We start from the raw sequence: 54,623 nt of genomic DNA, 5'->3' as shown, positions 1-54,623 counted from the left end.
GATCGCCCCGATCGGCATGGGCCAGCGCGCGCTGATCGTCGCCCCGCCGCGCACCGGCAAGACGGTGATGCTGCAGAACATCGCCAAGTCGATCACGGCGAACAATCCGGAAGTCTTCCTGATGGTGCTGCTCATCGACGAGCGACCCGAGGAAGTGACCGACATGGCCCGCACCGTCCGCGGCGAGGTCGTGGCCTCCACTTTCGACGAACCGGCCACCCGCCACGTGCAGGTGACCGAGATGGTGCTCGAGAAGGCCAAGCGCCTGGTCGAGCACAAGCGCGACGTGGTGATCCTGCTCGACTCCATCACCCGCCTCGGCCGCGCCTACAACTCGGTCGTGCCGTCCTCCGGCAAGGTGCTGACCGGCGGTGTCGACGCCAACGCCCTGCAGCGCCCCAAGCGCTTCTTCGGCGCCGCGCGCAACATCGAGGAAGGCGGGTCGCTGACCATCATCGCCACGGCGCTGATCGACACCGGCAGCCGCATGGACGAAGTCATCTTCGAGGAGTTCAAGGGCACCGGTAACAGCGAAATCGTGCTGGACCGCAAGCTCTCGGACAAGCGCACCTTCCCCGCGATCGACATCACCAAGTCCGGCACCCGCAAGGAGGAGCTGCTGGTGGATCGCGGCACGCTGTCGAAGATGTGGGTGCTACGCCGCATCCTGAACCCGATGGGCACACAGGACGCGATGGAATTCCTGATCGACAAGCTGAAGTACAGCAAGACGAACCAGGACTTCTTCGATGCGATGAACACCTGATCGGTGTTCACCGCATCGTCCTCGCCTTCCGCGCGCCTATGGCGCGACGCCATGAACACCTTATCGGTGTTCCAGGCATCCGCTTAGCCATCTGCGCGCCTGCGGCGCGACGCGATGAACACCTGATCGGTGTTCACCGCATCGTCCTCGCCGTCCGCGCGCCTGCGGCGCGACGCGATGAACACCTGATCGGTGTTCGCCCCCGGCCCGCATCACGCATGCGGGCCGGGCCAGCCGCCGTCAGGCGGTGCAGCGGCCGGCGATGAAGCCGCCGAACCAGCGGTGCGCCGCGGGGATCACGCCCCAGATCATGGCACCGACCATCTGCGGCACGATCAGCGCCGCGGTCTGCCAGGGCGCCAGCCGGGCCAGCACCGGCGACCACACGTACAGCAGCGCCGTCACTACGGCGTAGGCACCAGGGATCAGCACGAGCGCCAGCCGCGCCCTCTGGGCATTCGACATCGGGAGCCTCATCTAAACGGAACGGATCGTTTCGATTATCTATACGGCCAGTTCCGTTTCGTCAACTTGAATGCTAGACCGTATCCATGGCCAAGCCCCGCGCCTCCATCGGCAGCCACCGCAATCCGGAAAGCCACGCGGCCATCCTCGATGCCGCCGCCGCCCTGCTCGCCGAGCACGGATATGCCGGCGTGACCTTCGAGGCCGTCGCCCGTCGCGCCGGTGCCGGCAAGCCCACGCTCTACCGCTGGTGGCCGAACAAGGCCGCCCTTCTGATCGAGGTCTACGAGCGCGAGAAGGTGGCGATGGAAGCCGCGCGCCCCACCCTGCCCGACCCGCAGGAGGACTTCGCCGACCTGGTCCGCGCGGTGATGGATTTCTGGCGCGACTCCCCCGCCGGCCAAGCCTTCCGCAGCATCATCGCCGAGGCCCAGGCCGACCCTGCCGCCCTCGCCGCGCTGCGCGACGACTTCCTGCCCCGGACGCGGGAGGTCCCGCGCGCCATCCTCGCGCGCGCGGTGGCGGCGGGCCGCATCGCTCCGACGACCGACCTCGGCCTCATCATCGACCTGGTCTTCGGCTTCGCCTGGTACCGGCTGCTGACCCACCGGCTGACGCCGACGCAGGCCGAGATCCTCGGCGTGGTCGGCGCGGCCTTCGCCGCGGCGGCGCCCGGTGGCCCGCTCGCCTCCACCACCGCTCCGGTCAGCGCAGCGCCGCCGACGCCTCCTCCAGGGCGCTGATCGCCGCCGCCTCGTCGAGGCCCTCCAGCGCCTCGCGCGCCCGGGCCATCGCCGCCCGGGCCGCCGATGCGGGGGCGGACGACGCGAGCGGCTCGAGGGCCTCCTCGGCCCGCGCCATCCAGTTCTCCGCGGCCACCGCGCGCCGCATCGGCCGGTTCACCCCCTCGGCCTCGATGTCGTTGTCGCAATCGCCGCAGAGCATCGCGCGCGCCGACTCCAGCGCCTCCCGCGCCGCAGCGAGCCCCGGCGCCGGCGCCTGCGCGCCGAGCAGACCGCCCGCCCCCAGCGCCAGCAGCGCCCGCCGCGTGCGCGAGGCCGCTTGCCTCCCCGCCCCATTCCGTCGAAAGGACGATCCCATGCCGCCCGCCGAGACCTCCGCCGCCCGCATCCTCCAGGCCACGCTCTTCGCCGCCCGCGCCCATGCCGGCCAGGCGCGCAAGGGTGCCGCCGCCGAACCCTACGTGAACCACGTGATCGAGGTCGCCGCCATCCTCGCCGAGGCCGGCGCGCCCGAGGACGCCATCCTCGCCGGCCTGCTGCACGACACGGTCGAGGACACCGACGCGACCCACGCCGACCTCGTCGCCGCCTTCGGCGAGACGGTCGCGAACCTCGTCGCCGAGGCGACCGACGACAAGACCCTGCCCAAGGAGACGCGCAAGGCGCTGCAGGTCTCCCTCGCGCCCAAGAAGTCGGATGCGGCGAAGCAACTGAAGCTCGCCGACAAGATCTCGAACCTCCGGGCGATCGCCGACAGCCCGCCGGCCAATTGGAACCACGCGCGGCGCACGGAGTACGTTGGCTGGGCGGGCCGGGTCGCGGCGGGCTGCAAGGGCGTGAACCCCGCCCTCGACGCGCTGTTCGACGAAACCTACCGCGCCGCGCTCGCGCGCCTCGCGGACGACGTCTGACCGGTCGACGCGGCGCCGGCGCGCCACCGGCCACGCGCGTCCCGGGCCGCGCGTGGCTGCCGGCCGGCGCCAGATCCGCCGAACGGTCCCGGGCCTCCGTCACCGTCCGTCACGCGCCGCCGCCATCCCGCCATGCGCGCGCCGCCGCGCCGCCTTGCGCCGGGCGTCTCCTGTCCTCGCTGGAAGGAGATACCGCCATGCGCCGTTCGCTTCCCATCCTCGCCCTGGTCCTCGGCACCCTCGCCGCCACCCCGGCTCTCGCCTGGGACTATCACCGCCCGCCGCCCGTGCAGGGCTGGCGCCCCGCGCCCGCCTGGCAGCACGGCCACCACTACGGCTATGGCCGCGGCTACGCCTATGGCTACCGCCCCTACCGCCCGGCCCCCGCCTGGCGCGAGAGCTGGCACCGCCCGGCCCCGCCAGCGTGGCACCGCGGCGACCAGGCCTGGGGCTATGGCCGCCGCTGGTAGCCGGTCAGGCCTTGCGGGAGGCCGGCGCCTGGCGCGCCAGCAGCGGCTGGAGCGCGGCGCGGGCCTCCTCGTAGGACCCGCGGTCCAGGGCGACGCGCGCCGTCTCGAGCGCCTGCGTCGCCCGGCCCGCGCGCTCCCGCCCGGGACGGCGGAGGTTCGCCAGCATGGTCTCGGCGCGGCCGATCCGCTCGCGCGCCTCGGCCGGACGCCCGGCCGCGAGCGCCGCATCGGCGGCGGCGACATGGCCGCGGAACTGGGCCCGCAGGGCGCCCCGCCGCTGCTGGTCCTGTACCTCGCCCGCCGGCGCCGCGCCTTGCTGCGCCGCAGCAGGCTGGGCGGTCAGGATCCAGGCCAGGGCCAAAGCGGCGAGCGCCGCCGTGCCGGTGAATCGTGCTGCCATCTTCCGTCCCTCGCGATCTCGTGCGATCACCTCAGCAGCGCCGGGTGACGACCGTTTTTCAGGCGCGCAACGGATTGCAACGGATGGCCCCCGCAGCATGCGCGACGGGATCCAGGGTATGCGGATGATCGGAACGGGCGCTGCCGGACGGCGCGGCCTGCTTCTGGGCGCGCTCGCCCTGCCGGCGCTTGCCAGGCCCGCCCGCGCCTGGACGCCACCCGGGCCGGTGCGCGTCATCGTCCCCTTCGCCCCCGGCGGCACCAATGACGAGGTGATGCGCGTGCTGGCCGACTGCGCCGCCCGCCGCCTCGGCCAGCCGATCGAGGTCTACAACAAGCCCGGCCGTCCCGGCGTGCGGATGATCGCCGGCCTCGCCTCGGCGACGCCGGACGGTCTGGTCATCGCGCAGCTGCCGGCCGCCGCGATCCGCATCGCGCTGCTCGACCACCTGCCGCTCGACTTCCCGGGCGATCTCACGCCCATCCTCGGCGTGGCGGGCGGCGCCTTCGGGTCCATCGCCAAGAAGGATCGCTTCCCCGAGGGCTGGCGCGGCTTCATCGCCGAGGCGCGGGAGAAACCCGGCGTGCTCTCCTATGGCAGCGCCGGGGTGAACTCGAACGGCCACCTGACCATGGCGCGGCTGCTGCTGCGCGAACGTGTGCAGGTCGTGCACGTCCCCTTCCGGGGCGCAGCCCTCGGCGTCCGGGCCCTGGTCGCCGGCGATGTCGACGTCATGGCCGGGCCGGTCAGCATCGGCAGCGCGGTGACCGACGGGGATGCCGTCTGGCTCAACGTCTGGTCCGCCGAGCGCCTGCCCCGCTGGCCCGAGGCGCCGACGCTGCGCGAGCTCGGCTACCGCCTCACCGTCACCGCGCCCTTCGGCATCGTCGGCCCCGCAGCCCTCCCGGCCGAGATCACCGCCAGCCTGCACGACGCCTTCCGCGCCGCGATGCAGGACCAGGCCTTCCACGACGTGCTGTCCAGGAACGACATGACCGAAGACTACCGCGACGGCCCCAGCTACGGGGCCTTCCTCGCCCAGTCCGCCCGCATCGAGGAAATGCTCATCGGCCGTCTCGGCCTGCAGCCGTGACGCCTCCGGATATCCTCGCGCTCGAACGCGCGACGCTCAGCACCGTTCCCGCACCCCGCATCGCCTTCGACGGGCCCTTCGTCGTGCGCGCCTATGCCGGCGGCACGGGCCGCGCCAATGCGGCGTCCAGCCTCGACCCGTCGCCCGATCCGGACCTCGCAGCCCGCATCGCGCGGATCGAGGGATTCTACGCCGCCCTCGGCGTGCCGCCGCGCTTCCGCTCCACACCGCTAGACCCGCCGGGCCTCGCGGAGGCGCTCGCCGCGCGGGGCTATGTCGAGAAGGACGAGACGGTCATCCTGCTCGCCCCGATCGCCACGCTCGCCGCCCCCGACCTCGCCGCGCAGGCGCATCCAGAACCCGACGCGGACTGGATGGCGGTCACCGCGACCGCCGAGCACCAGAGCCCCGCACGCCGCCGCGAGAAGGAAGGCACCCCGGCGCTGCTGATGGTCCCCGGCGCCTGGATCACGCTGCGCGAGGCCGGGCAGCCGGCCGCCGTGATCTCGGCCGTCGCCGCCGGTCCGATCGCGGGCTTCTTCGACCTCGCCGTGCGTCCCGAGCATCGGCGCAAGGGCCTCGCTGCCCGCGCGGTGCGCGCCGCCGCGCATTGGGCCGCGGGTCTCGGCGCCGAATGGATGTTCTGCCAGGTGGCCAAGGCGAACATCGCCTCGATCGCGCTGAACACCGGCCTCGGCATGACCGAGGCCTATCGTTACCGCTACCTGGTCCGCGCCGCGGATGCCGTGCCCTCGCTGAAGTTCGGCTGAGGGCCCGAGCGGCGCCCGCGCGCCGGGCCCTCCGCGGACTTCGCCGGTGCAGGCAACCTTGCCCGGCCAGGCGGCGCGACCTGGCCGGGGCCGGCCCTATTCGGCCGCCTGCGCCTGCGGCGCCGGAAGCGCGCCGGGGTTCTGCGGCATGGCGAGCCCCTGGCCGGCCTGCGGGCCCGCCGGCCGCGGTGCCGCGCCGGGCTGGGTGGGGAAGCCCCCCGCGTTGGAGATCACCGTCCTGACGCCGCCCGCCGCCTCGTTCGCCGCGGCGAAGGCGACGTCGCCCCAGAAGCGTTCCAGCACCCCCTGCGGCACCTCGTTCAGCTGCAGCACGCGGCCGAGGTCCTCGCCATCCTGGCGCGACACGGTCCACAGGATCTCGATCCGCTGGGTGCGCGTGGCCGGCTGGTTCACGACGTCGACCTGGCCGGTCACCGCGAAGCGGGCGCCCTGGGTGGTCTCCTGCACGACCAGGCCCTGCTGGTTCAGCGCCTCGCGCAGCCGGGCCGTCAGCGCCATGTTGCCGTCGCCCGGCGCGCCGCGGACCATCGGGACATAGATGCGCGGCGGGCCGGCCACGGCGAGCGCCGCCGGGTCCATGCCCTTCCGCGCCGCCTCGGCGCGCAGCAGCAGGTCGGCCACGCGCGGCGCCGCGTCGCGCGCGACGCGAGTGAGGACATCGGCACTCGGCGCCGACCATTCGCGCGACGACACCCGCGCGCCCTCGGCGCTGCCCTGCCGCTGCCCGTCCGGGTCGGTCAGGGTGTAGCGCGGCACCACGGCAGTGCCATCGAGCCGCGCTTCCACCGTCAGCCGCCAGTCGAGCGGCAGCGGATCGGTCGCCGAGGCCGGGACCTCGTTGGCCAGCAGGGCGGTGGACAGCGCCTCGGCGAAGCCGTCGGCCTGCCGATCGGTCAGCATGGCGCCGGCGGGCCGGGGGATGGCGAGCCGATAGGCCGGCGGCGCGGCGAGCAGCCCGGCCTGCCCGCCCGGATTGCCGCGGAAGGGCTGCGGCAGGTCGCCGCAGGCGGCAAGGGCGACCAGCGCGAACGCGGCCAGCGCGGCGCGGATGGGATCAGACCAGCGCAAAGCAGGACACCAGCATGGTGAGCAGCATCAGCGCTCCGAACATCAGGATGTAGGGCATGGCGTCCTTATTGGCGGAGGACACTGGATTGACCAGGGGTGCTCACGGCGCGAGCGCGATGGCCGAGAGCTGGTGCCCGATCGGCCCGCCGCCCGCGAGGGTGTTCCGCCGATGGCTGAAGAAGTCCCCTTCCAGCGCCAGCGTGTCGTGCGGCGTGACCTCGACCCCGACGCCCGCCGCCGCGAGCCGCGCGGCGCAATAGCCCGCGAGGTCGAACTGCCACCGCCCCTCCCGCCGTCCGTCGGCGAAGAAGCGGGCATGGGCGGGGTCATGCGCCAGCACCGCGTCGCGCAGGTCCGCCGCGACCTCGTAGGAAGGCTGGCGGATGCAGGGCCCGACCGCGGTGACGATCGCCTCCCGCCGAGCGCCGAGGGCGAGCATCGCCGCGATCGTCGCCTCGAGCACGCCGCCCACCGCGCCGCGCCAGCCGGCATGGGCCGCGCCGATCACCCCCGCGGCGGGATCGGCGAAGAGCACCGGCGCGCAATCGGCGGTGACGATGCCGAGCGCCACCCCCGGCCGCCGCGTGACCATGGCATCCGCCTTCGGGCGGTCGTGGTCCGGCCAGGGCGTCTCGACCACCGCCACGTCCGGGCCGTGCACCTGGGTCAGCGCGGCGAGCGAACCGCCCGCGACACCCAGCGCATCGGCGGCGCGGCGCCGGTTCTCCCGTACCGCGTCGGGGTCGTCCTTGCCCGAAAGCGAGCAGTTCAGCGCCGCGAAGGGCCCGGCGGAGACACCGCCCCGGCGGGTGAAGAAGGCATGGGCCAGGCCGGACTGGGCGGCGAGGCTCTCGGCGGTGACGAACTGGGCCATCAGCCCTCCTCGAATCCCGGCAGCGTCGGCAGGCCGGCGTGGCAGAGGCAGATCGCCTTGAACAGCCGCCCCATATGCTCGGGCGCGGCCAACCGCTGCGCCGCCGCAAGATGGTGCGTCGCACGCTTGGGGTCCATCCGCGCGAGCATCGCCGCCCGGCTGAACAGCCCGAGCCGCCCGAGGAAGACCCCCTGCGGCAGCGGCCCCTGCACCTGCGCCCCCGCCGTACGGGCCGCCGCCGCGAAGGCCGCGAAGTCGACATGGGCCGTGACGTCGGCGGAACCGGGCTCGCCCAGCGGGTCGGCGGCGCCATGGCGCGCCATGGCCTGGAGGCTGTCGCCGAAGCCGCTCTCGGCCGGCCCGTAGTCGAGGAACAGCGCCGCCCCACCCTGCGCCGCGATCCGCGCGCCAAGCGCGGCGCCGAGCGCGCGCGCGGGTTCGCAGACCTCCTGGACCGCGCCCTCGGGCGCATCCTCGGGCAGGGCCGGCGCGGCATCGGCGGGCCCTTCGACGAAGGCGCCGGCCGCAACGAAGCGTTCCAGCCAGGCCCCGCCGCGGCGGACGAACTGGCGGATCGGCAGGGCGTCGAGGAATTCGTTGGCGATGACGATCGCCAGGCCCGGCGGCAGCGCGGCGATGTCGTCATGCCAGGCGGCGACCGTCCCGCCCAGCCGTTCGGCCTGGACAGCACGCAGCCGGGGCGAGGTCTCGACCAGATGGACCCGGGCCGCGGCGCGGAAGGGCGGCACCATCTCGCCCACCGCGCGCAGCGCATCGGCCATCAGCGTGCCGCGCCCAGGACCGAGTTCCACCAGCAGCACCGGATCGGGCCGCCCCATCGCCTCCCAGGCGATGGCCGCCCAGAGGCCGAGGCATTCCCCGAAGGCCTGGGTGATCTCGGGCGCCGTGGTGAAGTCGCCCCCGGCGCCGAAGGGCTCCCGCGCGGCGTAGTAGGCGGCGGCCGCCCGGCTCAGGAAACGATCGAGGCGCTCGGACGCCGCGTCAGCCTTCGACATGCCGCGCCCGGCCGCGGAGGATCAGCCAGGCGCCGATCAGGATCATCGGCAGCGACAGCAACTGCCCCATGGTCGCGCCCGCAAACAGGAAGCCGAGATGCGCGTCCGGCTGGCGGAAGAACTCGCCGGTGATGCGGGCCATGCCGTAGCCCGCGAGGAAGCTGCCCGACAGGATGCCCGGCCGCGCCCGCACCCATTCGCTGCGCGCGAGCCACATCAGCACGCTGAACAGCACGATGCCCTCGAGGAAGGCCTGGTAGAGCTGCGAGGGATGCCGCGGGTCCGGCCCGCCATTGGGGAAGACCATCCCCCAGGGCACGTCCGTCACGCGGCCCCAGAGCTCGCCATTGATGAAATTGGCCAGCCGCCCGAAGAACAGCCCGATCGGCACCACGCAGACGATGCGGTCGGCGAAGGCCACCCAGTCGATCGCGTTGCGCCGGGCGAACAGCCAGGTCGCGACGATCACGCCGAGCGCCCCGCCATGGAAGGACATCCCGCCATGCCACAGCGCGAGGGCCTCCCACGGCGCCGTGACGTAGTAGCCCGGCCGGTAGAACAGGACGTAGCCGAGCCGCCCGCCGAGGATGATGCCGAGCGTCGCCCAGGTGACGTAGTCGTCCACCTGCTCGGGCGTCGCGACCTTCGGCGTGCGCTGGACCAGCACCCGGGCGACCCGCCAGCCGAGGATGATGCCGGCGATGTAGGCCAGCGCATACCAGCGGATGGCGAAGGGCCCGATCTCGATCAGCGTCGGGTCGATGGCGGGGAAGGGAATGGCGAAGAACATCAGGCGAAGGGATCCTCGGCGTTCATCAGCACGTCCCGCACATAGGAACGCACCCCGTCCTCCAGCGTCGTGGGCGGCTGCGTGAAACCTGCCCCGCGCAGGCGGTCCATCCGCGCCTCGGTGAAGTACTGGTACTTGCCCTTGAGGTCGTCAGGCATGGGCACGAAGCGGATATCGGCGTTGCGCCCCAGCGCGGCGTAGATCGCCCGCGTCAGGTCGAGGAAGGTGCGCGCCTGGCCCGAGCCGATGTTGTACAGGCCGGACGCCTCGGGATGCGCCTCGAGCCACAGCATCGCCGCGACGCAGTCGCGCACATGGACGAAGTCGCGCTTCTGCTCACCGTCCGCGATGCCCTCGCGGTCCGAGGCGAACAGCGTCGCCGCCTCGCCCTTCATGATCTGGTTGAACTTGTGCAGCACCACCGAGGCCATGCGCCCCTTGTGGTGCTCGTTGGGCCCATAGACGTTGAAGAAGCGCAGCCCCGCCCAGCCCGGCGGCCGCTTCCGCCCCAACGCGAGCATCTGCGCCACCCGCCGGTCGAAGGCCAACTTCGACCAGCCATAGAGATTGAGCGGCCGCAGCCGCGCCAGCGCCTCGGCGCGCAGATCGTCCTCGAAGCCGAGTGCCCCGTCGCCATAGGTCGCCGCCGAGGAGGCATAGATGAAGGGCACCCCCGCATCCGCGCACCAGTCCCAGAGCATCTGCGGCAGGGCGAGGTTGGTCGCCGCGACCAGGTCCCCGTCCGTCTCGGTCGTCGCGCTGATCGCCCCCATGTGGAACAGCGCCCTGACCGGGGGCTTCTTCGCCAGGAAGGCGGGCAGGTCGTCCGGCGCCACGATGCCCGCGATGGGATGCTTGGCGAGGTTCCGCCACTTCAGGCCCTGGCGCAGCCGGTCGACGACCACCACCTCCTCCGCACGGGCGCAGAGCGCCGCGACGAGGTTGGACCCGATGAATCCGGCCCCGCCGGTGACGATGTGCATGGTCGATATTCCGCCCGGCAGACCTTGAGAGGGGGGCGCGGGCGGTATAGGCCCCGGTGGGACGGCCCCGCAAGGCGAGCGGCACGAAGGAGATGACCATGGTCGGCAATGGTGGCCGCGCGAAGTTCATGGACGACCTGGCGGGTGTAGCCGGGGGCGCCTTCTCGCTCCTCGCGGGCGTGCGGACCGAGGTCGAGGCGATGGCCAAGGCCCAGGCCGAGGCGATCGTCCGCCGGCTGGACCTCGTGAAGCGCGAGGAACTCGACGCCGCGATGGAGGTCGCCCGCCGCGCGCGCGAGCAGGCGGAGGCGCTGGAAGCCCGGCTCGCCGCGCTCGAACACCGGGTCTCCGAACTTGAGGCTGGCACGGACTCCTCACCCGAAACCTGAAGACCGGTTTGCAACCGCTACAGGCTTGCGACGCGATTCCGCGTCTGCGTAGTCTGCCCTTCGTATCCCGCCGCCCGATTCGCACCCCATATCTTGTGGTGTCCGGGCGGCAGACCCGGGCAAGGAGGTGCCGCATGTCCGCCTCTCTCCAGTTGGACCGCGACCGTGCTTCGAACCCCCTCGACATCCTCGAACAGATCATCGCCGCCAATGAATGGGCCTTCGAGCGCCGTTCGGACGGGGAGATGGCGGCCGAGGCGCCGGGCAAGTGGTGCGACTACGGCCTGCACTTCTCCTGGTCGCACGAGATCAGCGCCATGGCCTTCACCTGCGCCTTCGACCTGAAGGTGCCGGCCGACCGGCGGGAGAAGCTCTACGAGCTCCTGGCGCTGGCGAATGATCGCCTCTGGATCGGCCATTTCGGCATCGAGGCCGAGGACGGCGTCCCGGTGTTCCGCCACTCGGTCCTGCTGCGCGGCTCGCCCTCGGCCTCGGCCGAGAGCCTCGAGGACATGGTCGACATCGCCATCACCGAGTGCGAGCGCTTCTTTCCCGCCTTCCAGTTCGTCCTCTGGGGCGGCAAGGCGCCGGCCGAGGCGCTGGCCGCCTCCATGCTGGACTGCGTCGGCGAAGCCTGACCCCGCGGGGCCGGCGCCGCCCGCGCCGGCCATTCGACATGGAATTGTCACATGTCGGGAACGGCCCTCTTCCCTTATCACACCGTCGTCAACGAGACTGCCGGGCGAGGGGCGTGGCCCACCGTCCTGGCGGTGGTCGGAAGGGATGATGGCGCGATGAAGATGGATATTCAGGAAATGGCGCCGGGGGTGAACCGGGTGGTCCTCGACGGGCGCCTCGATGCCGCCGGCACCGGCGAGATCGAGTTGCGCTTCACCGCGAGCCTCGCCCCGGCCGACCGCCACGCGGTGGTCGACCTCGCCGCCGTGCCCTTCGTCAGCTCGCTCGGCATCCGGCTGCTGCTCACGGTCGCGCGCACGCTGCACCGGCGCGGCCGCAAGGCCGTGATCCTGAACCCTCAGCCTTCGGTCATGACGGTCTTCGAGACCGTCGCCCTCGGCACGCTGATCCCGATCGCGACCGACGAGGCCGAGGCGCTGTCGCTGACCGCGACCTGAGGCGGGAGGCCGGGCGGTGCCGTTGGCCACCGATCCGGAAGAGGCGGGCGCGATCCGCCTGGCCATCCATGCCTCCTCGTCAGGCCTTGCGGAGGCACAGCCGCGGCTGCGCGCCTTCCTCGACGCGCGGGGATTGCCCGGCGGCATCGCCGACCGCGCCGAGCTCCTCGTCGAGGAAGTGGTGATGAACGTCGCCATGCACGGCGCCGAGGACGCGGCGACGGCCGAGGTCGAGCTGCTCGCCGAGGCCGGGCCCGACCGTTGCATCCTGGTCTTCGAGGATACCGGCCGCGCCTTCGACCCCACCGCCGGCGAATTGAAGGAACGCCCGCTCAGCCTGGCGGATGCCGAACCCGGCGGGCTTGGCCTCGTGCTGATGCGGCGCCTGACCCGCGAGCTCGCCTATCAGCGTCTGCCCGAGGGCCGCAACCGCCTGCGGATGGTCCTCCTCTGACGCGCCGGTGGCATTGCGGGTCGGGATCGGCCTAGCCTGGGGTTCGCGATACGGGCGGGGCGCGCGGTGCGGGGGAGTGCTGCCGGAACACGCAAGGCCAGGGGGTCTTCCGCATGACCGCGGAAGCCGAGGCCTTGGCGTTGCGCGCCGGGATGCGCTGCTACCTGCTGCCGGCCCGCTCCCGCCGGCTCGAGGCACCGCCGGCGCCGCGGCCGCTGCCCGGTGCGCCGCCGGGATTGCTGGGCCTCGCCATGGTCGAGCGGCGCGGCGCGATGGTCTGGGCGCTGACCCCCTTCCCCTCCGCCTGGGTGGTGGTGGAACGGGACGGCGGCGCCGTGATCTGCGGCGGCGACGCGGTGGCCGAACCGACGCCCGATGCCGTGCCGCTCGACCTGCCGGATGTCGCGCCCCTGCCCATGCCGGCGCCGGTGCCGCTCGCGATCCCGCCCTTGCCCGCGGCCGTGCCGCTCGCCGCGCCGCGCAGCCGTGACCACTACCTGCTGACCCACGGAACCGGGTCGGTCTCGGTGCCGCTCGCGGCGCTGGAAGGGATGGGCTCGCTGCGGCCCGGCATGGACCCGGCCGCACCCCCGGGCCTGCCAGGCGCCTTCGGCATCCATGAGGTCGCCGGAAGGCGCGTCCTCGTCCTCGATCCCGCCTGGTGCACAGGGGGCAGGCTCGGCACGGGGATGGCCTCGGGGCTGGTGGCGCTGCTGCGCATCGACGGCCGCCTGCTCGCCATGCCGATCGGCCGCGCCGCGCCTGGCATGGAAGGCCCCGTGCTGGAGGAACGGCTGCGCGAGACCCCGGACGGCCGCGCGCTGCTCGACGCCGCGCCGCACGCGCTGCCCGCCGCCGCCCCCGAAGCGGGCCGCGAGGTCGCGCGCCTGCTGCTGTGCGAGGCCGGCGGCACCCGCTTCGCCGTAGCGGCGGCCGAGATCGCGACCGTCCTCGCCCCGCTGCGCCCGGCCCCGGCGCCCGCGCCCGTGCCCTCCCTGCGCGGCGTCGTCTCCCATCGGGGGGAGGTGCTGCCGGTGCACGACCTCGACCCGCGCCTCGCCGCGCCGCTCGCCGCAGCGGCCCTCGCCCAGGCGCCGCTGCTGCGCCTCGCGCTCGCACGCCCGGTCGTGGTGCCGGTCGAGCGCGTGCTCGGCCTGCGCGCCCTGCCCGCGGCGCTGATCGAAGCGGTCGCCGACGACGCGCTCGTCTCGGGCCTCGCACCGCTCGACGGCATGGGCATCCGCATCTGCCGAGCGTCGGCCCTGCCCGCATGACCGCGCCCGATCCCGACCTGGTCGCCGCCTTCGCCGAGGAATACCGCGCCGGCGCGGCGCGCCTCGCCGCCGCCACGGACCTGCCGGCGGCGGGACGGGTCATCGCCAACCTGCGCGCCATGGTCGAGGCGGTGGGGATCTCCGCGCTGCTGCCTCCGCTCGACACGGCGGCGGAAGCGGTCGCGGCCGGGGACGCCGATGCGCTGCACGCGGCGGCAGCGGCGATGGGTGGGGCGCTCGACGCCGCCCTCGCACCGCCCGCGCCCCCGCCCGCCGCGCGGGTGCGCACGCTGGTGGTCGACGATTCCCCCACCATGCGCCGCCTGCTGCGCCAGATCCTCGCCGCCGACCCCGCCTTCGAGGTTGTGGCCGAGGCCGCCGACGGCGCCGAGGCGATCGCCCGCTGCGCCGAGGCGGCGCCGGACCTCGTGCTGCTCGACATCGAGATGCCCGGCATGGATGGCGTGACGATGCTGCGCCACTGGGCGCTGGAAGGACGCGGCGCGGTGCTCGTCGTCTCCTCCGCCACGCCGCCGGGATCGGCGCTGGCGCGGGAGGTCCGGCGGCTCGGCGCCGCGGGCGTCACCGGCAAGCCATCCGGCGCGCTGTCGGCCGACATGGCGGAACGGCGGGGCGCGGCGCTGATCTCGGCCGCGCGCCGCGCCGCCGGACTTCCGCAGGATGCCGCGCCGTGATCGACGACGACCTGCGCGACCACTTCGCCGCCGAGAGCGAGGAACACCTCGACACCATCGAGACGCTGCTCGCCGCCGGCGTCGCCGATCGCGCAGCGATCGATTCCCTCTTCCGCGCCTTCCACTCATTGAAGGGCATGAGCGGCGCGCTGGGCGGCGCGGGCATGATGGCGGTGGCGCATCGCTGCGAGGACATCCTCGGCCTGGCGCGCCAGGGCCGTGCGGCGATCGCCGGGGAGGCGGCGGACGCGCTGGTCGCCGCCGTCGACACCATGCGCCGCCAGCGCGCCGGGCTGGTGGGGGAGAACTGCGACATCCCGGCCCCGGCGGCGCTGCTCGCGCGGCTCGGCGCCGTCGCGGACGGCACGGCGGTGGCCGCCCCGCCGCCCGCCGCCGCGCCGCCACCCGCACCGGCGCCACAACCCGCCGCGGCGCCCCCGGCCGCGACGCAGGCCGCGCGGCATTTCGCCGTGCTGGCCGAGGTCTCGGCCAAGGTCGCGATGAAACTCGCCCCGCTCGCGGCGGGCGGGTCGCACGAGGCGACGACGCTCGCCACCGAGCTCGCCGCGCTCGCCCGCGCCGCGGGGGCGGGGCGCGTCGCGGCGACGCTCGGCGCGCTGCCGGGCCGCGCCGGTCCCGCCGCATTGCCCGCCTTCGGGGATCTGTGCCGCGGGCTCGCGGCGCTCTCGGCGCTGACCGGCCAGGATGCCGGCGCGGCGGCGCTTCAGCAGGCATTGGCCGAGACCGCGGGCCAGGCCGGGCTCCCGGCACGCGTCGGAACCCTCGCCGAGTTGGTGGACGGCCCCGACCCCGCCGCCTGCGTCGCGGCGGCGCGGGAGGCCGCGCGCATCGCCGCGGCGATCGGCGAGGCGCCGCTCGAGGACCTGCTGCTCACGGTCGAGGATCTCTGGGACCGCCTCGCCGAACCCGACGCCGCCGCGGCCGTCACCGCCCGCCGCGCGCTGATCGCCGGCCGGTTGCGCGCGGTCGCGACCGGCGGCCTCGCCGCCCTGCGCACCCAGGCCGAGGAACCCACCGCACCGGTCGCCGCCCCCGGCATCCCGCCGGACTTCGCCGCGACACTGGGCCCCGAGGGCGCCGAGCGCGCCGCCGCAGCGGTCGCGTCCGGGCGGGGCCTCTACCGCGCCCGCCTCGGCCACCTCGCGACGGTCGAGCGCGAGGCCGCGCTGATCGAATGGCTCACCGCCCAGGGCGCCGAGGCGCTGGCCAGCCGCCTGCTGCCCGGCAGCGACCCGCCGGTGCTGGAACTGCTCCTCGCCGGCCCCGCCGATGCCCGCGCCTTCGAGGCGAGCCGTGCCGCCATCGATCCCTCGGGCACGCTGGTCGCCGCGCTGACGCCGCTTGGCGCCGCGCCCGCCGGCGAGCCCGCCACGCCCGCCGCCGGCGGCACGCTGCGCCTGCGGCAGGAAACCGTGGACGGCATCATCGCCCTCGAGGCCGAGGTGCGCGCCGCCGGCCTCTCCCTCGCCGATGTCGCCGGCCGCAGCGAGGTCCGCGGCCTCGCCACCCGCATCGCCAGCCTGACGCGCGACCTGCCGCCCGGACGCGCCGCCGAGGCCGCCGCGCTCGCCGACCGCGTCAGCGCCACCATGCAGGAGGTGCAGGGCACCGCCGACCGCCTGACCATCGCGCTGCGCCGGCTGAACGAAGCGATGATGGAGCTGCGCGTCACGCCGCTCGCCGCCCTGTTCGGCCGCATGCCGCGCATCGCCCGCGCGGTGGCCGAGGCCGCCGGCAAGGAGATCGAGGTCGAGCTCGCCGGCGGCGAGGTCAGCATCGACCGCGGCCTGATCGAGATCCTCGCCGACCCGCTGCAGCACCTCGTGCGCAACGCCGTGGACCACGGCGTCGAACCGCCCGCGCAGCGCAGCGCCGCCGGCAAGGTGCCGCGCGCGCGCCTGCGCATCGCCGCCGAACGCCATGGCGCGGACCGCGTGCGCGTCACCGTCGCCGACGACGGCGCGGGCATCGACACCGAGGCGGTGCGCCGCGCCGCCGTCGCCCGTGGCGTGGTGGGCGGCGCCGAGGCCGCGCGCCTCGACGAGACCGGCGTGCACCGCCTGCTGTTCCGTCCCGGCTTCTCGACGAAGGACCGCGTCAGCGCGACCTCGGGCCGCGGCGTCGGCCTCGACGTGGTTGAGGACGCGGTCCACCGCGCCGGCGGATCGGTGACGGTGTCGAGCCGCCCGGGCGCGGGAACGGAATTCGTGCTCGACCTGCCGCTCTCGGCCGCCATGGCGCCGGTGCTGCTGGTCGAGGCCGGCGGCCACCCCTACGCCCTGCCCGTCGCGCGCGTCGAGGCGGTGCTGCACACCGGCACCCTCGGCAGCGCGGGGGAACTGCCGCCGGTCGTCTCGCTGGAAGCCGCGCTCGGCCTGCCGGTGCCGGGCGAACCGGGCGGCATCCTGCTGCTGCGCGGGGCAGGCGGACGGCGGATCGGCCTGTCGGTCGGCCGGGTCAGCCGGCGCGTCGACCTGCTGCTGCGGCCGCTGCACCCGACGCTCGCCGCCCTGCCCGGCGTGGGCGGCGTCGGCGTGCTCGGCACCGGGGAACCGGTGGTGGTTCTGGAACCCGACGGGCTGGTGCCCGCCTGAGTGCAGGAGCACGAAGGCTGGGCCTTCATGCGACCGGATCGACATGCACCGCCGGCGCGAGGGCGTGCTGCGTCATCCGCTCCCGCATCGCGGCCGGCGGCCGCTACCGATGCGGCCGGCGCCCACCGGCGGCCAGCGTCTGGGAGGGCGTCTCGCCGAACTGTGCCTGGTAGGCGCTGGCGAAGCGGCCGAAGTGCCACAGGCCGAGGTCGAGCGCGACCTGCTTCACCAGCAAGCCATCCCCCCCGGCCATCAGCCGCCGGCGCGCCTCGGCGAGGCGCCTCAGCCGGAGGTAACGGTGCACGCTCATCCCGAAGACCGCGTCGAAACACTGATTGACGAAGCGGGGGCTCACGCCGATCGCAGCGCCGATCTCATGGCTGAAGACAGCCCGGCCCCGTGCGGCTTCGAGATACGCCACCGCGGCCGAGGCGACACGGACGGCGCGCCCCTCGGCGCGCACCCGCCGGGCCGATGACGCGCCGGCGGTGAACGCGCCGTCGAGTGCCGCGCACAGGCCGTCGACCACGCCCTCCGACACCGCGGCGCCGGCCGCGCCCCCCGCGACGGCGCCGTGGACCTCCTCGAGGCGAAGCAGCCCGGGCGCCCGGGCGAGCAACCCGGGCAGATGGACCGCGCGCCGTTCGCAGGCCGCGGGAATGCGATCGAAGATCTCGCGAAAGCGGCCGTCGTCGAACACGGCCATCGTCCAGCGCTGCCCGTCCGAAACCCTGGCATGGAGCTCGGCGTGCGGCCCGTACAGGACGGCGTCGGCCCTGCCCGGCACCATGCCGTTGAGGCGGCTCGCCTCCTCCGGCCCGCCGGTCGGAAAGAACAGTGCCCAGGTGCCAGGCGGCACCCGCGCCCGCCCGAGATAGCTGCCATCGAGGTCGTTCGACTGGACCCGCAGCGGCCCGAGATCGACCAGCCGCAGCCCGTAGCGGAACCGACCCGGCGAGAGCTGGACCATGTCCGCCTGGAAATCGCGCTGCGCCTCGGCCAGGGGCTCGATCCGGTCCAGCTCTGCCGACCAGGTGGCGGGGGCGATGCACTCCAAGCGGCGGATCTCCTCGGTGCGTGGCGCCCGCAGAAGCGGAGGGTGTTCCGAATCCGGCTAGCGATTCAACCCATGCCGCAGGTCGAATCGCGATACGCTTGCCCCGAGCGGCGATGACGGTTCGACCGGTACGGCGATGAGATCGATGCGGAACGGCGGTCCTCCGGGCCTGCCATGGTCTTTTCCCGATAAGGTGAACGCTGCCCAAGCATCCGGAGAGGTTCGACCTTCATGACCACACGACGTGAACTCGCCGTGCTCGCGGCAGCAGCATCGGCCTTGCGCGGCGCCTTCGGCCCAGCCCCGGCGGAGGCCCAGCCGCTCACCGGCACCCCGACGCCCCCGGTCTTCCGTTACACCACGCCGATGCCCTCCGGCGTCGTCATGCCCGCCACGGTCGAGACGGGCTTCGGCCGGCTGAACTTCTTCGACGGCGTGCCGGATGCCGACAGTACGCGGCTGATCTACGACAACCTCGACCGGCAGCGCGCCCTGCAGGCCTACCTGCTCGCCCTGCCCGCGGTGAACCAGGCGGCGAACCGAAACGCCGTCCTCAGCGTCGGCCCGGTCAACGCCACGGTGCCGATTTGGGAAGGGCGGGTGGACAGCCGCACGGTCGAACTGACCGCCAACGACAACACGCCCTACACCTGGTTCTGGGTGGACCTCCGCAACGGCCCGCTGGTGGTCGAGGTGCCGCCGGGCGTGCTCGGCCTGATCAACGACATGTTCTATTCCTGGGTGGCCGATGTCGGCATCACCGGCGCGGATCGCGGCCGCGGCGGCAAGTACCTGCTGCTGCCGCCGGGCCATCGCGGGGCGGTGCCGGAGGGCTACACAGTGGTCCGCCCGAAGACCTTCCAGAACTGGTTCGCGTGGCGCAGCTTCCCCGTGAACGGCGACTTCCGCCCCGCCATCGAGTCGGTGAAGCGCCGCACGAAGATCTATCCGCTGTCCCGCGCGTCCAACCCGCCGCGCCTGACCTTCGTCGACATGTCCGAGCGACCCTTCAACATGGTCGGCCCGTCCGACTTCCGCTTCTGGGAAATGCTGAACGACGTGGTGCAGGTGGAACCGAGCAGCGCGTCGGACCCCGTCACGCTCGGCTTCTTCGCCTCCATCGGCATCCAGAAGGGCAAGCCCTTCCAGCCCGACGCGCGGATGCGCCGCATCCTGACGGAGGCCGCGGTCGCCGGCGATGCGACGGCCCGCGCGCTGGCCTACCGGGCGCGCGATCCGGAAGCGCGCATCTTCAGCGACCGGCGCTGGCGCTACGCCTTCCAGGGCGGCTACCTGTTCCAGCATCAGCCCGGCGTCGGCAACCTCGATGCGCGCGCCTTCTTCTTCTTCCTCGCCACCGGCGTGACGCCGGCGATGGACACGAAGATCGTGGGCGAGGGCTCGACCTATCCCTGGACGGCCGAGGATTCGAACGGCAACGCCTTCGACGGCGGCAAGACCTACCGCCTGCACCTGCCGGGCCCGGTGCCGGTGCGCACCTTCTGGTCCACCATCGTCTACGACACCCAGACCCGGTCGATGCTGCAGACCGACAACCGCTTCCCCTCGGTCACCAGCCAGAATCCGGCCGTGCAGAAGAACGCCGACGGCTCGGTCGACATCTGGTTCGGCCCGACCGCGCCGGCGGGACGCGAGAGCAACTGGGTGCAGACCATCCCGGGCAAGTCGTGGTTCATGATCCTGCGGCTCTACGGCCCGCTGCAGCCCTGGTTCGACCAGAGCTGGAAGCCAGGCGACATCGAACCGCAGGGCTGACGCCGCAGTCCTGCGAGCGATCCGTCGAAGGGGCCGCTTCATCGCGCGGGCGGCGCGGAGGATGAAGCGCCCTCCGGCGCAGCGGCGACGCCGTCGCCTCAGGCGGCTTGCGCGTCAGCGCATCCGGATCGCCAGCGCCGTGATGTCGTCCGATTGCGGCGTGCCGTCCGCGAAGGTGGCCGCCGCGGCGAGCACGCCATCCACCACCTTGCGCGGATCGGCCCCGAGGCCTGCCAGCGCGCGCTGCAGCCCCTCCCGCTCCAGCGCCTCTCCCGCCGCGTTCTCGGCTTCCGTCACCCCGTCGGAGAAGACCAGCAGCGCCTCCCCAGGCGCCAGGCGGAAGGGCTCGCTGCGATAGACGGTGCCTTCGCGCGCGCCGAGCGGCGGCTGGCGCCCGAAGGGACCGAAATCGCGCGGCGGGGCGTCGTCGCGCAGCAGGAAGGGCGCGTCATGCGCGGCGATGGCGATCGCGCCCTCCCCGGTCTCGAGGTCGATGACGCCGAGGGCGACCGTCACGAAGGTCATGTCCTCGTTGTCGCGGGCGAGGTCGTCATTGGCGATGGTCAGCAGCTCACCCGGATCGGGCGGGCAATGCCGCTCCGCGCAGAGCCGCGCCGATGCGCGCACGAGGCCCATGCTGCGCGCCATGGTCAGCGCCGCCGGCGCCCCCTTGCCCGAGACGTCGCCGACCGCGAACAGCACCGTCCGCTCGTTCAGCCGCACCGCGTCGTACAGGTCGCCGCCGACCTGCCGCGCCGGGATCATCGCCGCATAGACGTCGATCCGGTCGCCCGCGATGATCGCCGCGAAATCGTGCGGCACGAGCGAGACCTGCGCCGAGCGCGCGCTCTCGAGCTCCGCCTCCAGCGCCGCGAGGCGCTGTGCGGCGAGGTCCCGCAGCCGCTTCTTCTCGAGCACCGTCGACAGCCGCGCGCGCAGCAGCGTCGGGTCGAAGTTCTTGGGCAGGAAATCCTCGGCGCCAAGCTCGATGCAGCGGACGATCGCCGTCATCTCGGTCAACGCGGAGATGACGATCACCGGCGGTGCCTCGGTGCCCAGCGCGCGCAGCCGGTCGAGCACGCCGATGCCGTCGAGGCCCGGCATCTCGATGTCGAGCAGCACGGCATCGAAGGCGCGCGCGGCGATCGCCTCGAGCCCCTGCTGCCCGTCCTCGGCCAGCGCGACGTCGTGGTAGCCGAGCTCGGCGAGGCGGCGCGTGAGCAGCAGCCGGTTGAAGGCGCTGTCGTCGACCACGAGGATGGAGGCCGCGACGGGCGGCACGACCGGTGCGGTCACAGATTGCGCCCCAGCTTCGCGCCGCCGGCGACGGATTCGACCGCCACGCGCGTATCGGCGGCCTGGCGGGACAGTTCGACCATGGTGCCGGTCAATTGCTCGGCCGCCGTCGCGCTGGACTGGCCGATCAGGGTCAAGGTGTTCACGCGCTCTCCCAATTGCCGGACGGTCGCCTGCTGCTGGTCCATGGCGGTCGCGATGTCGCTCGCCAGCCGCGCGCTCTCGGCCACCAGCCCCTCGAGCCGGTCGACCGAGACGCCGACATTCTTCGCCGCCGCCCCGCCCTCGCGCGTGCGCTGGCCGGCGCCGCGGACGAGGTCGGCGATCTCGGTCGCCAGCCCCTCGGTGTTCGCGGCGAGCTGGCGCACCTCCTCGGCCACCACCGCGAGGCCGCGGCCGTGCTCGCCGGCGCGCGCGGCCTCGATGGCGGCGTTGATCGCGAGGATGTTGGTCTGCGTCGCCATCTGCGCGATCGAGGCGGCGATGCGGTTCACCCGCTCGGCGTCGTCGCCCACGCCCTCGACGATCTGCACCAGGTCGCGGATGCGGTGCACGCTGTCGGTGAGCAGCGTCTTCGCGTCGCTCGCGCGCGCACTGGCATCCTGGGTGTTCTGGCCGACCAGGCGGATCTGCTCGGCGCTGTCGGCCAGCGAGGCGGCGAAGGCGCGCAGCTCGCTCAGCTGCTTCGAGGCACCGTCCGAGATGCTCCCGATGGCCTGGGAGGCCTGGGTGGTCGAGCTCGCCGTCTGCCGCGCGCCGTCGAGTGCGCGGTCGGCGAGGCTGCGCGTGACGTTGAGGTTGTCGCGGAAGATCACGACGGCGCGCGCCATCTGGCCGAGTTGATCCTCGCGATCCGTCAGAGGCACCTCGGTCGCGACATCGCCGCGCGCGACCTGGGTCATGGTCCGCGCCAGCGCGCCGACCGGCCGGGTGATGGTGGTGACGAGGACATACCACGTCAGCAGCGCCGCGAAGACGCCAAGGCCGGTGCCGAGCATGGTGACGATGCGGGCGTCGCCGGCGATCCGGCGCGCGCTCGCGACGCTCGCCTCGGCCCGCGCGCGGGAGGCGTCGCGCGCCGCATCGGCGAAGCGGTTGAAGGCCACCTGGATGTCGAGCCATTCGTCCTGCAGCGGCGTGAGGTCGGCGCGGCGCCGGGCGGAGAAGGCCTGCTGGGCGCGCTCGGACAGGCCGCCGATCCTCCGGCTCATGTCGCGCGCCCCGCCCAGCACGACGCTGTCGATCTCGCCGCCGAACAGGGTCTCGACCTCGCGGAAGGCTGCGGTGAGCTGGGTGCCCTGCATGACGATGCGCGGCGGCGCCGCGTTGGGCTGGCCGGCCGTGGCGGCCATGGTGTTGAAGGCGGTGCCGTAGGCATTGACGCTGGCGGCGAAGGTGCTGACCGCCTCGTCCGCGAGACGCACGCGCACGCCCAGTTCCTCGACGATCGCGGATTGCCGGGCGAGGTTGGTGGCCGCGTTGCCGGCCAGCAGGCCGACGGTGAGCAGGAACAGGATGCTGACGATGCCGGCGCGCGTGCTGATGCGCCCCATCCACTCCGCGAAGCGCCAGCGCCGCGTGCGCGCCGCCGCCTCGCGCGTCGAGCGCACGGCCTCGATGGCTTCCAGGGCGCCGTCCATCCGCTCCCTACCTCTGGGCATGTCGCCAGGCCATGCCCTCACGGCTTGGCGAGCCAGTTTGTCCGATTTTCGCGACAAACCGCGAGGATTACTGCACAACCGGCCAACTGTTGCGAGTCCGAGGTAGCCCCATCGGCATCGGCGCAGCATGCTTGCCGGCCGGGGCGCGAGGCGGCACGGTGCCGCGCATGACCGAGACCCTCCCCGACCTCCTCCTGATCGGCTGCGGCAAGATGGGCGGCGCGATGCTGTCCGGCTGGCTGGAACGCGGCCTGGCCCGCGCCGTCGTGGTGGAACCCTTCGCGGCCTCGGCCGCCGCCTTCGCCGGCCGGGCCACCATCGTCCCGGACGCCGCCTCCATCCCGGCTGGCTTCCGGCCCGCGGCCGTGATCCTCGCGATCAAGCCGCAGGAGGCCCCGGCGACGGTGCCCGCCTTCGCCCGCTTCGCGGCGGAAGGCGCGCTCTTTGTCTCGATCATGGCCGGCCGGTCGGTCGCCTCGATGCGCGCGGCCCTCGGGGAGGGCGCGGCCGTGGTCCGCGCCATGCCGAACACCCCGGCCGCCGTCCGCCAGGGCTTCACCGCCGCCTATGCCGCCCCCGGCGTGACGGACGCCCAGAAGGCGCTCGCCGACGCCCTGCTCCAGGCGGTGGGCGAGGTCGCCTGGGTCGCCGAGGAGGACCAGATCAACCCCGTCACTGCCGTGTCGGGCGGCGGCCCGGCCTATGTCTTCCTGCTCGCCGAGGTGCTGGAGAAGGCCGCCATCGAACAGGGCCTGCCGGCCGACCTCGCGCGCCGGATGGCGCGGGCGACGGTGGCGGGCTCGGGCGCGCTGCTCGCCGCCAGCCCCCAGGATGCCGCCGACCTCCGCAAGGCCGTGACCAGCCCCAAGGGGACCACCGAGAGGGCACTGAACGTCCTGATGGAACCCGATGCCTGGCCGGCGCTGATGTCGAAGGCCATCGCGGCCGCCACCGATCGCGCGCGGGAACTGGCGGGCTGAGCCCCGCCTCCCATATCCTCGCCCCATGAGCGAGACGAACGACGAGGCCCTGATCGGCGCGCTGTGGCGCGTGGTCGCCGCGCATGGCTGGCAGGGCCTGACCATGGGGCGGCTCGCCGCCGAGGCCGGCGTCCCCCTGGCGACGCTACGCGAACGCTTCCCCACCCGGCTCGATGCCCTGGTCCTGCACGGGCAGGTGGTCGACCGGGCGGTGCTCGACGGGACCGTGCCGGGCCAGGGCGGCGCGGCGCGGGACCGGCTGTTCGACGTGCTGATGCGCCGGTTCGACGCCATGCAGCCGCACCGGGCGGGCATCCTGCGCTTCCTCGCGCATCTGCGGCGCGACCCGGGGCTCGCCGCGGCCCTCGCGCCACGCATCGCGATGTCGATGCGCTGGATGCTCGATGCCGCGGAGATCAGCGGGGAGGGCTGCGCGCGCCGGGCCATGGCGCTCGGCCTGGTCGGCGTCTGGCTCGCCACCGTGCGCGCCTGGACGGAGGACGAGAGCGAGGATCTGGGCCACACCATGGCCGCGCTCGACCGCGCGCTCGACCGCGCCGAGCAGATCGCGCGGACCTTCGGCGTCACGCCGCGCGATGGATCCGCATCCGGCACGGAGGCGACGCCCGGCGAGGCGTGACGTGCCGCGCGGCGAACGATCGCCGCCGCGACTTCCTGTATCGCCGCCGCGCTGTTCTGCTCTAGGCTTCGGCATCAACAAGGGGAGATCACGATGGCCGATCCGTTCGGTTTCAAGCCCGACATGGACGTCTTCAAGATGTTCGCCGACTTCAAGATGCCCAACGTGCCGGCCATGCCGGACATGGAGGCGGTCGCGACCGCCCAGCGCAAGAACATCGAGGCCCTGTCGGCCGCGAACCGCGTCGCGCTCGAGGGCGCGCAGGCCGTCGCGCGGCGCCACATGGAAATCCTGCAGTCCTCGGTCGCCGAGATGACCGAGGCGATGAAGTCCCTCGCCTCGGCCGAGGCGCCGCAGGACAAGGCGGCGAAGCAGGCCGAGCTCGCCAAGTCGACCTACGAGAAGGCGGTGGCCAACCTGCAGGAGATCGCGGACCTCATCCAGCGGTCGAACAGCGAGGCGATCTCCCTGCTCAACAAGCGCTTCACCGAGGCGATGGACGAGGTGAAGGGGCTGATGGCGAAGGCCGGCAAATAGCGGCCCGTCACGCCTACCGGTTGGGCGCGGGACCGGTGCCTCGCGCCACCAGGCGGCCCTGGGCGTCGTAGCGCCGCCAGGTGTCGCCGCTGCGCTCGATCCGCCCGGTCGAGCGGCCCTGCGCGTCGCGTAGCCTGGCGGTGTTGCCGTGCCAGTCGGTCGAGCCCGTCAAGCGGCCGGAGGCGTCGTAATGGCGGGTCACCTCGCCCTGGGTCTCGCTGCGCCCCACCGCCCGCCCGGCCGAGTCGTAGTGCCGCGTCGTGTTGCCCGAGGTCTGGGAGCGGCCCGTGAGCCGCCCGCTGGCATCGTAATGGCGGACGTCGCCGCTGTTGCCGTCGCTGCGCCCGGTCATCCGCCCCTGGGCGTCGAATTCCCGGGTGGTCTGGGCGGCGGCGGCGCCGGCGAGCAGGGCGAACGCGAGGGTCAGGGCGGCGGCGAGGCGCATTCTTCGGATCCTTAGGGCGGGCTGAACGTGATGCAGCCCTGCGGCGACGGTATGGCGCGCTGATTTACACATCTTCGTCACGTTGCTACGAACCCGCCGCCCTCCCGACACAGCCCGCGCCACGGCGCCCGGAGCTCCCCGGCCATGAAGATCGTCGCCTGCAACAGCAATCGCCCCCTGGCCGAGGCTGTCGCCGCCGCCTGCGGCCTCCCGCTGACCAACGCCTCCGTCCGCCGCTTCGCGGACATGGAGGTGTTCGTGGAAATCCACGAGAACGTCCGCGGCGAGGACGTCTTCGTGGTGCAGTCCACCTCCTACCCCGCCAACGACAACCTGATGGAGCTGCTGATCACGCTCGACGCGCTGCGGCGCGCCAGCGCGCGGCGCATCACGGCGGTGATCCCGTATTTCGGCTATGCGCGGCAGGATCGTAAGTCGGGCAGCCGCACCCCGATCAGCGCCAAGCTGGTGGCGAACCTGATCACCGAGGCCGGTGCCGACCGCGTCCTGACGATGGACCTGCACGCCGCGCAGATCCAGGGCTTCTTCGACATCCCGGTGGACAACCTGTTCGCCGCGCCGCTGTTCTCCCGCGACATCCAGGAACGCTACGAGGGGCGGGAGCTGATGATCGTCTCCCCCGACGTCGGCGGCGTGGTGCGCGCGCGCGCCATCGCGGCGCGGCTCGGCGTGGATCTCGCCATCATCGACAAGCGGCGCCCGCGCGCCGGCGTGTCGGAAGTGATGAACGTGATCGGCGAGGTCGAGGGTCGCCACTGCCTGCTGGTCGACGACATCGTCGATTCCGGCGGCACGCTGTGCAACGCGGCCGAGGCGCTGCTGAAGAACGGCGCCAAGTCGGCCGGCGTCTACGTCACCCACGGCGTCTTCTCGGGTGGCGCGGTCGCGCGCATCGGCGCGGCGCCGATCGAGATGATGACGGTCACCGACTCGATCCAGGCGACCGAGGCGGTGCGCGTGTCGCGCAACATCCGCCAGCTCACCATCGCCCCGCTGCTCGCCGAGGCGATGAAGCGCATCAGCGAGGAATCCTCGGTCTCCTCGCTGTTCAATTGAACGAGGACGAGGCCGGCAGGATCGCCGGCCTCTATCGCCGCCACGCCGGGGCCTGGGCCGCGGCGCGCGGCACGGCACCCGGCGTCGAGGCCGGATGGCTGGCGCGCTTCGCCGCGCTGCTGCCGGCCGCCGGCACGGTGCTCGGCCTCGGCTGCGGGCCGGGACGGCCGGTCGCGGCGCGTCTCGCCGGACTTGGCCATGCCGTCACCGGCGTCGATTCCTCGCCCGAGATGATCGCCATGGCGCGCGCCGCCCTGCCGGACCAGGACTGGATCCTGGCCGACATGCGCGGGCTCGCGCTCGGCCGCCGCTTCGACGGCATCCTCGCCTGGGACAGCGTCTTCCACCTGCGCCACGACGACCAGCGCGCGATGTTTCCCGTCTTCGCCGCCGATGCCGCGCCGGGTGCGGTGCTGATGTTCACCTCGGGCCCCGCGCACGGCATCGCGATGGGAACCCTCGGCGGGGAACCGCTGTTCCATGCCAGCCTCGATCCGGCGGAATACCGGGCGCTGCTGGCCGCCAGCGGCTTCGCGGTGCTGGGCCATGCCGCGGAGGACCCGGAGTGCGGCGGGCATACCGTCTGGCTCGCGCGGCGGGGCTGAAGGCGTGCTCGGGAACGCGGGCGCCGGCCCGCCTTGCCAAGCCCTCGCCCCCGGAGGATTGTCCGGGTGGCCCGCCTGAACGGCGGCGGAACGGAAGGACGATCGTCCATGAAGCTGTACTACTCCCCCGGCGCCTGCTCGGTCGGCATCCATGTCCTGCTCGAGGAAACCGGCGCGCCTTACGAGGCGGTGCTCGTGAACCTGCGCGAGGGCGCGCAGTTCAAGCCCGAATTCACCGGCGTGAACCCGAAGTCGAAGGTCCCCACGCTCGAGCGCGACGACGGCAGCGTGCTGACGGAATACCCCGCCATCGCCTTCTGGATCGCCTCCCGCTTCCCGACAGCGGGGCTGATGCCGATCGGCATGGACGCCCAGGCGCGCGCGCTGGAATGCACCGACTACTGCGTGGCGACGATGCACATGCAGGGCTTCTCCCGCATGTTCCGCCCGTCGAACTTCGCCCCGTCGGAAGGCGATGCCGAGGCGGTGAAGGCCCGCGGCGCCGAGATCTTCTCCCGTGGCCTCGCGCTGATGGACAAGGCGCTCGAGGGCAAGGAGTGGCTGGCCGGCACCTATTCCTTCGCCGATTCCGCGCTCTTCTACGTCTCCTTCTGGTGGAACGCACGGCTGCAGAAGGACCTGCCGGCGAATGTCGCGGCGCATTACGCGCGCATGAAGGCGCGGCCGGCGGTGCAGCGCACGCTGGCGGCCGAAGGCCTGGCGTGAGCCCGGCACCCTTCGACATCTTCCTCCCGCCCGGACCGGGGGAGAAGCGGCCCTTCAGCCGCGCCACCCGGGCCGGCGGCCTGGTTTTCGTGTCGGGGCATTCCGCCCCGCACGATCCGGCCCGCGGCATCCACCGCGGCGCCACGGCGGCCGAACAGACGCGCAACGCGCTCGCCATGGTCGAGAGCATCCTGCGCGAGGCCGGCAGCAGCCTCGACCGCGCGGTGCAGGTGACGATGCTGATCACCGACCCCGCCGACTACGACGCCTGCAACGCGGAATACGTGAAGCACTTCCCGAACGGGCTGCCCGCGCGCCACACCGCGCGCTTCGGCGTGCCGACCGAGGCGAAGGTCGCCTTCGCCTGCATCGCCCTCGCCGGAGACGCATCATGACGAAGCCGATCCTCTGGACCTCGACCCGCACCAGCGGGACCATCGTCCACCAGATGGTCGCGGCGAGCGGCCTCGACCTCGACATCCGCTTCATCAGCCTGCGCAAGGGCGACCACAAGACGCCCGACTTCCTCGCCATCAACCCCAAGGGCGAGGTCGCGGCGATCCAGATCCCCGACGCGGGCGTGACGATCACCGAGATCCCGGCCATGGCGCTCTGGCTCGCGGAAGCCGCGCCGGACTCCGGCCTGCTGCCGCGCGACGCGATCGGGCGTGCCAAGGGCATGGAATGGCTCTGCTGGTGCCATTTCCGCATGGCCAACACCTTCTCCCTGGCCTTCCAGGCGAAGCGCCTGACCGGCGGGGACGAGGCCGCGGCCGCCGCGCTGAAGGCGACCGCCGTGACCCGCGCGCAGGACGCGCTGGCCTTCGCCGACGCGCAGCTCGCCGGCCGGCCGCACGGCACCATCCTCGGCACGGAGAAGGTCTCCGCCGCGGACATCTTCCTCGCCGCGCTGCTCGGCTTCGGCGGCTTCCTCGGCGTCGCCACGGACGGCTATGCCAACCTCAAGGCCCTCGGCGCCAAGGTCGCCGCGGTGCCCGCCATCGCCGCGGCGCTCGCCCGCGAACAGGAGATCGGATGACCCCCGCGCTGAACCCCATCCCCTTCTGGTTCCTCCGCCACGGGGAGACCGACTGGAACGCGCAGGGCCTCAGCCAGGGGCGCACCGACATCCCGCTCAACGCCATCGGGCTGATGCAGGCCGCGCGCGCGGCCGAGGCGATGCGCGGGCGCGGCATCGCGACCATCGTCGCCTCGCCGCTCGACCGCGCCTTCCGCACCGCCGAGATCGTCGCCCAGACCGTCGGCCTGCCGATCGCGACCGACGATGACCTGCAGGAAGTCGCCTTCGGCGAGCAGGAAGGCCTGCCGATGGGCGACTGGTACGACGACTGGATCGAGGGCCGCTACACGCCGGCGGGCGGGGAGACCTTCGCCGGCCTGGTCGCGCGCGGCGTCGCCGCGATCAACCGCGCCACCGCCCTGCCCGGCCCGGTGCTGGTGGTCGCGCATGGCGCGCTGTTCCGCGCCCTGCGCCTCGCCCTCGGCCACGAGCCCAATGTCCGCACGCCGAACGCGCTGCCGATCCTCTGCACCCCGCCCGCCGGCGGCGGCGCCTGGGATGTCAGCCCGGTGGCGCTGCCGCCGCTTCCGGCATAGGCGCCGGCGGCTTCACCATCACGAAGCGGCGGTAGATCGCGCCCAGCGCGATCAGCGCCAGGCCGAGGCCCAGGAAGGACAGGACGCGCCACAGACCGACCAGCGCGTCCATGTCCACCAGGAACACCTTGAGCGTGGTCAGCGCGATCACCGCGAGGGCCGCGAGCCGCACCTCCTTCCGCGCCGTGCGGATGCCGGTCGCGAGCAGCAGCGCGCCGAGCAGCAGCCAGGCGCCGGAATAGGCGTACATCTCCGCCTCCCCGATGCGACCCCAGCCGATGTCGTCGGGATGGAAGGCGCGCCGCACCTCGAGCGTCACCCAGGCGAAGGCGGCCGCGAGCGTGTAGAGCGCCACGACCTGCCCCGCGCCCTTGGTCTCATGCGCCTCGGGCGCGCGCGCCAGCGCAAGTGCGCAGAGCAGCGCCGGCAGCGCATAGGCCGGCAGGAGCGCGTTGAGCACCGGCAGGCCGGGCACCGCCTCGTTCACCGTCCAGGGGTTGTAGAAGATCAGCAGGCCGCCGAGCAGCAGGCCGACCACGCCGGCGGTGCGCGCCACCCACAGCATGGCGATGCGCCCGCCGCGCCGGTGTAGCAGCAGCGCGACCCAGGCGGAGGCGAAGAGCGCAGTTGCCTGCCAGCCGGCCTCGGCGAAGCCCCAGCTGCTGGCGCCGATCTTGCCGTTGGTCAGGCCGTGGCGGATCTCGAGCAGCACGAGCAGCACCGCGAACAACGCCGCGCCGCATTCGAGCAGCCGCACCACGATGCCGTCGCGCATCCGCAGGAAGACCCGCGAGGCCCAGGCGAAGCAGACCGCCGGCACGCCATAGGCGAGCAGCAGGCCGTTCACCACCGGCCAGTCACCCCACTCATAGCCGAGCACGAAGCGGTTGGCGGCCAGGCGCACCAGCACCGTCACCGCCACCACCACTGCGACGCGGCGCAGCGCCTCGAACCCCGTGCGCCGGGCGATCATCGCAAGCGGCGGCAGGAACAGCGCGACCGCGAGCGTGAGCCACTGGTCCCGCAGCACGAAGGCGCAGCCGAGCGCGAGCGCGGCCGTGGCCCCCGTGGCGTGTGCGCCCGCCCGCCGGCTGTCCCCGGCCGCAATGCCGCGTGCCGCCGCGCCGACATGCACCGCCGCGACGCCGCAGGCGATCAGCCCCCAGATCGGATCGGCCGCGATCCCCGCGATGCGCGCATAGGCGACGAGCAGCGTCAGCACCGGCACCGCCGCCGCGAGACCCGCCCAGGCCAGGCCGTGCCGCTTTTCCAGCGCCAGCCCGGCCAGCAGGTGCAGCAGCGCGAAGGCCAGCGCGGCACCGATGAAGCGCCACAGCGCCTCCGGCACCCAGGCACCGGGGATCAGCCCCTGCACCGCGCCCTCGACCGTGACGAGTTCCGTCGTCGGCGACCACGCCGGCACGTTCCACACCAGCAGCAGCAGCAGCCCCAGCCCCGCGACCAGCCAGGGCAGCCGCGACAGCGACACGTCGCGAAGCCCCGCCGCGATGGCGACGGGTGCGAGCAGCAACACGCCGATCGCCGGCGCCAGGCCGGACTGCCCGATCGCGACCGGCATCAGCGCGAGGCCGAGCACCACCGGCGGCACATGCGCGAGCCGGCTGCCGAGCGGCGTGCCCAGCGCCTCCCGCGGCAACAGGAACAGGAAGGCCGCCGCCCCCAGCACGACGAACAGCGTCGGCGCCCAGAGGTCGAGCCCGGTCGCGGCGAAGGTGCCGCCCAGCGCCCAGAAGGCCCCGGCGACCGTCGCGCACCAGCCGAGCCATCCCCAGGCGGTCAGCCGCACCACCATCATCGCCGCGACGGTCACCACCAGCAGATAGGCGAACAGGCCGGGGATGGACGGCTCCTCGGTCGCGACGAGCATCGGCGTGACGAAGGCGCCCACCAGGCCCACCACCGCGACCAGCGGCCCCCGCCGCAGCGAGAGCAGCATGCCGAGCCCGCCCGCCCCGGCCATGGCGGCGAAGCCGATCGGCGGCGGCAGGAAGGCGTACATCGCCGTCGCGGCATAGGCCGCCCCGAACAGCGCCGCGACGCCCCCCGCGGCGAGCGCCGGCGGCCCGTAATCCGGCAGCGCCGACCCGCCAGGCGCCGGACGCCGCGCGAGCCATTCCCCGGCAAGGATCAGCGCCACGCCCAGCAGCGCCGCCAGCACGCAGCGCGCCCCCGGGCCGAGCCAGCCTTCCTCCACCGCGAAGCGGATCAGGAAGACGCCGGCCAGCAGCAGGGCGCCGGCCCCGAGCCAGACGCCCCAACGCTGGGTGAGCAGTTCCTCGATGTTCCGCTGCGGCCGCGGGCCGGACGGCCGCGCCCAGGGCGGCAGCGGGGCGGCCGGCTCCGGGGCGACCTCCGGCTGCTCGGGGGCTGGCGGTGGCTCCGGCGCGGCCTTGGCGACCGGTTCCGGCGGGGCGGCGGGGGCCATCTCGGGCGTGGGCGCGACCGCGACCCCTGGTGGGCGGAATCCCGCGGCCATCAGCGCGCCGCCCATGCTGGCGATCTCGCCGCGCAGGGCGACCACCTCCCGCCGCAGCGCCTCGGCCTCCCGCCGTGCGGCCCCTGCCCGGGCAAAGCCGGCGACGCCGAGGATCCACCCGCCCAGGAACGCCAGGACGAGGAGCAGCAGGAAACCTTCCATGGCGGCAACGCTCGGCCGCGGCCCCGCGCCGCGTCAAGCCGTTCCGCGCTTGCGCCCCCGCCCCCCTTCCCCTAGAAGCCCCCTGCGCCGGCACCCCTGGAGGCCGGCGCTTGTCGTTGCGGCATGCCCACCGCGGCCCGCAGCGACGACCAAACCAATGCAAGGAGCACGACCATGGTCCAGACCATCCGGATCGAGGCCGAAGCGCGCGAGCAGGCAGGTAAGGGGGCAGCCCGCGCAACCCGGCGTCAGGGGCTCGTCCCCGCTGTCATCTACGGCGCGAAGAAGGAAGCGACCCTCGCGGCGCTCGACCCGCGCGACGTGATGAAGGAACTGCACAAGGGCGGCTGGCAGTCGCACCTGTACGAAGTCGCCGTGAAGGGCGGCAGCACCGAGCGCTGCCTGATGCGCGACGTGCAGTTCCACCCGGTCACCGACCGCCCCATTCATGTGGACTTCCAGCGCCTGGCGCCGGGCTCGCGCATCCGCGTGAAGGTCGCCGTGCACTTCCTCAACGAAGAGACCTGCCCGGGCATCAAGGCAGGCGGCGTGCTGAACGTCGTCCGCCGCGAGGTCGAGGTGATGGCCGACCCGGAGAACGTGCCGGAGGCCTTCGAGGTCGACCTGGCCGAGGCCGGCATCGGCGACGGCCTGCGCTGGTCCGCCGTGAAGGACCAGTTCGGCGCGAAGCCGGTCATCGTCGGCCGCGACTTCATGATCGCCTCCATCGCCGCCCCGACGGTGGTCGATGAGAGCGCTCCGTCGGCCGCCCCCGGCCCGGTCGAGGCGACCAAGCAGAAGGCGCCCGCCGCCGCTGCCGCCGCCCCGGCGAAGGCCGCGAAGAAGAAGTGAAGGGCGGGGGAGGGTGAACCTCCCCCGCACCCCCTCCCTTCTTTGTTCCTTGGGGTCCAAAGAAGGTTGAGGGGGGTTCGGGGGGAGAAGTTCTCTTCTCCCCCCGGTCATCATGTCCGCGCGCGACGACACCCCGCTGCTCTGGGTCGGCCTCGGCAATCCGGGCGGCGAACACGCGCGCCAGCGCCACAACATCGGTTTCATGGCGGTGGACGAGATCGCCCGACGCCACCGCTTCTCCCCCTGGCGAAAGCGCTTCAAGGGCGAGGTGAGCGAGGGCGTGATCGCCGGCCGCAAGGTCTGGGCGCTGAAGCCCATGACCTACATGAACGCGAGCGGCGATTCCGTGCAGCAGGCGGCATCCTTCCTGAAACTGCCGGTCGATGCCGTCACCGCCTTCCATGACGAGCTCGACCTGGCGCCCGGCAAGGTGCGCGTGAAGAAGGGCGGCGGCGTCGCCGGCCACAACGGGCTGCGCGACATGCGCCGCGCCTTCGCCAATGCCGAGTTCTGGCGCGTGCGCCTCGGCATCGGCCATCCTGGCCACAAGGATGCGGTGACGGGCCATGTGCTCGGCAATTTCGCCAAGCAGGACCAGGCCTGGCTCGCGCGGCTGCTCGATGCGGTGGCGGACTGCGCGCCGATGCTCGTCGAAGGCCGCCCCGAGGACTTCATGACGCGCGTCGCGCTGCTGACCCAGGAGGCGTGATGGAAGACGAGGATCACCCGATGGACGGCGTCTTCGGCGGCCCCGGCCCGCAGGATTTCGTCAACGGCACCGCCGTCCTCGCCTCCGCCCTGACGCGCGAGGCCGAGAGCCTGGCCAACGCCGCGGCGGGGCTGCGCGAGACGCTCGACCTTTTCGTCATCGACGGCTTCTCGCCCGAGGCCGAGGACCGGCGCGTGATGCGCGAAGGCACCCGCGAGGCCGCGGCACTTGCGGGCGCGCTGCTGCTCACGGCACGGCACCTGCTGCGCTTCATCGGCGACCCCGTGCGCGCGGCACATGAGACGGTCGGGCGGCTGCCGCGCGGCTCGCTGTCGGTGGGCGAGATCGTGGGACATCTGCGGGCGGCGGCGCTGTCGCCCGTGACGGATGACGGCGCGGCGCGCATCGCCGCCGCGACGATCGCAGAGACATTCGCCGAGGAGTTCGGCGCGGCCTGGCACAAGGCGGCGCCGCCGGTCGGCGGCCAAGGGGACTGAGATGGGCTTCAATTGCGGCATCGTCGGCCTGCCGAACGTCGGCAAGTCGACTCTCTTCAACGCGCTCACGCAGACGGCGGCCGCCCAGGCGGCGAACTACCCCTTCTGCACCATCGAGCCGAATGTCGGCCGCGTGGCCGTGCCGGACCGCCGGCTCGACGACCTCGCGCGCATCGGCAAGAGCCAGAAGATCGTCCCGACGAGCCTGGAATTCGTGGACATCGCCGGGCTGGTGCGCGGCGCCTCCAAGGGCGAGGGCCTCGGCAACCAGTTCCTCGCGAACATCCGGGAGGTGGACGCCATCGTCCACGTCCTGCGCTGCTTCGAGGACGGCGACATCACCCATGTCGAGGGCAACATCGATCCGATCCGCGATGCGGAGACGGTCGAGACGGAGCTGATGCTCGCCGACCTCGACAGCCTCGAGAAGCGCGCCCAGGGCCTGGTGAAGCGCGCGCGCGGCGGGGACAAGGAAGCGATCGCGCAGATGGCGCTGATCGAACCGATCAAGGCCGCGCTCGAGGCAGGCCGGCCCGCGCGCACCGCGGTGCCGAAGGGCGAGGAAGCCGCCGCCGCGCGCCTGCAGCTGATGACGACCAAGCCCGTTCTCTATGTCGCCAACGTGGACGAGGCCAGCGCCGCCACCGGCAACGCGCAGTCCGAACGCGTCTTCGCCAAGGCGAAGGCCGAGGGCGCGCAGGCGGTGGTGGTCTCGGCGGCCATCGAGGCCGAGATCAGCCAGATGCCCGAGGGCGACCGGGCGGAGTTTCTCGCCTCGCTCGGGCTGGAGGATTCCGGCTTGGACCGCATCATCCGCGCCGGCTACGCGCTGCTCGGCCTGATCACCTACTTCACGGTGGGGCCGAAGGAGGCCCGCGCCTGGACCATCCTGAAGGGCATGAAGGCCCCGCAGGCCGCCGGCGTGATCCATGGCGACTTCGAACGCGGCTTCATCGCGGCCGAGACCATCGCCTTCGACGACTACGTGACGCTGAACGGCGAGCAGGGTGCCAAGGAAGCCGGCAAGATGCGGGTGGAAGGCAAGGAATACGTCGTGAAGGACGGCGACGTGATGCTGTTCCGGTTCAACGTGTGATCTACTGAGGCCGCCTCCGGCCCTCGACAATATCTCCCGACGAGAGCAGCGCGCTATTTATTGCTTATCCGTGCGGGTGTGAGCACGATGCGACTGGGAAATGCCCCAGACACTCGCCCCGCCGGGATTCGACGGATGCAAGACGGACAACTCGTCGAACCACGCGGTCACCGCCTCTGGTTCGCGCTCTTGGTCGTTGCGGGCCTATTCTTCCCGGCAGCCCAGTCGCTTGCCTGCTCCTGCCGCCCTGATGTCATGCCGGAACTGGCCGTCATGGAGCGCGATCTCGTCTTCCGCGGCCGCGTCGTCGCGGTGGAGGAGAACGACGACGGGGCCGCCCCCCGCACGCAGCGCACGACGTTTGAGGTGCTCCAGGTCTGGAAGGGCGCGTTGCCGGACCGCGTCGTCGTGCGGACTAACGTGGACAGCGCCTCGTGTGGCACAACATTCAGCGTTGGGGACGAAGAGACGGTTTTCGGCTCGCGCCACCGTGGCGAGATCGGGACGGGCTATTGCTCAAGATGGCACGCGACATCGGCATCGCCCGTGCTCCATCGCCTCGGGGAGCAACTCTCGGCTGCAGACGACGCCGTACGCGCTGCGCCAGGCACTGTTGCGCCGGTGCTCGCTCGCGCGCGACTGCTGCGATTCTGGCGCGATCATGAACGGGCCCTGACCGCCTATCGGGAAATCGTGGACACCTTCCCGGACCTTGCAGATCCCCAGGTCGGCATGGCGCGCGTTCTGACCGCGCAAGGCCGGCCGGACGAGGCTCTGGCGCTCCTTGAAGGGGCACGCGCCCGCCTGGGGCCGCACCCGGACATCCTGGCCGCCATGGGCGTTGCGCGTGTCGCGGTGGGTGACCTCTCGGACCTCCAAAGGGTCGATTTCCGCGAAGCGGATCTGAGTGGTCTGAATCTCTCGGGGCACGACCTGCGGGGAGCGGACTTTTCAGGCGCCTATCTCGCACGCGTCAGCCTCACATCGAGCGATCTGCGCGGAGCGCGTTTCGAGGATACACGGTTCAATTCCGTCAACATGTCGGGCGTCGATCTCAGAGGATCGCGCTTCGTTGGCTCGACGGGATTCCCCGCGGTGCGGCGCGCGGATCTTCGCGATGCACATCTGGAACGCATTGCGTTTCCGCGAGGCGTGAGCTTCAGAGAAGCTGATATGACCGGCGCAACCATCATGGAAAGCCGGCTGGTCGAGCCCTTGTTCGGAGACACGCGCCTCGCGCACGCAAGACTGACGACCGTGTATATCCGTGGCGCCAGTATCGTGAACCCAAACTTCGCCGGCGCCACGCTGCGCGATGTCACATTCGCGGGCGGGGCCGTCTACCGCACCGCCACTGGCTCGCAGGGCAGTCCACTTCGCGTCGAGGACCTGGCCGGCGCCCATCTGACCAACGTGCGTATCGAGGCGAGGTCCCGACTTACTGCCCCGGCAGCGCCGTCCGCGCCGCGCCCGTGACAGGATCCGGCGGCGGCAGTGCCGTCCCGCGCGGCCCCAGCCCGTCGCGCTCACGCGCCGGATCCCCGCAGGCCGCGAGCGCCAGGGTCAGCATCACGACGGGCAGGAGGACTCGGGCGGCGGCGCGGAACGTCATGCCGCCCGCTTAGCACGGGCCGCGCCCCGCGCTAAACGGGCCTCGCGCAGCACCCGGAGTCCTTTCCATGTCCGACACCATCACCCCCATGATCGGCTTCATCGGCGGATCGGGCGTCTATGACCTCGACGGGCTCGAGGACCGGCAGTGGGTCAAGGTCCGCACCCCCTGGGGCGATCCTTCGGATGAGATCCTGACCGGCAGCCTCGCCGGCGTGCGCGTCGCCTTCCTGCCGCGCCACGGGCGCGGCCACCCGACGCCGCCCTCCGCGCTCAACTACCGCGCCAACGTCGATGCGATGAAGCGGATCGGCTGCACCGAGCTCATCTCGCTCTCGGCCGTCGGATCGCTGCGCGAGGACCTGCCGCCCGGGCATTTCGTCATCGTCGACCAGTTCATCGACCGCACCTTCGCGCGCGAGAAATCCTTCTTCGGCACCGGCTGCGTCGCGCATGTCTCGGTCGCGCACCCGGTCTGCCCGCGCCTGTCGGACGCGCTGGAAGCGGCGGCGGAGGAGATCGCGATCCCGGTGCGCCGCGGTGGCACCTACCTGGTCATGGAAGGCCCGCAGTTCAGCACCAAGGCGGAAAGCCTGCTCTATCGCCAGTGGGGCTGCCACGTCATCGGCATGACCAACATGCCCGAGGCCAAGTTGGCCCGCGAGGCGGAGCTCTGCTACGCGAGCATGGCGATGGTGACCGACTTCGACTGCTGGCACCCCGACCACGATCACGTCACCGTCGAACAGGTGGTGAAGGTCCTCTTCTCGAACGCAGACAAGGCGCGCGCGTTGGTGAAGGCGGTGGTGCCGCGGCTCGGCGCGCCGCGCGGCCCCTGCCCAGCCGGCTGCGACCGCGCGCTGGACCACGCGCTGATCACCGCGCCCGACAAGCGCGATCCCGACATGCTCGCGAAGCTCGACGTGGTGGCGCGGCGCGTCCTCGCCGCCTGACGAAAGCCGCGCCCGCATCGCATCGGATGCGGGCGCGGGTCCTGCGCTTTCCCCCGGGGCGGGGCGTGGCGGCGTGGGGGCTCGCCGCCGGGGACAGTCCCGCCCGCCCGGGGGCGCGCCCGGGTCACCGCATGGCGGCGATGTCGATCACCTCGACGGCGGGCAGGTTCGCGACCTCGCCCGCCGCGCGCGCCGCGCCGGTCTCGAGGTTGACCATGTGCAGCACGCGGCCGGCGAGCAGGTAGCCCGCATTGCCGCCCTGCCCGTCCGGCAGGATGTCGAAGGCGACGCCGGGCGGCAGCATCTCGGCGACCTGGCCGCGCGGCTGCTGCACGCCGTCATTCGGCGGTGCCTGCAGGTTGAAGGACCGCGTCAGCGTGTCGATGGTGTAAAGCGCCGTGGCCTGCGTGCCGGCGACGCTGTTGGTGTAGGCGCCCGCGACGATGCGCGGCGTCGTCTCGGCATGGGGCGAACCGGCGGCATACTTCAGCTCCCCGTCGCGCGCCGCTTCGCCGGTATCGACGTTCACGCGCAGGTTGGTGCCGTTCATGCCCATCAGCCGCAGGCGGTTGGCGACCGGGTTGAAGTCGACCACCGCGCGCCCGCCCGAGGCGAATTCGGTGTTGAGCCGGCTGACCTGCGTCGCGCGCCCCGTCGCCGGGTCGATGGTCACGATCTGCCCGCGATCGGTGACGCCATACAGCCGCCCATCCTGCGGCCGCTGGTCGATGCCGAGCACGCGGCCATCGGCGCCGGTGATGCGCACGGGTGCTGCGGCGCGGCGCGCCTCGCTGTCGATGGACACCAGCGCGTTGTCGGCGGTCAGGCCGATGATCGTCGCGGCCTGCGCGCCCTGCGCGGCGGCGATCATCCCGAAGGCCGCGAGGGCCAGGCGGAGGGTGGTCGTCATGGCGGTCATTCCTTCGTCCGGCAGGGCCGTGACTGGCCCCGCTGACCGCCTTACGGACCGGATGCGCGCCCGGATGCAGGGCGCACGAAAAAATCTCAGGTGCCCCGCGCCGGCGAAAGCCGCCCGATGAAGAGCACCGGCCCCGTCGGTCGTCCGGTCGGCGAACCGCCCGGCGGCTCGAGGGTGATCTCGATCAGCATCCCCGGTTCGGGCCGGATCGCCGCCGGCGTCACGGTCAGCCGCGCATCCGGCCCGGGCAGCAGGCCGAGCGAGGTCGGCGCCGTCGCCCCCTGCGGCAGCGCCCAGAGCTGCATGACGCGATCGGCCGGCACCGGCTGCGGGTTCAACGCGGCGAGGCGCAGCGCGCCGCCCTCGGCCTCGACCAGCCAGGCCGGCTGGTCGCGCTGGGTCAGCAGCACCGTCATCAGCCGCGGCTCCGGCGCCGGGCGCAGCACCAGCAGCGCCGCGAGGCCCGCCGCCACGGCGCTCGCCCCGATCGCCCAGAACCGCCACAGGCGCGGGGCGGGTGGTGGCGCCGGCGCAGGCGCCTCGGCCGGCGGTCCGTCGAGCGCGGCGGCGATGCGTTCCCACAATCCGGGCGGCGGCGCTTCCGGTGTCGCGAGGTCACCGAGCGGCGCGAGCCGCGATTCCCAGGCCGCGACCGCGTCCCGCAGCGCCGCGTCGGTTTCCATCGCGCGTGCGACCTGGCCCGCGCGATGCGCATCGAGCGTGCCGAGCACGTATTCCGCGGCCAGCGCGTCGCGTTCCACGGGATCGGTCGGGATCATGCGAGGCACTCCCGCAGCGCCAGCAAGCCGCGCCGGATCCAGGACTTCACCGTGCCGAGCGGCAGGGCGAGCCGCGCGGCGATCTGCGGATGCGACAGGCCGTGCACATAGGCGAGGATGATGCCGTCGCGGTTCTTCGGCTCGAGCCCGGCGAGACACTCCCGCAACCGGCGCCCCTCCTCGGTGGCGGTGAGGCGATCCTCCGCCTCCGGGTCGATCGCCTCGTCGCCGAGGCCGGGATCGTCGGTCGGGATCTCTCGCCCCCGCGCGCGCACCAGGTCGAGCGCGGCATGGCGCACGATGCCGCCGAGCCAGGCCTCCGCCGTGCCGCGCGCGGGGTCGAACTGGCCGGCGCGGCGCGCGATCTTCACGAAGGCGTCCTGCAGCGCGTCCGCCGCGGCGTCGCGGTCGCGCAGGATCGCATTGGCCACGCCGAACAGCCGCACCGATTGCCGTTCGTAGACCACGCGCAGGGCGCGCCGCTCGCCCGTGGCGATGGCGGCGATGAGGTCGGGCAACTCCGCGGCGTAATCCATTCCGGGATCGACAAAGGCATGGACCCTCGCCGGTGGTCAAGCGGAACGACCCCATTGCGCTGCAGCGCGACCGCCCCGATCATCCCACCGACAGGGACATACCAGGAGGCTTCCGGATGCCGCGCTTCACCGTCTCCCGCCGCGCCCTCGGCGCGCTGGCCGTCGCCCCGCTGGCAAGCCCGGCCTTCGCGCAGCCCGCCCCGATCCGCATCGGCGAACTCAATTCCTATTCGCGCATGGCAGCCTTCGCGGTGCCCTACCGCAACGCGATGCAACTTGCGCAGGATGCAATCAACGCCGCGGGCGGCGTGATGGGCGGGCGGCGCATCGAATTCGTCTTCCGCGACGACGGATCGACGCCCGGCGACGCCGTGCGCGTGGCCGAGGAACTGCTGACGCGCGAGAACGTCTCCTTCCTCGCCGGCACCTTCCTGTCGAATGTCGGACTCGCGGTCGCGGATTTCGCGAACCAGCGCAAGCGCCTCTTCCTCGCGACCGAGCCGCTGACCGACGCCATCACCATGGCGCAGGGCAACCGCTACACCTGGCGCGTGCGGCCCTCGACCTACATGCAGACGCGCATGCTGGTCGAGGCGATCCGCGGGCGGAGCGTGAAGCGCTGGGCGATCGTCGCGCCGAACTACGAGTATGGCCAGTCGGCGGCCGCCAACTTCAAGCGCCTGCTGCCCTCCGCCATCCCGGATGCCGAAATCGTCGCCGAGCAGTTCCCCGCCCTCGGCCGCGTCGACGCCGGTGCGACGGTCGGTGCGCTGGCGCAGTCCCGCCCGGACGGCATCTTCAACGTGCTGTTCGGCCCGGACCTGACCGCCTTCGTCCGCGAGGGCAACACCCGCGGCCTGTTCGAACGCCGCACCGTCGTCTCCCTGCTGACGGGCGAGCCGGAATACCTGATCCCGCTCGGCGAGGAGACGCCGGAGGGGTGGATCGTCACCGGCTATCCCTGGGAGCAGATCGAGGCGCCGCCGGCCCACAAGGCCTTCATCGACGCCTATCGCGCGCGCTTCAACGACACGCCGCGCAAGGGCTCGCTGCTCGGCTACGTCACGGTGCAGATCATCGCGACGTTGCTGAACAAGGCGAACACGCTCGAGACCGAGGCGCTGGTCGATGCGCTGGCCGACCTGCGGACGGACAGCATCGTCGGGCCGGTGGTGATGCGCGGGCTGGATCACCAGGGCACGCTCGGCACCTGGGTCGGCGAGACGACGCTGCGCGGCCGCCAGGGCGCGATGAAGAACATCCGCTACGCCGACGGGGCGAACTACCTCTTCCCCGAGGCCGAAGTGCTCGCGGCGCGACCCCGCGCCTGACCCACGGTGGAATGGAGCTTCCTGCTGGTCCAGGCCCTGTCGGGCCTGGCCAGCGCCTCATCGCTCTTCGTGATCGCCTCGGGGCTGACGATCGTCTTCGGCGTCACGCGCATCGTGAACTTCGCGCACGGCTCCTTCTACATGCTGGGGGCCTACATCGCGGTCACGATCGTGCCCTGGCTGCTGGAGTTCGACCGCTCGCCCACCCTGTTCTTCGCGGGCGTACTGGCCTCGGCGCTGGCGGTGGGTGCGCTCGGCGTGGTGATGGAGGTGCTGCTGCTGCGCCGCATCTACCGCGTGCCGGAGCTGTTCCAGCTGCTCGCCACCTTCGGCGTGGTGCTGATCGTGCAGGACCTGGTGCTGCTGGTCTGGGGACCGGTCGACATCCCAGGCCCGCGCGCACCGGGGCTGCGCCACGGCGTCTATATCCTCGACCAGCGCTTCCCGGCCTATGAGCTGTTCCTGATCTTCGTCGGGCCGGCGGTGCTCGCGCTGCTCTGGCTGCTGATGCACCGCACGCGCTTCGGCGTGCTGATCCGCGCCGCGACGCAGGATCGCGAGATGGTCGGCGCGCTCGGCGTGAACCAAGCAATGCTGTTCACCGGCACGCTGTTCCTCGGCGCCGCGCTGGCGGGCCTCGGCGGCGCGCTGCAGATCCCGCGCGTCTCGGCCAGCGCGCAGATGGACCTGTCCATCATCACCGAGGCCTTCGTCGTCACCGTCATCGGCGGCATGGGGTCCGTGCCGGGGGCCTTCGTCGCGGCGCTGCTGATCGGGCTGCTGCAGGCCTTCGGCGTGCTGGTCTTTCCCAAGATCACGCTGGTGCTGGTCTTCCTGCTGATGGCTGCCGTGCTGGTGGTGAAGCCCTGGGGGCTGTTCGGCAAGCCCGAGGCCGCGGCGGGCCGCGCCGTGCTGCCGGAAGGCATCCTCGATCCGCGGCCGCTCGACCTCGCGGGCAAGGTGCTGGCGGGGGTCGCGCTGCTCGCGCTGCTCGCCCTGCCGCTGGTCGACGCCTATGCGGTGAAGGTGGGCACCGAGGTGCTGGTGCTCGCGCTCGCCGCCTTCTCGCTGAACTTCCTGGTCGGCAATGGCGGCATCGTCTCCTTCGGCCATGCGGCCTATTTCGGCCTTGGCGCCTATGGCGCGGGGCTGCTGGTGACCAAGACGGGACTGCCGATGGAACCCGCGCTGGTCGCCGCCCCGATCGTCGGCGGCGCCTTCGCGGCACTGTTCGGCTTCTTCGTCGTGCGGCTGTCGGGCATCTACCTCGCGATGCTGACGCTGGCCTTCGCGCAGATCGCCTATGCCGTGGTGTTCCAGTGGGTCGAGGTGACCGGCGGCGACAACGGCCTGGTCAGCGTCTGGCCCTCGCGCTGGGCGGCGTCGCGCGAGGTCTATCACTACCTGACGGCGGCGCTGACGGTCGCGGCGATCATCTTCCTCCGCCGCGTCATCCATGCCCCCTTCGGCGCGACGCTGCGCGCGGCGCGGGATTCGGCGCAGCGGGCGGATGCGATCGGCGTCGACGTGCGTACGCATCGCTGGCTCGGCTTCACCCTGGCCGGCGCGGCGGCGGGGCTGGCGGGCGGGCTCTATGCCTTCTCGAAGGGCTCGATCGACCCGACGCTGCTCGGGATTCCGCTGTCGGTCGACTTCCTGTCCATGATCCTGCTCGGCGGCATCCAGTCGGTGCTCGGTCCGGTCGCGGGTGCGGCCGCCTTCCACGCGGTGAAGGACTTCTTCATGCCGCTGACCGACCACTGGCGGCTGTTCCTGGGCCTGTCGATCATCGCAATGGTCCTGATCTTCCCGCGCGGCCTGGCCGGCGCCTGGGCGTCGCTGCGGAGGCGCCCGGCATGACGCTGCTCGCGGCCGAGGGGCTGACCAAACGCTTCGGCGGCGTGCTCGCAGCGAAGGACGTCACCTTCGCGCTGAACGCCGGGGAGATGCTGGCGATCATCGGTCCGAACGGCGCCGGCAAGTCGACCACCTTCAACATGGTCGGCGGGCAGCTGAAGCCCGATGGCGGGCGCGTGACGCTCGCCGGGCAGGAGGTGACCGGCATGCCGCCGCGCGAGGTCTGCCGCCTCGGCGTCGGCCGTACCTTCCAGGTGGCGCAGACCTTCCTGTCCTTCACGGTGCTCGGCAATGTCCAGATGGCGCTGATCGCGCATCACGGGCAGACGCGGAAGCTGCTGGCGGACGCGGCGGCGATGCATCGCGACGCGGCGCTCGCGCTGCTCGATCGCGTCGGCATGGCGGCGCAGGCGGATCGCCCGGTCGGCGAGCTCGCCTATGGCGACGTGAAGCGCGTGGAACTGGCCATCGCTCTGGCCGCCGCGCCGCGCCTGCTGCTGATGGACGAACCGACCGCGGGCATGGCGCCGGCGGAACGCGCCGCGCTCATGGCCCTCGTCGCCGGCATCGCGCGCAGCGAGGGCATCGGCGTGCTCTTCACCGAGCACGACATGGACGCCGTCTTCGCCCATGCCGACCGCATCCTGGTCCTGGTGCGCGGCGAGATCATCGCGCGCGGCACGCCCGAGGAAGTCCGCGCCGACCCCGAGGTGCAGCGCGTCTATCTCGGCCATTCCGGCACGCGCGCCGCCGCCCGCGCGCGGAGGGCCGCGCATGGATGACCGCGTGCTCGACGTCACGGGCCTGCGCGCCGGCTACGGCCCCGCCGAGGTCCTGTTCGGCGTCGAACTCCACCTCGCGCGCGGGGAGGTCGCGGCGCTGATGGGCCGCAACGGCGCGGGCAAGTCCACGACGCTCAAGGCCATCATGGGGCTGCTGACCCCGCGCGCCGGATCGGTCCGCTTCGCGGGGCAGGAGATCGCCGGCGCCGCCCCCTTCCGCATCGCGCGCCTCGGCCTCGGCTACGTGCCGGAGGAAAGGCGCATCTTCACCGACCTGACGGTCGCCGAGAACCTCGAGGTCGGCCGCCGCGCCGCGCCGGCGGGCCGCGCGCCCTGGACGCCGGAACGGCTGTTCGAATTCTTCCCCAACCTCGCCGAGATGCGCCATCGTCGCGCCTCCGCCATGTCGGGCGGGGAACAGCAGATGCTCACCATCGCGCGCACCCTGATGGGCAACCCCGAGGCCGTGCTGCTCGACGAACCTTCGGAGGGCCTCGCCCCCGTGATCGTCGAGCAGATGGCCGAAGCCGTGTTGCGCATGAAGGCCGAAGGGATCGCGGTGCTGGTCTCCGAGCAGAACCTCGACTTCGCCGCCGCCGTCGCCGACCGTGCGTTGATCCTGGAAAAGGGCACCGTGCGCTGGCAGGGCGGCATAGCGGCGCTCGAGGCGGACGAGGATGTCCGCCGCGCCTACCTCACGGTGTAATCGCATGGCCAGACGCATCGCCGGCATCGACGTGGGCGGCACCTTCACCGACCTGGTGATGCAGGAAGCCGACGGCACCATTCGCATCGCCAAGGTGCCGACCACCGCGGCGAACCAGGCCGGCGGCGTGCTCGCCGCCATCGAGGCCGCGGGGACCACCCCCGCCGCGCTCGATCTGATCGTGCACGGCACGACGGCGACGACGAATGCGGTGCTGGAACGCAAGCTCGCGAAGGTCGGGCTGATCACCACGGCCGGCTTCCGCGACGTGCTGGAACTCGGCCGCCGCACGCGCCCGCGCGCCTATGGCATGACCGGATCCTTCGAGCCGCTGATCCCGCGCGAATGGCGGCGCGAGGTCGCCGAGCGCATGGACGCCCGCGGCCATGTCCTGACGCCACTCGACGAGGCCGCGGTCGAACGCGAGGTGCGCGCCCTGCTGGCCGAGGGCTGCGAGGCGCTGGTCATCCACTTCCTCCATGCCTACGCCAACCCCGCGCATGAAACCCGTGCCGGCGAGATCGCCCGCGCGATCTGGCCGAACGACTACGTGACGCTCGGGCATTCCCTGCTCTCGGAATTCCGCGAATACGAGCGCGGCACCACGGCATCCGTGAACGCCGCCGTGCAGCCCGTGCTCGACCGCTACATCCGCCATTTGCAGGATCGCCTCGCGGAAGCGGGCCACGCGCGCGACCTGCTGGTGATGAACGGCAATGGCGGCACGGTGCCGGCCCGCGCCGTGGCGCGCGAGGCCGCCAAGACGGTGATGTCCGGCCCGGCCTCCGGCGTCATGGCCGCGGCGGCGACGCTGGTGCAGTCCGGCGTGCGCAACGCCATCACCTGCGACATGGGCGGCACATCCACCGACGTCGCGCTGATCGCGGGCGGCGTGCCGGAAGTGTCCGCGGAACTCTCCATCGCCTATGGCCTGCCGATCCACCTGCCGATGGTCGATGTGCGCACCGTCGGCGCCGGTGGCGGGTCCATCGCCTGGATCGACCGCGGCGGCATGCTGCGCGTGGGCCCCGAAAGCGCGGGCAGCACGCCAGGACCGATCTGCTACGGCCGCGGCGGTGTGCGGCCGACGGTGACGGATGCAAACCTGCTGCTCGGGCGGCTCGATCCGGACGGGCTGCTCGCCACCGGCCGTCGCGTCGCCGTCGAGGAAGTCCGCGAGGCCTTCGCGCGCGAAATCGGCGATCCGCTCGGAATGACGCCCGAACAGGCGGCCGAGGCCGTGATCCGCCTGGCCAACGTGCTGATGGCGGGCGCGATCCGCATGGTCTCGCTCTCGCGCGGGCATGATCCGCGCGACTTCGCGCTGTTCGCCTTCGGCGGCGCAGGCCCGCTGCACGCCGTCGCGCTGGCGCGCGAGATCGGCATCCCCGAGGTCTTCGTTCCCTTCCGCCCGGGTCTGACGAATGCGCTGGGCTGCCTCGTCGCCGATCTGCGTCAGGATGTGGTGAACACGCTGAACCGCGGCCTGGACGACATCGCGGAAGCCGAGATCGCCGAGGTCCTCGCCGCGCAGGAAGCGCGCGGGCGGTCCAGCGTCGCCGCCGGCGGCGCCGAGGTCGAGCGCATCGAGGTCCAGCGCGTGGCCGAGATGCAGTTCCGCGGCCAGACCCACCTGATCCGCGTGCCGCTCGATACCGCGGCGCCGACGCGTGGCCAGATCCAGGCCGCCTTCGAGGAAGCCTACTACGCCCGCTTCCAGGTGCGCCTGCCGGAGATCCGCGCGGTGCTGGTGAACCTGACGACGAGCGTCGTCGGACGGCGCCGCGCCTTCGACCTGCGCGCGCTCGCCGCCGGCGATTCTGGCGAGGCGCGCCTCGGCACACGACGCCTCTACGCTGACGGTGCCTGGCACGAGGCAACCATCTGGCGGCGCGAGGCATTGCGCGAGGACGCGCGCATCCCGGGTCCCGCCGTGCTGCAGCAGGCCGATGCGACCATCATCCTCGAGCCAGGGAGCGAGGCGGTGGTGGATGCGCTCGGCAATCTCAGGGTGCGGGCGTGAGACGGGCGGAAGGAAGGTCGGGGGAGGAGAACCTCCCCCGAATCCCCCTCCCTTCTTTGACGATTCGTGCCCGGACGCAGGACGGGCACCCGGACAGAACAAGGAGGGGGTTCGGGGGAGTTCACTCCCCCGACCTTTGCACCGCATGGACGCGCTGACCCTCGCCGTCATCCAGGCCGGCCTGCAGCAGGTCTGCAACGAGATGGACCTGGCCTTCTCCCGATCGGCCTTCTCGCCCGTGATCGCCGAGGCCGACGACCGCTCCGACGGCATCTACGCCGCCGAGGACGGCGCACTCATCGCGCAGGGCGAAGGCGGCCTTCCGGTCTTCGTCGGCGCGATGCAGCATTCCGCCGGACACCTGATCCGCCTGATCGGCGAAGGTGCCGTCGCCGCGCCGGAACCGGGCGACATCTACATCGTCAACGATCCCTACCTGGGCGGCACGCATCTGATGGATGTGCGCTTCGCCAGGCCCTTCTTCGTCGACGGCGCGCTGTTCTGCTGGCTGCAGAACACCGGCCACTGGCCCGACACCGGCGGCATGGTCCCCGGCGGCTTCAGCGCACATGCGACCGAGGTCGAGCAGGAAGGCCTGCGCCTGCCACCCGTGAAGCTGTTCAAGCGCGGGGAGATGGATCGCGAGATCCTCTCCATCATCCAGTCCAACATCCGCGTCGCCGAACAGCGCATCGGCGACATCAAGGCGCAGGCCGCCGCGTTGCTGGTCGGTGAGCGCCGCCTGAACGAGATGGTGGCGCGCTACGGCGCCGCGACGCTGCGCGAAGCCATCGCCCTGATCCGCGACCGCGCCGCCGAACGCATGCGCGCCGAGATCCGCCGCATGCCCGAGGCCACCTGGCACGCCGAGGCCTTCGTCGATTCCGACGGCGTGGTGAACGAACCGCTGCGCATCGCCCTCGCCGTGACGCGCCAAGGCGACACGCTGACCTTCGACTTCACCGGATCGTCGAAGCCTTGCGCCGGGCCGATGAATTCGGTCTGGGCTACGACCTATTCCGCCGTCTGCCTCGGCGTGAAGCACATCTTCCCCGACGTGCCGATCAACGCCGGCACCTTCGCCCCGCTGAACATCATCCGGCCGGAGGGCACTTTTCTCGACGCCCGCTATCCGCGCCCTGTCTCCGGCTGCGCCGCGGAGGTCAGCCAGCGCATCGCGGAGGCCGTCTTCCTCTGCCTGGCGCAGGCGCTGCCCGACGAAGTCACCGCCGCGCCCGCCGGCACCTCCGGCAATTTCGCGCTCGGCGGCACCGATCCCGCGCGCGGCGCCGGCTACGTGATGTACCAGATCACCGGCGGCGGCTATGGCGGCAATGCGAAGGAGGACGGGCTGACCAATGGCTGCTCCACCATCGGCATCAGCAAGACCGCGCCGGTCGAGGTGATGGAGCAGTACTACCCCATCCTCTTCACGCGCTTCGCGCTACGCGAGGCTTCGGGCGGCGCCGGCGCGCATCGCGGCGGCTTCGGCGTGCACTACGAGGTCGAGTTGCTGCGCGGCGAGGCGCGTGCGTCCTTCGTCATGGATCATGGCCGCTTCGGCCCGCCCGGCGTGCTCGGCGGCGGCGACGGCGCGCCGAACGCCGTGCGCATCCATCGCGACGGTGCGACCACCATCCCGCTGCATCTGTCGAAGGATCAGGGCATCGCGCTTGCGCCCGGCGACAGGGTGGAGGTGATGACGCCCGGCGGGGGCGGCTACGGCAATCCCTTCGCGCGCGATCCGGCGCTGGTCGCGCGCGACGTGCGGCGCGGCTACTACACGCGCGACCAGGCGCGGACATTGTGGGGCGTGGCGATCGCCGCGGACGGCACGGTGGACGACGCTGCGACCGAAGCACTGCGCCAGGGCCGCGCCGCATGAGCGCCTACCACCGCCCACGCACGCTCGCCGACGCGCTCGCCATCCGCGCCGCGACCGGCGCGCTGCCGCTCGCGGGCGGCACGGACATCCACGCGATCCGCACCGCGCGCGCGGGCTGGGGCGATCCCTGGCGGCCGGAGATCCTCGACCTCTCGGCCGTGCCCGATCTCGACGGCATTGCGGAGACCGCCGAAGGCTGGCGCATCGGCGCGCGCACCACCTGGACGACGATCGCGGGGTCGCCTCTGCCGCCGCTCTTCGACGGGCTGCGCGCCGCAGCCCGGGAGGTCGGCGGGCGCCAGGTGCAGAACCGTGGCACCATCGCGGGGAACCTCGTCACCGCCTCCCCGGCCGGAGATGGCATCCCGAACCTGCTGGTGCTCGATGCCGAGGTGGAACTGGCTTCGGCCGGAGCGACGCGGCGACTGCCCATCGCCCGGTTCCTCACCGGCTATCGGAGCACAGCCTTGCTGCCGGGCGAGATCGTCACCGCGCTGCACATCCCCCGCTGCGACGGCGCGCGCAGCCGCTTCGAGAAACTCGGCGCACGGCGCTACCTGGTCATCTCCATCGCCATGGCGGCCGGCGTGATCCGGCTCGAAGGCGACCGCGTTGCCGAGGCCCGCATCGCCGTCGGCGCCTGCTCCCCGGTCGCGCGCCGCCTGCCGGCGCTCGAGGCAGCGCTGACCGGCCTGCATCCCTCCGAGATGCCGCAGGTGCCGCAGCCCGCGCATCTCGCCCCGCTCGCGCCGATCGGCGATGTGCGCGCCTCGGCCGCCTATCGCATCGAGGCCGCGCTGGTGCTGCTGCGCGACCTGCTGGCGGGCTTCGCGCGATGACCGTCCTCACCGTCAACGGCACGCGCCACGAGGTCGACGCCGATCCCTTCGCGCCGCTGTCGGACACACTGCGCGAGGGCCTCGGCCTGACCGGCACCAAGGAAGGCTGCAACGCCGGCGATTGCGGCGCCTGCACCGTACTGATGGACGGCGCGCAGGTCTGCGCCTGCCTGGTCGCCACCGCCCAGGCCGAGGGCGCGGAGATCACCACGGTCGAGGCCGACGATCCCCTGCTCGACACGCTGCGCGCGGCCTTCCTCGCGCGCGGCGCGGCGCAGTGCGGCATCTGCACGCCGGGGATGCTGATGGCCGCCCTCGACCTGCTGCGGCGGAACGCGACGCCCGATCGCCGCGCGGTGGAAGACGCCCTCGGCGGCGTGCTGTGCCGCTGCACCGGCTACCTGCAGATCATCGACGCCGTGCTGGACGCCGCGCGCGGCGACGTCGCTCCCGGCGCGACGGATGGCCGCGTCGGCACCTCCCTCCCGCGCGTCGATGGCGCGCCCAAGGTCGCGGGCACCGAGCGCTATGGCGCCGACGCCGCGCCGGAAGATGCGCTCTGGCTGCGCGCTGTGCGGTCGCCGCACGCGCATGCGCGCTTCACGCTCGGCGATCTCGACGCCGCGCGCGATCGGCTCGACCTGGTCGCGATCCTCTCCGCGCGCGACGTGCCGGGGCGCAACGCCTTCGGCATCATGCCCGACCTCAAGGACCAGCCGGTCTTTGCCGAAGGCTATGTCCGCTACCGTGGCGAAGCCGTGCTCGGCCTGCTCGGCACGCGCGAGGCCGTCGCCGCTGTGCGCGACGCCGACCTGCCGATCGCGTGGGAGGTCCTGCCCGCCCTGTCCGGCGTCGCGGCCGCGCGCGCGCAGGATGCGGTGCAACTCCACGCCCATGCGCCGGGCAACATCCTGGTGCGCGGCCATCTGCGGCGCGGCGATGTGGAGGCAGCCCTTGCCGCCTCGCCGGTTAGCGCCGACGGCACCTTCCGCACCGCCTTCGTCGAGCACGCCTACATCGAACCCGAAGCCGGCTACGCCCAACCCGGTGAAGACGGCGCGATGACCATCGCCGCCTGCACCCAGGCGCCGGTGATGGACCGCGAGGAAACCGCCCGCGTCCTTGGCGTGCCGGATGAGTCGGTGCGCATCATCCCCACCGCCTGCGGCGGCGGCTTCGGCGGCAAGCTCGACGTCTCTGTGCAACCACTGCTCGCCGTCGCCGCTCGCGTGACGAACCGGCCCGTGCGCATGGTCTATTCGCGCGCGGAGAGCATGGCCTCCTCCACCAAGCGCCACCCCGCCATCCTGCGCGCCCGCATGGCGGCCGATACCGAAGGTCGCTTCACCGCCTTCGCGCTCGATGGCGACTTCAACACTGGCGCCTATGCCTCCTGGGGCCCGACGGTCGCGAACCGCGTGCCGGTGCATGCCTCCGGCCCTTATCGCGTGCCCAACGTGCTGAACCGCACCCGCGCGGTCTACACGAACGACACGCCCGCCGGCGCCTTCCGCGGCTTCGGCGTGCCGCAGGCCGCGATCGCGACCGAGGCGCTGGTCGACGACCTCGCCCTCGCCCTCGGCATGGACCGCTGGGAGATCCGCCGGCGCAATGCGATCGGCAAGGGCGACACGACGCCTTCCGGCCAAGTCTTGCACGCCTCGGCCGGGCTGCCGGATTGCCTCGACGCGCTGAAGGCCGATTGGGACGCGATGCTTGCCCGCGTCGCCGCGCACAACGCGACGCATCGCCGGCTGCGCCTCGGCGCCGGCATCGCCTGCATGTGGTACGGCTGCGGCAACACCGCGCTCTCCAACCCGTCCACCATGCGCATCACGCTCGCGCGCGACGGCACGCTCACGCTGTTCAACGGCGCGGTCGACATCGGCCAGGGCAGCACGACAGTGATCGGGCAGATCGCGGCGGATGCGCTTGGCCTGCCCATCGCCGCGCTGCGCCAAGTCGTCGGCGACACCGCGCTGACGCCGGATGCAGGCAAGACCTCCGCCTCGCGACAGACCTTCGTGTCGGGGCGCGCGGCGCAGGATACCGCGAAGGCATTGCGCGCACGCATCCTCGCGCTGGCCAATGCCGGCGACGGCGCGCGGCTTTCGCTCGACGGCACGCGCCTGACGGTCGCCGACGCGCACACCACACGCGTCCTCGACCTCGCCGCGCTGGACGCCGACCTCACCGCGGAGGCGCGCTACGACCCGCCCACCGTCACGCTCGATGCCGATGGCCAGGGCGTGCCCTACGCGACCTACGGCTTCGCCGCGCAGGTCGCGCTGGTGCGGGTCGACACCGCGCTCGGCACGGTGAAGGTCGAGGAGATCGTCGTCGCCCAGGATGTCGGTCGCGCGGTCAACCCGCTGCTCGTCACCGGGCAGATCCATGGCGGCGTCGCGCAGGGACTCGGCCTGGCGCTGATGGAGGAATTCATCCCCGGCCGCACCGAGAACCTGCACGACTACCTGATCCCGACCGCCGGCGACATGCCGCGCATCCGCATCCACCTGGTCGAGGACCCCGAGCCCGAAGGCCCCTTCGGCGCGAAAGGCGTGGGCGAACCCGCGCTGGTGCCGACGGCGCCGGCGATCCTCTCGGCCATCCGGCATGCGACGGGGGTGCGGATGACGGAGGTGCCGGTGCTGCCGCATCGGTTGATGGAAAGACTCGGGGGAGGAGAACCTCCCCCGATCCCCCTCCCTTCTTTGGCTTTTGGGGACTGACCGCGGTGGACAGCACCATGTGCCAAAGAAGGTTGAGGGGGGTCTCGGGGGGAGAAGTTCTCTTCTCCCCCCGCCCTTCGGAGGCATCCCCATGACATCGCGTGCCGCCCGCAGCGAGAAGTTCGGCGCCGCCGAGGGCGACGGCATCATCCGCTGCGATGCCTGTCCCGTCCTCTGCCGCATCCGTCCCGGCCGTGCCGGCGCCTGCGCGCGCTATGCCAACCAGGATGGCGTCCTTGTCCGCACCGACCCCTCGCTGACGCTCGCCCAGGCGATCGAGGGCAACCACCCCGTCGTCGCCTTCGCGAAGGGCGAATGGGATGGCGAACTGCTCGATCCGTCGCGCGCCTTCGTCACCGGCGTCGGTGCCGGCACCACCTATCCCGACTACAAGCCCGCACCCTTCATCGTCGGTTCGACGCATGCAGGCGTCGACACCGTCACCGTCGTGACGGAAGGGATGTTCAGCTACTGCGGCGTGAAGGTGAAGATCGACACCGACCGCCACCTCGGCCCCGAATCCGCCGCGGTGCGCGTGAATGGCGAACAGGTGGGCCATGTGACGACCGCCGAATACGGCAGCCAGATGCTGTCCATCGGCGGCGTGCGTCACCTCACGGGCGGCAGCAAGAAGGAAGGCGTCGTCACCTGCGAGACGCTGCTGAAGCTCTGCGATGCCGAACCGGTGGAGATGACCATCGACGGCGGCCACGGCGTGGTGGTGCAGGCGGGCCGCGCGCCGATCGTGGACGGCACGCCCGAAAAGCGCATGCGCGTCGGCTGCGGCAGCGCCACCGTCGGCATCTTCGCCCAGCAATGGCTCGGCCATGTCGATGAGGTGGTCGTCGTCGACGACCACATCACCGGCGTGCTGTCCGAACACCAGGCCGGCAAGGTGCTGAACATGCGCCCCGCGGGCATCCGCGTGCGCGGGCGGCGCTCCACGCCGGGTCGCTACTTCCAGGTCGCGCAGCCGGGCCTCGGCTGGGGCGGCACCGACATCACCGACCCGCTTGAGATCATCGAGAAGATCGACCCGAAGGTCGCGTGGCCCGGCCTGCGCCTGCTGTTCACCAGCACCACCGGCGACCACGCGCTCTACTGCGTGCTGGACGAAGCGCTGCAGCCCGTGCCCGCGGAAATGCCCGCCGCCGTGCGCACCGTCGTCGATCGCATCGGGGAGAATTGCGAGCCCTCGCTCTGCTCCGTCATCTTCATGGCCGGCGCCGGCGGATCGCTGCGCGCGGGTGTCACGGAAAACCCCGTGTTGCTGACGCAGTCGGTCGCGCGGGGCGAGACGCGCGTCACCATGGGCGGCGCGCCGGTCTATCTCTGGCCCGGCGGCGGCATCACCGTCATGGCGGACGTCCTGCGCATGCCGAAGCTCTCCTTCGGCTACGTCCCGACGCCGGCGATCGTCGCACCGATCGAATTCACCATGCCGCGCGCGCTCTATGCGCGCCTCGGCGGCCATGTGAACGAGATCGTGCCGGTGCAGCAGGTGCTGCGCGACCTGGGCGAGGATCTGCGCCTCGAGACCTGGCACCCCGACAATCCCTGGCCCTTCGCGCGGTGACGCCTTGGACCCGCCCGTCGCGCAGCGGCTGACCGACGGGCGTCTGCACCTTTCCCACGGGCCGATCGACCTGGTGCTGCGCGCCTGGGGTGCGCCGGAGGCGATGCAGGCGGCCGAGGCTGCGGCGCTGCGCCTCTTCCCCACGATCCTGCCGGGCCTCGTCGCGGAGTTGCCGGAGCTGCGCCGCCCCATGGACGAGCGTCCGCACGTCGACCATCCCATCGCGCAACGCATGATCGCGGCCTGCCGCCCCTTCGCGCCGGTCTTCGTGACGCCGATGGCGGCCGTGGCCGGGTCGGTGGCCGATGCGGTGCTCGCAGCGATGACCGCGGCCGCTGCGCTGGACCGCGCCTATGTGAACGACGGCGGGGACATCGCCGTGCATGTCGCGCCGGGCGAAGCCCTCGCGATCGGCCTGATCGCGGACGCGACGGCGCTGGGCCTCGATGGCGCGGTGACGCTGCGTCGCCCTGGCGGGATCGCGACGTCGGGGCGCCACGGGCGTTCCTTCTCCCTCGGCATCGCGGATGCGGTGACGGTGCTGGCGCGGGACGCGGCGACGGCGGATGTCGCGGCGACGCTGATCGCCAACGCCGTCGACATCGCGCATCCGGCCGTGACGCGGGCGCCGGCGCGCAGCCTCGATCTCGACAGCGACCTGGGCGACCGGCTCGTGACGTTGGATGTCGGGCCCTTGGAACCGGCGGCTGTCGCCGCGGCCCTCGGCGCCGGCCTCGCGCGCGCCGAAGCCTATCGCACGGCTGGGCTGATAGACGGCGCCGCGCTGCGCCTGTCGGGTGAGGTCCGCGCCACCGGCCTCGCGGCGCTTCCCGCCCCCTGAACGCAGAAAGGGGCGCCTTTCGGCGCCCCTTCCCGTGAAGGCGAAGTCGCTGTCGCGACCGCTTAGCGGAGGACGATCTCCACGCGGCGG

The 54,623-nt window shown here is 72.6% G+C and carries 56 protein-coding genes (1 of these 56 running past the window's edge); 39 read left to right on the top strand and 17 right to left on the bottom strand.

Features of this window, described 5'->3' with window-relative positions; all coding sequences use genetic code 11:
• Positions 1-766, top strand: the 3' portion of a protein-coding gene (gene rho / locus GWK15_RS21745; protein ID WP_168043500.1) for a transcription termination factor Rho. Its footprint begins 509 nt before the window's first position; the window shows 766 of its 1,275 coding nt (coding positions 510-1,275); its start codon lies beyond the left edge, outside the window; the stop codon is at positions 764-766.
• A 240-nt stretch (positions 767-1,006) separates the two neighbouring features.
• On the opposite strand, the gene GWK15_RS21740 is transcribed toward rho, so the two are convergent.
• Positions 1,007-1,231, bottom strand: coding sequence for a hypothetical protein (locus GWK15_RS21740; protein WP_168043499.1), 225 nt, complete (start codon positions 1,229-1,231; stop codon positions 1,007-1,009).
• An 86-nt stretch (positions 1,232-1,317) separates the two neighbouring features.
• Between GWK15_RS21740 and GWK15_RS21735 the strand changes: the two genes are divergently transcribed.
• Positions 1,318-1,974 carry a TetR/AcrR family transcriptional regulator gene (locus GWK15_RS21735; protein WP_168043498.1) on the top strand — a complete coding sequence of 219 codons (657 nt, stop codon included), beginning with the start codon at positions 1,318-1,320 and terminating at the stop codon, positions 1,972-1,974.
• On the opposite strand, the gene GWK15_RS21730 is transcribed toward GWK15_RS21735, so the two are convergent.
• A complete protein-coding gene (locus GWK15_RS21730) occupies positions 1,937-2,332 on the bottom strand; it encodes a hypothetical protein (protein ID WP_168043497.1) in 396 nt (131 codons plus the stop codon). The two genes, GWK15_RS21735 and GWK15_RS21730, sit on opposite strands and share 38 nt — an antisense overlap.
• Here GWK15_RS21730 and GWK15_RS21725 point away from each other — a divergent pair.
• Both GWK15_RS21725 and GWK15_RS21720 read left to right on the top strand, forming a co-directional pair.
• Positions 2,331-2,885 (top strand): HD domain-containing protein, encoded by a 555-nt coding sequence (locus GWK15_RS21725; protein ID WP_168043496.1) that lies wholly within the window; start codon positions 2,331-2,333, stop codon positions 2,883-2,885. The genes GWK15_RS21730 and GWK15_RS21725 overlap by 2 nt on opposite strands.
• A 197-nt stretch (positions 2,886-3,082) precedes the next feature.
• Positions 3,083-3,355, top strand: coding sequence for a hypothetical protein (locus tag GWK15_RS21720; RefSeq protein WP_168043495.1), 273 nt, complete (start codon positions 3,083-3,085; stop codon positions 3,353-3,355).
• A 4-nt stretch (positions 3,356-3,359) separates the two neighbouring features.
• On the opposite strand, the gene GWK15_RS21715 is transcribed toward GWK15_RS21720, so the two are convergent.
• Positions 3,360-3,755 carry a hypothetical protein gene (locus GWK15_RS21715; protein WP_168043494.1) on the bottom strand — a complete coding sequence of 132 codons (396 nt, stop codon included), beginning with the start codon at positions 3,753-3,755 and terminating at the stop codon, positions 3,360-3,362.
• A gap of 124 nt (positions 3,756-3,879) precedes the next feature.
• Here GWK15_RS21715 and GWK15_RS21710 point away from each other — a divergent pair, with 124 nt between their 5' ends.
• Both GWK15_RS21710 and GWK15_RS26625 read left to right on the top strand, forming a co-directional pair.
• Positions 3,880-4,848, top strand: a complete 969-nt coding sequence (locus tag GWK15_RS21710; protein WP_168043493.1) for a tripartite tricarboxylate transporter substrate binding protein — start codon at positions 3,880-3,882, stop codon at positions 4,846-4,848.
• Positions 4,845-5,618: a GNAT family N-acetyltransferase gene (locus GWK15_RS26625; protein ID WP_168043492.1), complete on the top strand. Its 774-nt coding sequence runs from the start codon at positions 4,845-4,847 to the stop codon at positions 5,616-5,618. Before GWK15_RS21710 ends, GWK15_RS26625 begins: the two co-directional genes overlap by 4 nt.
• Positions 5,619-5,714: 96 nt before the next feature.
• Here GWK15_RS26625 and GWK15_RS21700 read toward each other — a convergent pair whose 3' ends face one another.
• From GWK15_RS21700 to rfaD, 5 genes are all read right to left on the bottom strand, one after another.
• Positions 5,715-6,707 (bottom strand): hypothetical protein, encoded by a 993-nt coding sequence (locus tag GWK15_RS21700; RefSeq protein ID WP_168043491.1) that lies wholly within the window; start codon positions 6,705-6,707, stop codon positions 5,715-5,717.
• A gap of 100 nt (positions 6,708-6,807) precedes the next feature.
• Positions 6,808-7,581 (bottom strand): peptidoglycan editing factor PgeF, encoded by a 774-nt coding sequence (gene pgeF / locus GWK15_RS21695; RefSeq protein WP_168043490.1) that lies wholly within the window; start codon positions 7,579-7,581, stop codon positions 6,808-6,810.
• Positions 7,581-8,597, bottom strand: coding sequence for a class I SAM-dependent methyltransferase (locus GWK15_RS21690; RefSeq protein WP_168043489.1), 1,017 nt, complete (start codon positions 8,595-8,597; stop codon positions 7,581-7,583). The genes pgeF and GWK15_RS21690 overlap by 1 nt, the downstream gene beginning before the upstream one ends.
• Complete coding sequence (gene lgt / locus GWK15_RS21685) at positions 8,584-9,387, bottom strand: prolipoprotein diacylglyceryl transferase (RefSeq protein WP_168043488.1); 804 nt, start codon at positions 9,385-9,387, stop codon at positions 8,584-8,586. The genes GWK15_RS21690 and lgt overlap by 14 nt, the downstream gene beginning before the upstream one ends.
• Positions 9,387-10,370 (bottom strand): ADP-glyceromanno-heptose 6-epimerase, encoded by a 984-nt coding sequence (gene rfaD / locus GWK15_RS21680; RefSeq protein WP_168043487.1) that lies wholly within the window; start codon positions 10,368-10,370, stop codon positions 9,387-9,389. The genes lgt and rfaD overlap by 1 nt, the downstream gene beginning before the upstream one ends.
• Positions 10,371-10,468: 98 nt before the next feature.
• Here rfaD and GWK15_RS21675 point away from each other — a divergent pair, with 98 nt between their 5' ends.
• The 7 genes from GWK15_RS21675 to GWK15_RS26410 all read left to right on the top strand — a co-directional run bounded on the left by GWK15_RS21675 (position 10,469) and on the right by GWK15_RS26410 (position 16,933).
• Entirely contained in the window at positions 10,469-10,759 is a 291-nt protein-coding gene (locus GWK15_RS21675) for an accessory factor UbiK family protein (RefSeq protein ID WP_168043486.1), read from the top strand.
• A 134-nt stretch (positions 10,760-10,893) separates the two neighbouring features.
• The gene (locus GWK15_RS21670; protein ID WP_168043485.1) at positions 10,894-11,397 is read left to right on the top strand and encodes a type III secretion system chaperone family protein; all 504 of its coding nucleotides are present in this window, start codon (positions 10,894-10,896) and stop codon (positions 11,395-11,397) included.
• 156 nt (positions 11,398-11,553) lie between these two features.
• On the top strand, positions 11,554-11,895 hold the full coding sequence (locus GWK15_RS21665; protein WP_168043484.1) for an STAS domain-containing protein: 342 nt from the start codon (positions 11,554-11,556) through the stop codon (positions 11,893-11,895).
• A 16-nt stretch (positions 11,896-11,911) separates the two neighbouring features.
• Positions 11,912-12,349 (top strand): ATP-binding protein, encoded by a 438-nt coding sequence (locus GWK15_RS21660; RefSeq protein WP_168043483.1) that lies wholly within the window; start codon positions 11,912-11,914, stop codon positions 12,347-12,349.
• 113 nt (positions 12,350-12,462) lie between these two features.
• Complete coding sequence (locus GWK15_RS21655) at positions 12,463-13,623, top strand: chemotaxis protein CheW (RefSeq protein ID WP_168043482.1); 1,161 nt, start codon at positions 12,463-12,465, stop codon at positions 13,621-13,623.
• Positions 13,620-14,318, top strand: a complete 699-nt coding sequence (locus tag GWK15_RS21650; protein ID WP_168043481.1) for a response regulator — start codon at positions 13,620-13,622, stop codon at positions 14,316-14,318. Before GWK15_RS21655 ends, GWK15_RS21650 begins: the two co-directional genes overlap by 4 nt.
• The gene (locus tag GWK15_RS26410) at positions 14,315-16,933 is read left to right on the top strand and encodes an ATP-binding protein (protein WP_168043480.1); all 2,619 of its coding nucleotides are present in this window, start codon (positions 14,315-14,317) and stop codon (positions 16,931-16,933) included. Before GWK15_RS21650 ends, GWK15_RS26410 begins: the two co-directional genes overlap by 4 nt.
• Before the next feature lie 103 nt (positions 16,934-17,036).
• Here GWK15_RS26410 and GWK15_RS25700 read toward each other — a convergent pair whose 3' ends face one another.
• The gene (locus GWK15_RS25700) at positions 17,037-17,990 is read right to left on the bottom strand and encodes a helix-turn-helix domain-containing protein (RefSeq protein ID WP_209442348.1); all 954 of its coding nucleotides are present in this window, start codon (positions 17,988-17,990) and stop codon (positions 17,037-17,039) included.
• Between the two features lie 231 nt (positions 17,991-18,221).
• Between GWK15_RS25700 and GWK15_RS21635 the strand changes: the two genes are divergently transcribed.
• Positions 18,222-19,766 carry a DUF1254 domain-containing protein gene (locus GWK15_RS21635; RefSeq protein ID WP_168043479.1) on the top strand — a complete coding sequence of 515 codons (1,545 nt, stop codon included), beginning with the start codon at positions 18,222-18,224 and terminating at the stop codon, positions 19,764-19,766.
• Positions 19,767-19,880: 114 nt separating this feature from the next.
• Here the strand turns inward: GWK15_RS21635 and GWK15_RS26620 are convergent, their stop codons facing one another.
• Together GWK15_RS26620 and GWK15_RS21625 are read right to left on the bottom strand one after the other, a co-directional pair.
• Complete coding sequence (locus GWK15_RS26620) at positions 19,881-21,062, bottom strand: PP2C family protein-serine/threonine phosphatase (protein WP_338147310.1); 1,182 nt, start codon at positions 21,060-21,062, stop codon at positions 19,881-19,883.
• Positions 21,059-22,702, bottom strand: coding sequence for a methyl-accepting chemotaxis protein (locus GWK15_RS21625; RefSeq protein WP_168043478.1), 1,644 nt, complete (start codon positions 22,700-22,702; stop codon positions 21,059-21,061). The genes GWK15_RS26620 and GWK15_RS21625 overlap by 4 nt, the downstream gene beginning before the upstream one ends.
• A 188-nt stretch (positions 22,703-22,890) precedes the next feature.
• On the opposite strand from GWK15_RS21625, the gene proC reads away from it, so the two are divergent.
• From proC to GWK15_RS21610, 3 genes are all read left to right on the top strand, one after another.
• Entirely contained in the window at positions 22,891-23,703 is an 813-nt protein-coding gene (gene proC / locus GWK15_RS21620) for a pyrroline-5-carboxylate reductase (RefSeq protein ID WP_168043477.1), read from the top strand.
• A gap of 25 nt (positions 23,704-23,728) precedes the next feature.
• Positions 23,729-24,343: a TetR/AcrR family transcriptional regulator gene (locus GWK15_RS21615; RefSeq protein WP_209442347.1), complete on the top strand. Its 615-nt coding sequence runs from the start codon at positions 23,729-23,731 to the stop codon at positions 24,341-24,343.
• 93 nt (positions 24,344-24,436) lie between these two features.
• Positions 24,437-24,880: a phasin family protein gene (locus GWK15_RS21610; RefSeq protein ID WP_168043476.1), complete on the top strand. Its 444-nt coding sequence runs from the start codon at positions 24,437-24,439 to the stop codon at positions 24,878-24,880.
• 13 nt (positions 24,881-24,893) lie between these two features.
• Here the strand turns inward: GWK15_RS21610 and GWK15_RS21605 are convergent, their stop codons facing one another.
• On the bottom strand, positions 24,894-25,325 hold the full coding sequence (locus tag GWK15_RS21605) for a type IV secretion protein Rhs (protein ID WP_168043475.1): 432 nt from the start codon (positions 25,323-25,325) through the stop codon (positions 24,894-24,896).
• A 144-nt stretch (positions 25,326-25,469) separates the two neighbouring features.
• Here GWK15_RS21605 and GWK15_RS21600 point away from each other — a divergent pair, with 144 nt between their 5' ends.
• The 6 genes from GWK15_RS21600 (at position 25,470) to GWK15_RS21575 (ending at position 29,350) form a co-directional block, all read left to right on the top strand.
• Positions 25,470-26,402: a ribose-phosphate pyrophosphokinase gene (locus GWK15_RS21600; RefSeq protein WP_168043474.1), complete on the top strand. Its 933-nt coding sequence runs from the start codon at positions 25,470-25,472 to the stop codon at positions 26,400-26,402.
• Positions 26,399-27,007, top strand: a complete 609-nt coding sequence (locus GWK15_RS21595) for a class I SAM-dependent methyltransferase (protein ID WP_168043473.1) — start codon at positions 26,399-26,401, stop codon at positions 27,005-27,007. Before GWK15_RS21600 ends, GWK15_RS21595 begins: the two co-directional genes overlap by 4 nt.
• Before the next feature lie 108 nt (positions 27,008-27,115).
• Positions 27,116-27,733: a glutathione S-transferase family protein gene (locus GWK15_RS21590; RefSeq protein WP_168043472.1), complete on the top strand. Its 618-nt coding sequence runs from the start codon at positions 27,116-27,118 to the stop codon at positions 27,731-27,733.
• Positions 27,730-28,128 (top strand): Rid family hydrolase, encoded by a 399-nt coding sequence (locus tag GWK15_RS21585; RefSeq protein ID WP_168043471.1) that lies wholly within the window; start codon positions 27,730-27,732, stop codon positions 28,126-28,128. The genes GWK15_RS21590 and GWK15_RS21585 overlap by 4 nt, the downstream gene beginning before the upstream one ends.
• Positions 28,125-28,772, top strand: coding sequence for a glutathione S-transferase family protein (locus GWK15_RS21580; RefSeq protein ID WP_168043470.1), 648 nt, complete (start codon positions 28,125-28,127; stop codon positions 28,770-28,772). The genes GWK15_RS21585 and GWK15_RS21580 overlap by 4 nt, the downstream gene beginning before the upstream one ends.
• Entirely contained in the window at positions 28,769-29,350 is a 582-nt protein-coding gene (locus GWK15_RS21575; RefSeq protein WP_168043469.1) for a histidine phosphatase family protein, read from the top strand. Before GWK15_RS21580 ends, GWK15_RS21575 begins: the two co-directional genes overlap by 4 nt.
• On the opposite strand, the gene GWK15_RS21570 is transcribed toward GWK15_RS21575, so the two are convergent.
• Positions 29,316-32,009, bottom strand: a complete 2,694-nt coding sequence (locus GWK15_RS21570) for a DUF2339 domain-containing protein (protein WP_168043468.1) — start codon at positions 32,007-32,009, stop codon at positions 29,316-29,318. The two genes, GWK15_RS21575 and GWK15_RS21570, sit on opposite strands and share 35 nt — an antisense overlap.
• Positions 32,010-32,183: 174 nt before the next feature.
• Between GWK15_RS21570 and GWK15_RS21565 the strand changes: the two genes are divergently transcribed.
• The 5 genes from GWK15_RS21565 to GWK15_RS21545 all read left to right on the top strand — a co-directional run bounded on the left by GWK15_RS21565 (position 32,184) and on the right by GWK15_RS21545 (position 36,639).
• A complete protein-coding gene (locus GWK15_RS21565) occupies positions 32,184-32,861 on the top strand; it encodes a 50S ribosomal protein L25/general stress protein Ctc (protein WP_168043467.1) in 678 nt (225 codons plus the stop codon).
• 112 nt (positions 32,862-32,973) lie between these two features.
• Positions 32,974-33,570, top strand: a complete 597-nt coding sequence (gene pth / locus GWK15_RS21560; protein ID WP_168043466.1) for an aminoacyl-tRNA hydrolase — start codon at positions 32,974-32,976, stop codon at positions 33,568-33,570.
• Positions 33,570-34,067: a hypothetical protein gene (locus GWK15_RS21555; RefSeq protein WP_168043465.1), complete on the top strand. Its 498-nt coding sequence runs from the start codon at positions 33,570-33,572 to the stop codon at positions 34,065-34,067. The genes pth and GWK15_RS21555 overlap by 1 nt, the downstream gene beginning before the upstream one ends.
• 1 nt (position 34,068) lies before the next feature.
• On the top strand, positions 34,069-35,163 hold the full coding sequence (gene ychF / locus GWK15_RS21550) for a redox-regulated ATPase YchF (protein WP_168043464.1): 1,095 nt from the start codon (positions 34,069-34,071) through the stop codon (positions 35,161-35,163).
• Positions 35,164-35,418: 255 nt separating this feature from the next.
• Positions 35,419-36,639 (top strand): pentapeptide repeat-containing protein, encoded by a 1,221-nt coding sequence (locus GWK15_RS21545; protein ID WP_168043463.1) that lies wholly within the window; start codon positions 35,419-35,421, stop codon positions 36,637-36,639.
• On the opposite strand, the gene GWK15_RS21540 is transcribed toward GWK15_RS21545, so the two are convergent.
• Positions 36,602-36,775: a hypothetical protein gene (locus GWK15_RS21540; protein WP_168043462.1), complete on the bottom strand. Its 174-nt coding sequence runs from the start codon at positions 36,773-36,775 to the stop codon at positions 36,602-36,604. The genes GWK15_RS21545 and GWK15_RS21540 overlap by 38 nt on opposite strands.
• A 67-nt stretch (positions 36,776-36,842) precedes the next feature.
• Between GWK15_RS21540 and GWK15_RS21535 the strand changes: the two genes are divergently transcribed.
• Positions 36,843-37,727, top strand: coding sequence for an S-methyl-5'-thioadenosine phosphorylase (locus GWK15_RS21535; protein ID WP_168043461.1), 885 nt, complete (start codon positions 36,843-36,845; stop codon positions 37,725-37,727).
• Between the two features lie 124 nt (positions 37,728-37,851).
• Here the strand turns inward: GWK15_RS21535 and GWK15_RS21530 are convergent, their stop codons facing one another.
• The 3 genes from GWK15_RS21530 to GWK15_RS21520 all read right to left on the bottom strand — a co-directional run bounded on the left by GWK15_RS21530 (position 37,852) and on the right by GWK15_RS21520 (position 39,961).
• On the bottom strand, positions 37,852-38,637 hold the full coding sequence (locus tag GWK15_RS21530) for a DUF4394 domain-containing protein (protein ID WP_209442346.1): 786 nt from the start codon (positions 38,635-38,637) through the stop codon (positions 37,852-37,854).
• Positions 38,638-38,732: 95 nt separating this feature from the next.
• The gene (locus GWK15_RS21525; protein WP_168043460.1) at positions 38,733-39,425 is read right to left on the bottom strand and encodes an anti-sigma factor; all 693 of its coding nucleotides are present in this window, start codon (positions 39,423-39,425) and stop codon (positions 38,733-38,735) included.
• Positions 39,422-39,961, bottom strand: a complete 540-nt coding sequence (locus tag GWK15_RS21520) for a sigma-70 family RNA polymerase sigma factor (RefSeq protein WP_168043459.1) — start codon at positions 39,959-39,961, stop codon at positions 39,422-39,424. The genes GWK15_RS21525 and GWK15_RS21520 overlap by 4 nt, the downstream gene beginning before the upstream one ends.
• A gap of 116 nt (positions 39,962-40,077) precedes the next feature.
• Here GWK15_RS21520 and GWK15_RS21515 point away from each other — a divergent pair, with 116 nt between their 5' ends.
• The 10 genes from GWK15_RS21515 to GWK15_RS21470 all read left to right on the top strand — a co-directional run bounded on the left by GWK15_RS21515 (position 40,078) and on the right by GWK15_RS21470 (position 54,533).
• The gene (locus GWK15_RS21515) at positions 40,078-41,292 is read left to right on the top strand and encodes an ABC transporter substrate-binding protein (RefSeq protein ID WP_168043458.1); all 1,215 of its coding nucleotides are present in this window, start codon (positions 40,078-40,080) and stop codon (positions 41,290-41,292) included.
• 6 nt (positions 41,293-41,298) lie between these two features.
• Positions 41,299-43,152, top strand: a complete 1,854-nt coding sequence (locus GWK15_RS21510; protein ID WP_168043457.1) for an ABC transporter permease subunit — start codon at positions 41,299-41,301, stop codon at positions 43,150-43,152.
• On the top strand, positions 43,149-43,931 hold the full coding sequence (locus GWK15_RS21505; protein WP_168043456.1) for an ABC transporter ATP-binding protein: 783 nt from the start codon (positions 43,149-43,151) through the stop codon (positions 43,929-43,931). The genes GWK15_RS21510 and GWK15_RS21505 overlap by 4 nt, the downstream gene beginning before the upstream one ends.
• Positions 43,924-44,637: an ABC transporter ATP-binding protein gene (locus GWK15_RS21500; protein ID WP_168043455.1), complete on the top strand. Its 714-nt coding sequence runs from the start codon at positions 43,924-43,926 to the stop codon at positions 44,635-44,637. Before GWK15_RS21505 ends, GWK15_RS21500 begins: the two co-directional genes overlap by 8 nt.
• A gap of 4 nt (positions 44,638-44,641) precedes the next feature.
• Positions 44,642-46,660, top strand: a complete 2,019-nt coding sequence (locus tag GWK15_RS21495; RefSeq protein WP_245211811.1) for a hydantoinase/oxoprolinase family protein — start codon at positions 44,642-44,644, stop codon at positions 46,658-46,660.
• A 145-nt stretch (positions 46,661-46,805) separates the two neighbouring features.
• Complete coding sequence (locus GWK15_RS21490) at positions 46,806-48,545, top strand: hydantoinase B/oxoprolinase family protein (RefSeq protein ID WP_209442345.1); 1,740 nt, start codon at positions 46,806-46,808, stop codon at positions 48,543-48,545.
• Positions 48,542-49,384 (top strand): FAD binding domain-containing protein, encoded by an 843-nt coding sequence (locus tag GWK15_RS21485; RefSeq protein ID WP_168043452.1) that lies wholly within the window; start codon positions 48,542-48,544, stop codon positions 49,382-49,384. Before GWK15_RS21490 ends, GWK15_RS21485 begins: the two co-directional genes overlap by 4 nt.
• Positions 49,381-52,116 carry a molybdopterin-dependent oxidoreductase gene (locus tag GWK15_RS21480; protein WP_168043451.1) on the top strand — a complete coding sequence of 912 codons (2,736 nt, stop codon included), beginning with the start codon at positions 49,381-49,383 and terminating at the stop codon, positions 52,114-52,116. The genes GWK15_RS21485 and GWK15_RS21480 overlap by 4 nt, the downstream gene beginning before the upstream one ends.
• A 91-nt stretch (positions 52,117-52,207) precedes the next feature.
• The gene (locus GWK15_RS21475; RefSeq protein WP_168043450.1) at positions 52,208-53,692 is read left to right on the top strand and encodes a 6-hydroxynicotinate reductase; all 1,485 of its coding nucleotides are present in this window, start codon (positions 52,208-52,210) and stop codon (positions 53,690-53,692) included.
• Between the two features lie 4 nt (positions 53,693-53,696).
• Positions 53,697-54,533, top strand: coding sequence for a UPF0280 family protein (locus tag GWK15_RS21470; RefSeq protein WP_168043449.1), 837 nt, complete (start codon positions 53,697-53,699; stop codon positions 54,531-54,533).
• Positions 54,534-54,623 lie beyond the last annotated feature (90 nt).

The sequence above is a fragment of the Neoroseomonas oryzicola genome (genome assembly GCF_012163135.1).
Classification (GTDB): Bacteria; Pseudomonadota; Alphaproteobacteria; order Acetobacterales; family Acetobacteraceae; genus Neoroseomonas; species Neoroseomonas oryzicola.
This window is presented reverse-complemented; position numbering and strand designations above follow the sequence as displayed.

What these genes read in the sequence shown, in the direction of transcription:
- GWK15_RS21690 (WP_168043489.1), bottom strand. Translation starts at nt 8,597, where the DNA reads ATGTCGAAGGCTGACGCGGCGTCCGAGCGCCTCGATCGTTTCCTGAGC.
- GWK15_RS21575 (WP_168043469.1), top strand. Translation starts at nt 28,769, where the DNA reads ATGACCCCCGCGCTGAACCCCATCCCCTTCTGGTTCCTCCGCCACGGG.
- pth (WP_168043466.1), top strand. Translation starts at nt 32,974, where the DNA reads ATGTCCGCGCGCGACGACACCCCGCTGCTCTGGGTCGGCCTCGGCAAT.
- GWK15_RS21490 (WP_209442345.1), top strand. Translation starts at nt 46,806, where the DNA reads ATGGACGCGCTGACCCTCGCCGTCATCCAGGCCGGCCTGCAGCAGGTC.
- GWK15_RS21670 (WP_168043485.1), top strand. Translation starts at nt 10,894, where the DNA reads ATGTCCGCCTCTCTCCAGTTGGACCGCGACCGTGCTTCGAACCCCCTC.
- GWK15_RS21590 (WP_168043472.1), top strand. Translation starts at nt 27,116, where the DNA reads ATGAAGCTGTACTACTCCCCCGGCGCCTGCTCGGTCGGCATCCATGTC.
- ychF (WP_168043464.1), top strand. Translation starts at nt 34,069, where the DNA reads ATGGGCTTCAATTGCGGCATCGTCGGCCTGCCGAACGTCGGCAAGTCG.
- GWK15_RS21480 (WP_168043451.1), top strand. Translation starts at nt 49,381, where the DNA reads ATGACCGTCCTCACCGTCAACGGCACGCGCCACGAGGTCGACGCCGAT.
- GWK15_RS21535 (WP_168043461.1), top strand. Translation starts at nt 36,843, where the DNA reads ATGTCCGACACCATCACCCCCATGATCGGCTTCATCGGCGGATCGGGC.
- GWK15_RS21655 (WP_168043482.1), top strand. Translation starts at nt 12,463, where the DNA reads ATGACCGCGGAAGCCGAGGCCTTGGCGTTGCGCGCCGGGATGCGCTGC.
- GWK15_RS21475 (WP_168043450.1), top strand. Translation starts at nt 52,208, where the DNA reads ATGACATCGCGTGCCGCCCGCAGCGAGAAGTTCGGCGCCGCCGAGGGC.
- GWK15_RS21725 (WP_168043496.1), top strand. Translation starts at nt 2,331, where the DNA reads ATGCCGCCCGCCGAGACCTCCGCCGCCCGCATCCTCCAGGCCACGCTC.
- GWK15_RS21520 (WP_168043459.1), bottom strand. Translation starts at nt 39,961, where the DNA reads ATGGATTACGCCGCGGAGTTGCCCGACCTCATCGCCGCCATCGCCACG.
- GWK15_RS21525 (WP_168043460.1), bottom strand. Translation starts at nt 39,425, where the DNA reads ATGATCCCGACCGATCCCGTGGAACGCGACGCGCTGGCCGCGGAATAC.
- GWK15_RS21650 (WP_168043481.1), top strand. Translation starts at nt 13,620, where the DNA reads ATGACCGCGCCCGATCCCGACCTGGTCGCCGCCTTCGCCGAGGAATAC.
- GWK15_RS21545 (WP_168043463.1), top strand. Translation starts at nt 35,419, where the DNA reads ATGCCGGAACTGGCCGTCATGGAGCGCGATCTCGTCTTCCGCGGCCGC.
- GWK15_RS21565 (WP_168043467.1), top strand. Translation starts at nt 32,184, where the DNA reads ATGGTCCAGACCATCCGGATCGAGGCCGAAGCGCGCGAGCAGGCAGGT.
- GWK15_RS21605 (WP_168043475.1), bottom strand. Translation starts at nt 25,325, where the DNA reads ATGCGCCTCGCCGCCGCCCTGACCCTCGCGTTCGCCCTGCTCGCCGGC.
- GWK15_RS21515 (WP_168043458.1), top strand. Translation starts at nt 40,078, where the DNA reads ATGCCGCGCTTCACCGTCTCCCGCCGCGCCCTCGGCGCGCTGGCCGTC.
- GWK15_RS21570 (WP_168043468.1), bottom strand. Translation starts at nt 32,009, where the DNA reads ATGGAAGGTTTCCTGCTGCTCCTCGTCCTGGCGTTCCTGGGCGGGTGG.
- GWK15_RS21505 (WP_168043456.1), top strand. Translation starts at nt 43,149, where the DNA reads ATGACGCTGCTCGCGGCCGAGGGGCTGACCAAACGCTTCGGCGGCGTG.
- lgt (WP_168043488.1), bottom strand. Translation starts at nt 9,387, where the DNA reads ATGTTCTTCGCCATTCCCTTCCCCGCCATCGACCCGACGCTGATCGAG.
- rfaD (WP_168043487.1), bottom strand. Translation starts at nt 10,370, where the DNA reads ATGCACATCGTCACCGGCGGGGCCGGATTCATCGGGTCCAACCTCGTC.
- proC (WP_168043477.1), top strand. Translation starts at nt 22,891, where the DNA reads ATGACCGAGACCCTCCCCGACCTCCTCCTGATCGGCTGCGGCAAGATG.
- GWK15_RS21720 (WP_168043495.1), top strand. Translation starts at nt 3,083, where the DNA reads ATGCGCCGTTCGCTTCCCATCCTCGCCCTGGTCCTCGGCACCCTCGCC.
- GWK15_RS21730 (WP_168043497.1), bottom strand. Translation starts at nt 2,332, where the DNA reads ATGGGATCGTCCTTTCGACGGAATGGGGCGGGGAGGCAAGCGGCCTCG.
- pgeF (WP_168043490.1), bottom strand. Translation starts at nt 7,581, where the DNA reads ATGGCCCAGTTCGTCACCGCCGAGAGCCTCGCCGCCCAGTCCGGCCTG.
- GWK15_RS21485 (WP_168043452.1), top strand. Translation starts at nt 48,542, where the DNA reads ATGAGCGCCTACCACCGCCCACGCACGCTCGCCGACGCGCTCGCCATC.
- GWK15_RS21540 (WP_168043462.1), bottom strand. Translation starts at nt 36,775, where the DNA reads ATGACGTTCCGCGCCGCCGCCCGAGTCCTCCTGCCCGTCGTGATGCTG.
- GWK15_RS21710 (WP_168043493.1), top strand. Translation starts at nt 3,880, where the DNA reads ATGATCGGAACGGGCGCTGCCGGACGGCGCGGCCTGCTTCTGGGCGCG.
- GWK15_RS21530 (WP_209442346.1), bottom strand. Translation starts at nt 38,637, where the DNA reads ATGACGACCACCCTCCGCCTGGCCCTCGCGGCCTTCGGGATGATCGCC.
- GWK15_RS21600 (WP_168043474.1), top strand. Translation starts at nt 25,470, where the DNA reads ATGAAGATCGTCGCCTGCAACAGCAATCGCCCCCTGGCCGAGGCTGTC.
- GWK15_RS21495 (WP_245211811.1), top strand. Translation starts at nt 44,642, where the DNA reads ATGGCCAGACGCATCGCCGGCATCGACGTGGGCGGCACCTTCACCGAC.
- GWK15_RS21675 (WP_168043486.1), top strand. Translation starts at nt 10,469, where the DNA reads ATGGTCGGCAATGGTGGCCGCGCGAAGTTCATGGACGACCTGGCGGGT.
- GWK15_RS21665 (WP_168043484.1), top strand. Translation starts at nt 11,554, where the DNA reads ATGAAGATGGATATTCAGGAAATGGCGCCGGGGGTGAACCGGGTGGTC.
- GWK15_RS21615 (WP_209442347.1), top strand. Translation starts at nt 23,729, where the DNA reads ATGAGCGAGACGAACGACGAGGCCCTGATCGGCGCGCTGTGGCGCGTG.
- GWK15_RS21555 (WP_168043465.1), top strand. Translation starts at nt 33,570, where the DNA reads ATGGAAGACGAGGATCACCCGATGGACGGCGTCTTCGGCGGCCCCGGC.
- GWK15_RS21740 (WP_168043499.1), bottom strand. Translation starts at nt 1,231, where the DNA reads ATGTCGAATGCCCAGAGGGCGCGGCTGGCGCTCGTGCTGATCCCTGGT.
- GWK15_RS21735 (WP_168043498.1), top strand. Translation starts at nt 1,318, where the DNA reads ATGGCCAAGCCCCGCGCCTCCATCGGCAGCCACCGCAATCCGGAAAGC.
- GWK15_RS21610 (WP_168043476.1), top strand. Translation starts at nt 24,437, where the DNA reads ATGGCCGATCCGTTCGGTTTCAAGCCCGACATGGACGTCTTCAAGATG.
- GWK15_RS21500 (WP_168043455.1), top strand. Translation starts at nt 43,924, where the DNA reads ATGGATGACCGCGTGCTCGACGTCACGGGCCTGCGCGCCGGCTACGGC.
- GWK15_RS21715 (WP_168043494.1), bottom strand. Translation starts at nt 3,755, where the DNA reads ATGGCAGCACGATTCACCGGCACGGCGGCGCTCGCCGCTTTGGCCCTG.
- GWK15_RS21580 (WP_168043470.1), top strand. Translation starts at nt 28,125, where the DNA reads ATGACGAAGCCGATCCTCTGGACCTCGACCCGCACCAGCGGGACCATC.
- GWK15_RS21635 (WP_168043479.1), top strand. Translation starts at nt 18,222, where the DNA reads ATGACCACACGACGTGAACTCGCCGTGCTCGCGGCAGCAGCATCGGCC.
- GWK15_RS21625 (WP_168043478.1), bottom strand. Translation starts at nt 22,702, where the DNA reads ATGGACGGCGCCCTGGAAGCCATCGAGGCCGTGCGCTCGACGCGCGAG.